Source organism: Acinetobacter sp. LUNF3, assembly GCF_022699605.1.
GTDB classification, from domain to species: Bacteria; Pseudomonadota; Gammaproteobacteria; order Pseudomonadales; family Moraxellaceae; genus Acinetobacter; species Acinetobacter johnsonii.
On sequence record NZ_CP093968.1, the window covers coordinates 3,054,360 to 3,112,030 of the forward strand.

The window sequence follows — 57,671 nt, forward strand, 5'->3', positions numbered from 1 at the left end:
ATTTCTAAGGGAGGTTAAAATAAATCATCAATGATCATCTAGATGCAATGTTTATGAAGCACAATTCATTTGCGGTATATAACTAGCGAAACACAAAATTGACCAATAAAACTGCTATTCGGGAGTCAGAATGAATAACAGCACCAATTATGTCAAACAAATTAAAAACGCTAAACGAGGCGGTTATACCCCAACCCTTGCAAAGGATGTCAACAAACATAAAATTCAAAAAGCAATTCGTCTGATTGAACAATGGAGAACGCTGGCCAATGAACTCAAACCTCAAATGCAACTCGACATGGCTTTTACGTTGGAAGAATGTGCCCAAGACCTCGATCAAATTTTAAGGAGCAAATAAGTTCCATGTTTTCACTGAACCCTATTTAAAAATAGTTTCATCACAGCCCCCCAAATTTTATTCTTAGCTTTCACCCACCCTTTGGTGGGTGAAGTTTGCACAAAAAATCATGTGCATTTCAATCGCTCACTTTTTGGCTTGCGTTTTCAAGAAAATCCGCTATTATTCTCACCACGTTGCCGGCATAGCTCAGTTGGTAGAGCAACTGACTTGTAATCAGTAGGTCCACAGTTCGAATCCGTGTGCCGGCACCATTTTATACTTAGCCTCGCTTTTTAGTGAGGCTTTGTTGTTTCTGGCATTTTGGTTTTTTATTTCATTTTAAATGTCTTTCACTGCCGTAATTTGAACATAGCGCACGATGCCCTGTTCAAATAATTTTTGGCAGAGCTTAGCCGTCATTTTAATTTTGAAATAATCCAAATTTTGAGCGGCCTGTTGGACTAAATGCACATGATAATAACGAGAAAACCCCGCCAAAACTGCATCTGATAAATCTTCAATAGCAACCTGCTGATAGCCTTGTGCTTCTATCGAATGCTGCAAATTCGTCTCTAACTGAAGATGTTCCAAATGAACATCGGCTGCCTTTAACAGCATTTTCAGTTGAAGTTTCTCAAAACGATTTAAATTCAAAAATGCATTACTCAGCATCAGATAGTGAAAACCAATCCGACCTTTTGAATTTAAAACAGAATGGGTTGATCTTAGAAATGAATTTAAATCACTGTGATAAGCGGCATCAAGGCACAACACCACATTAAAAGGTACTGAAAATAGCTTTGAATTTAAATTTAAAAATGACGTTTGAATGATGTGTATATTTGAATTTAAAGTGTGTTGTATGCGCTGGATACATTCAGCTTGTAACTCAACCGCACAAAGTTGCTGAACATGGTAATGCTGCTGCCACAGCAATAGACTTGCGCCCTGTCCACAGCCCAAGTCTAAAACACGGTCATTTGACTTTAGCTGTAATCGATCAGCAAGATGCGTTGCCAGTGTTTGGCAAGCCTCAGGATAGGAGGATGGGTTCTTTTCCCAATAACCAAGATTGCTCCAAGCCAATACAGCGTGATCTCCCAATTGTTTTGCATCAATTGCATATTTATGTTTGGGCAGATGTCGCTGTAAGGTTTGGAGCCATTTCATGCTTTAGTAGCCGAGTTGTGGGGCAACCTCAACTTTAGGTTTTAATCCAACAAACGGCAATGGCGCACCGAAAATTTCTGCAATATGCATTGCTGAAGTGACAGCAGACTCTAAAATAGGCAGACCATCACACGACCATGAACCACAGAAGAAGACTTTTCGGTTGGCACTCTTATGGCGTTGTTGTAACTCTTTATTCAAAGCCACAGTTTGCGAGTCCACCACCGCACGGGTCAAAGTTACTGTTGAAATTACTTTTTTCGGATCAATCTCGGTCACAGGCTGCCACGTTTGGAACACGGCGTTTTTACCGACCAGACTTGGTTCGACTGAATTGAGCCAAACCGTGAACTGTTGACGGGTAAACTTACGGTCCATCATATAGCTCAGCACCGACCAGTCTTTACGCTTAGGTGGCATCACGGAAGGATCAGTATGGATCACCAGCTGACCTTGCTCAAAACGGAATTGTTTTAACAGAGCAATATCATCTGCAAACTGAACAGGATCTAAAAACTCTTCAATTTTTGTGGTTGGCGTTGCCACCACCACACGGTCAAACAATTGCTGTTTGCCCTTATTATTTTCAACCAAAACTTTGTCACCTTGTTCAGTGACTTTGCTAATAGCAGATCCGCTTTGGATATTGATGTTTTCAATCAATTTATCGACCAAGGCCGGTGTTCCACCTTGTATACGCAATAAAGCATCACCATCCGTCAACTGACGTAAAAAGATCAACAGCGGTTTCGCTGGCCATTCGCCGATGGTTTTTGGATTACAGGTACAGATGGTGTAGAGCACAGGCATCACTGCGCCATGCCAAAATACCTCTTCAATGTCATGCTGGTTGATAAATTCAGCCAAGGTAATGTCTTGATCTTTAGATTTGAAGAATTTAGCAATCGCGGTTTTAAGCTGCAACATACCTTTAACCAAGCGCCATCCATACTGCTGCAGGCCCTTACGGTTATTGATAATCGGGAAATTGCCAATGCGGCTACGCGTAGTAGTTAACCATGTTTCTGTACGGTCTTCAAACAACCAACTACACGCCATGTAGGTGCGTACTGGATACGTTTTGATGCCTAAATAAGTCGCAAGACTTAAGGTGTTTTTCCATAAGTGTGGGTTCATGACACGTAACGGAGCATCAATCAGACCACCTTCAAACTCTGTACTGTGGCTATCCATCCCTCGCCCAGTCAGTGCTTCGAAAATAGTAATATTATGCCCAGCATCCTTTAGAATTCTTGCGGTAGCAAGACCGGCCATGCCGCTACCAATAACTGCAATATCCAAAATTATGATCCGTCAGTCTGACTTATATTGACTGAAATTATGACCCAATGTCGAAAAAATAGGGCTATTAAAAAATACCAGAATCACATTTTTTCATGTGCCGCACTGGTAGGACGACATTTGCTTAAATTACATTTCATTACACTAAAAAACCACTTAAATAAACACAGGTTTTTTATACATTTTATTTTAAATAAAAATATAAAACCTTTAAAAACAAAGTATATAAATTAACTATTTTTATAACATCTGTTTTACAAACCAGCGAAAAAGCGCTAATATGCGCCCCGCATAAAAAAGATAATTACATCACATAATAATTCATGACCAACTATGCAAAACAAGAAGACTACAGCGCCTAAAAAATCCCTACCCTTGACCGAGTAGGGATTTCTTCTTTTTAGCGCCAAGATTTTAGTCCACCACAGCAACAGAGATTTCACCAAACTTGCCACGATTAAAATCATCAAAAGCTTGCACAATTTCCGCTTTGCTATTCATCACAAATGGACCATAACCTTGAATTGGCTCATTCAGTGGTTCACCGGTCAACACCAAGAATTTAGTGTCTTGCAGCGCTTGTAGTTGAATTGCAGCTTCGCCATCTTGAGCAAACATCACAATGGAACTATCCACCACTTTTTGCGTGCCATTAATCAGCACTTCACCACTGAGCACCACCACAATCGTGTTATGCGTGACGGGCACATGGATAAAAGTTTCATACTCTGCTTTTAACTCACCATCCCAAACATTGATGGGACTATACGTTTGAGCAGGGCCATGATGACCTCCAAACTCGCCCGCAATCACGCGTATGTGTCCAGCATTATCATCCATTTCGATGCGCGGGATATCTGCCACGGTCAAGGTTTGATAACGGGGTGTGGTCATTTTGTCTTTGGCTGGCAAATTCACCCAAAGGTGTACCATTTCAAACAGACCACCATGCTCAGCAAAGGCTGGAGAATGAAACTCTTCATGCACCACACCTGAACCCGCAGTCATCCACTGTACATCGCCAGTATTGATGGTACCAACGCCGCCGCTAGAGTCTTTGTGTGTCACTTCACCGCTATAGGCGATGGTGACTGTTTCAAAGCCACGATGCGGGTGTGAACCCACACCACGTTGCGATGTGGTTGGATCAAATTTGTAAGGTGCAGCATAGTCCAAAAGTAGAAACGGACTAATCGCTTGTCCTAAGCGGTCATATGAAAAGAGGTTTTTGACAGGAAAACCATCACCCACCCAATGCATGTCTTGATTACGATAAACACCAATTACTTTTTTCATCTTGGAACTCCTATATCGATAGGATGAATATGCAATCTATACTACCCCTTTCCTCAGCCCTCTTATAGCACTGCGCTAGTACACACAATCACACGAATAGGGCAATCTCGTTAAAATCATCTCACCTGCATAAAAATCAATTTAAAAACAAAGCCATTCTTTATTTTTATGGCATATTTTTGCTCAAATTTTCCTATTTTTAAGATTAAGCATCTCGTTTGGCTTATTTTATTGTCTCATTTTCCTACCTATGAAGATGTTCAAGCTCAAGGCACTAACCTTCTTACTGATTGCCTTGAGACTCGACTGATAATCACAACGAGGACAGAAAAATGGCTAAACCTTATATTCGTTTAGATAAAGATAATGCAGCGGTTCTTTTGGTTGACCACCAAGCGGGTCTACTTTCACTGGTCCGTGACATTGACCCTGACAAATTTAAAAATAACGTACTCGCACTGGCTGCTGCCGCGAAATATTTTAATCTTCCCACCATTCTGACCACCAGTTTTGAAGATGGACCAAACGGCCCTTTGGTCCCTGAATTGGTCGAAATGTTTCCCGATGCACCCTATATTGCACGTCCAGGACAAATCAACGCATGGGACAATGAAGACTTTGTTCAAGCCGTAAAAGCCACAGGTAAAAAACAATTGATTATTGCAGGTGTAGTGACTGAAGTCTGTGTGGCCTTCCCTGCACTGTCTGCACTTGAAGAAGAGTTTGACGTCTTTGTGATTACCGATGCTTCAGGAACCTTTAATCCCATCACCCGTAATGCAGCATGGGATCGCATGTCTCAGGCAGGCGCACAGCTAATGTCATGGTTTGGTGCAGCTTGCGAATTACACCGCGACTGGCGTAATGATATTGAAGGCCTCGGTTCACTCTTTGCAGCGCATATTCCAGACTATAAAAACCTGATTCAAAGCTATAGCAAAAATACAGCGCAGAAATAATTCGACCTGAGCAAAAGCGATCTTCGGATCGCTTTTTTGTCGTGCGCAATCGTTAGCGATGATACAGTATCAGATCATCCATCACAGACTGCCTTCGGTCAAAAATCAATACAGGCTTGAACCCATCATGCATTCATTTGACGACTATTATTATTTTTATCTTGTGGTCAAGCACGGCGGTTTCAGTGCTGCAAGTGATGCCTCGAACATCACCAAGTCTAAGCTTAGTCGCCGTATTTTAGACCTTGAAGCCAAGTACAACGTAACCCTGATTCAGCGTTCAACGCGACATTTTAAAGTCACCCCCTTGGGACAAGAGCTGTTTGAAGAATGTCGTCAAATCATTCAGCAAGTCGAAAGTGCACACAATGTTTTACTGAAACAGAAAAGTGAACCGCAAGGTTTAATCAAGATCAGCTGCCCTTCTGTGATGATGCGCTATCAAGTGCAAAGTTTACTCAATCATTTTTTAAAACAATATCCCAAAGTCCAAGTGGAAATGGAGCTGACCAGCCGTCGTGTCGATGTCTTGCATGATGACATTGATCTTGCCATTCGGACCAATTTTAGTGCCAACGAAGACTCGAGTATTATGGTCCGTGATGTGGTCAAAACCACGCATTGTTTAGTGGCCAGTCCTGATCTGCTACAGGGCCGTGAAATTCAATTTGCCACTGAGCTGAATGATTTTCCAACGCTCGCACTGGGGGTACAAAAGTCCAATTATCAATGGTTACTGCATCATACCCAGAGCGATGAACAGATCGTGATTCCTTTAGAACCACGGGTCAAAAGTAATGATGTCGCAGGCGTGTATTACTCGGCTCTGGATGGACTCGGCATTGCCAACTTGCCTTACTTAACGATAGAGGCAGATATTGCTTCAGGTCGCCTAGTTCACATTTTGCCCGACTGGTGTTCCAATATTGGAACCGTACAGTTGGTCTATGCTTCACGTAAAGGACAACGTTTGGTCATGGAAAAACTGATTGAGCATTTGATTCAGGGTTTAAGAGACTTTGCCAGCACCAGCAAGGGTTACCATCTGTAAAAGCTAAAAGAACCTTGCATAAAAAAAATCAGCCACTTGGGCTGATTTTTTACAGGTATCATGCTCATGACTTAGCACAATGCAACCATTGAGGTTGACTTAGATTTTACCAACCAAGTCGATTGACGGCGCAAGCGTTGCTTCACCTTCTTTCCATTTTGCAGGACATACTTCGCCTGGGTGTGCATGCACATATTGTGCTGCTTTCACTTTGCGTAATAGTTCAGACGCATCGCGACCAATACCGCCGGCATTAATTTCAATAATTTGAATTTTACCTTCAGGATCAATCACAAAAGTACCACGGTCTGCTAGACCTTCAGTTTCAATCAGCACATCAAAGTTTTTAGACAAAGTCCAGGTTGGATCGCCAATCAATGGATACTGAATTTTACCAATCACATCTGAAGTGTCGTGCCATGCTTTATGGGTAAAGTGGGTATCGGTCGATACGCCGTAAATTTCTACACCGAGTTTTTGAAATTCAGCATAGTGATCGGCTAAGTCGCCTAATTCTGTTGGACACACAAAAGTGAAATCAGCAGGATAAAAAAATACGACAGACCATTTGCCTTTCAAGTTTTGCTCAGACAACTCAATGAATTCACCATTTTGGTAAGCAGTTGCATTAAACGCCTTAACTTCAGTATTGATTAAACTCATGTATTCGTCCTCAAAAGATTTGTGAGATTGCTTAAGTGATACAGCGAGAATACGCACAAATCTAAAATTGGTAAAACAGTAAGTTTTTATTATTTTTATCGGATTTTTAGATTCAATATTTCCCCTCACGCTGTTGCCCGATTTTCACCATTTTGTGGTCTAAATGAAAACCTTTCGATTTTTCAAATGAGCTCAATACAGTCAAATCCAGAGTCAAGCCGAGGAAAATCTATGATTTGGAAGGTCATTTCAAAGCTTTGATGTTCAATTCAAAGTGAATTTAAGCCGTTTCCGTCTGCCCAACTTGATGATAAGCACGATTGAAATAAACCAAACTTTGCTCATGCTGGCTTTGTTGAATCGCGACAATACGGCACATAAAAACCGTATGTGTTCCCACTTCTTGAATGTCATCAATTTCACAGTCAAAATTGACTAAAGCATCCTTTAAAACAGGCGCGCCCGTTTCTAGCTCTGTCCAAACACCATGTTTAAAACGCTCTTCAGACGTCATTTTAGATGCAAAGACATTCGAAATATGCTGATGTTGTGCACCTAACACATTCACCGATAAAATTTTATTGTCGACAAAATGTGCATGTGAACGCGATGCTTTATTCATGCAGACCAATAATGTCGGTGGTGTATCCGTCACACTGCATACGGCAGATGCTGTGAATCCATGACGATCAGCCATGCCTGCCGTAGTTACGACACTGACTGCACTGGTTAACAAAGACATTGCATCTCTAAAGTCTGTTGCTTCAATCATCATTTTATTCCTCAGTAACGGACACATGCTTGTACTCAGATAAAAGCTACCCATTTTATCAAACGGGTAGCCCTTTCACATCACGCGCTTGCTGCGTATGAAGCCGAAAGTTCTTGTCGAATAATTTCTGCACCTGCGCTTAACGCATTCAGCTTACCACGTGCGACTTCACGTGCTAAAGGTGCCATGCCACAGTTGGTCGAAGGATAAAGTTTATCTGCATCTACAAACTGAAGTGCTTTACGTAGTGTATTCGCAACTTCTTCAGGTGTTTCAACGGTGTTGGTTGCCACATCAATCGCACCGACCATGACTTTTTTACCACGAATCAGCTCAATCAGATCCATTGGTACACGCGAGTTTTGGCATTCTAACGAGATGATATCAACTTTAGATTGTTGCAGTTTAGGGAATGCTTCTTCGTATTGACGCCACTCTGAACCCAAGGTCTTTTTCCAATCGGTATTGGCTTTGATACCATAGCCATAGCAAATATGAACCGCAGTTTCACATTTCAGACCTTCAAGTGCTCGTTCAAGCGTTGCAACACCCCAGTCATTCACTTCATCAAAGAACACATTAAATGCAGGTTCATCGAACTGAATGATATCCACGCCCGCAGCTTCTAACTCACGTGCTTCTTGATTCAGAATTTTGGCAAATTCCCAAGCCAGTTTTTCACGGCTTTTGTAGTGACCATCATAAAGGGTGTCAATCATGGTCATCGGGCCAGGTAACGCCCATTTAATCGGCTGATTTGTTTGGCTGCGTAAAAACTTAGCATCTTCAACAAAAACTGGCTTTTGACGGCTTACCGCACCAACCACTGACGGGACGCTCGCATCATAACGATTACGGATACGCACCGTTTCGCGTTTCTCAAAATCAACGCCATCCAGATGTTCAATAAACGTCGTCACAAAATGTTGACGGGTTTGTTCACCATCACTGACGATATCAATACCTGCATGGAGTTGTTCTTGCAATGACAAACGTAAAGCATCTTGTTTCGCTTCGAGTAATGCCTCACCTTCGAGTTTCCAAGGTGACCAAAGTTTCTCAGGCTCAGCAAGCCAAGAAGGTTTCGGTAAACTGCCCGCAGTTGATGTTGGTAATAAAATGGCCATTTTAAATCTCTATTTCAATATTCTGTTTCAGGTAAATTAAGCAGCGTTGCTGTTTACGGTGTAATTCGCAGCCCATTTTTCAAGGATGTCTTGATACGGCTTAATAAAGTTCTCTTCCGTCCATTTACCTTGCTTGACCGCGAGCTGACCACGTTCAACGCGGTCATAGACGATTCGCGTTAATGAGTAATCTGGGTACTCTAGGCTGGCTTGATAGACTTGAGCTGCTGATGAATTTGCATTGTAAATTTCAGGGCGATAGATCTTTTGGAAAGTTTCCATGGTGCTAATCACACTGATCAATTCAAGATCGGTGTAATCACGCAGTAAATCACCCGCAAAATAGAATGCTAAAGGTGCAGCGCTCCCTTTCGGCATAAAGAAGCGAACCTGTAAGCCCATTTTATGGAAATACTCATCGGTACGTGAATATTCATCTTGTTTATACTCAACGCCTAACACAGGATGCTCATTGGTAGTACGGTGATACTTCTTCGCTGTTGAAACACTCAAACAAATCACTGGCTGTTGATTAAACTCTGCTTTAAAAGTCTCTGAGTTCACCAAGTATTGATACAGTTTGCCATGTAGATCACCAAAACCTTCAGGTGCATACGACGTCGAATTCTCTTTATTATGTTCTTTCAGCACCACGCTAAAATCGTAGTCACGTACATAAGACGAGAAGCTATTGCCAATCATGCCTTCAATACGTTGATGGGTATGATGATCATTAATCGTGCTTTTCAGCATTTCAATAATTGGGAAAGTTTGACCATTCCCCTCAATGTCTAAATTTGCAGAAATAATATCGATTTCAAGCGAATAACGATCACCATTCGGGTTATCTGTTTGTGCTAAGGCATTGAAACGATTATTGATCATACGAAGTGTATTACGTAGGTTCTGCTCACGACTTTCACCGCGCGCCAAGTTAGCAAAGTTCGTCGTTAGACGTGTGTTATCTGCTGGTTGATAGTTTTCATCAAAACGAATGCGTTTAATTGAACATGCAAACTCTGTACTCATGGCGATCTGTTACCCTATATTTCTGCGATAAAACTGAATTTCTTTCATGCTCTTTCTAGAGGGTCCAATTTTCTTTTTGGATCTTTCTAGCAAATCGTCTTTCCAACCTTCTCAGATTTTTCTGAGCATCAGGCTAAGAAGCAACGATGAATATGATCTATCGTTAAGAGCGTGGTTTAATTTATACCTGAATGATCACATGAATAAAAATGATTTAATCTCACACCAAAGTGAACTAAATTCATGTTTAGAAATTCTGTCACTTTAACAATGAATTATGCGTGGATAATTTTTGTGGATGTACGAAAGGAAAGAATGAAAACATTAAGCCCTTGTGCGTGAGTTGTGAAAAGTCATGATATTGCTAAATCAACGTTATCAACACGATACATCTCTTTTTTAATTATCTATTTATATCAGCAACTTAAAGTCATGAACTGATTATTAAAATATTAGATAAAACAGGCAATTCAATGGTTTTGTCTGTGGGAAAATGATGAGCAAAAGCTTGGTTTTGAGTTCGTACATTCATTAATTTTGGCTTCACTTTCAGACCTTGGCTCTTCCTCATAGAATCAGGAAATGTAGTATCTTTCCTATCACCAATCAGAATTAAAAAATAAACATTCGGTCTTTACATTAAGAACAGCCCACCTATATCAAGTAAAACTAAAGAATCATCTCATGCATTTTTTGCATAACTGAATTAAAAATTGCATTGTCGTTTTTTTTAAAAAAAAGTAACACTTGCCACAGTTAAATCCCCAATCGACAATTTAGCACTCAACACCTAAAGCAATGCCTCTATAAATTGATCAACATGGAATGTCATCAATGCCTTGCTACATCAGGCCAAAAGCTGATGAAAAGAAGATTAAAGAAGGAACGATAAGTATGAAGCAGAAGAAACTACTGAAATATATTCTGATTGCCATGATCTCAGGAATACTGATTGGATGGGCTTTTCATAGCACTTTAACGACTGCAAAAACCACAGAACTTGCCGCCTATTTTAAAATAGTGACCGATGTATTCTTAAGATTAATTAAAATGATTATTGCACCCTTAGTTTTTGCAACAATCGTTTCTGGTCTTGTCTCAATGGGAAAATCCTCTTCTCTGGGATCAATTACCTTAAAGGCCATGAGTTGGTTCATTGGTGCATCATTTATTTCACTTTTACTGGGCATGGGCATAGCCAATTTATTCCAACCTGGCGCTGGGATGAATCTCACCATTCCTCAAACAGCGGTTGATATCGGTGTCAGTGCGACAAGTCTGAGCTTAGAAAGCTTCATTACGCATATTTTCCCGCGTAGTTTTGCTGAAGCCATGGCCAATAATGAGATATTACAAATTTTGGTTTTCTCAATTTTCTTTGGCTCCGCACTGGCCTATGTGCAACATCATAGTGAAGCGACCGTCATTGGCAAAATAATTGATGAACTCTGTAAGGTGATGTTCCGAATTACAGATTATGTCATGGCATTTGCACCTATCGCCGTTTTTGCAGCCATTGCTTCCGCGATTACTATCCAAGGCCCTAAACTGATTATCGATTATAGTATTTTCATTGGACAGTTCTATGTGGGACTCTTGGTGCTTTGGACTCTCCTGATTGCTTTCGGCTATATCTTCTTGAAAAAAGATATTTTTAGATTGATGCGAATTGTACGTGAACCCACCATGTTGGCATTTGCGATCGCAAGTAGCGAATCGGCTTATCCAAAAACCATAGAAGCTTTGGATAAATTCGGTGTGCCTAAACGTATTACCAGTTTCGTGCTCCCTTTAGGTTATTCTTTCAACCTCGACGGCTCGATGATGTATATGGCATTTGCTGTGTTATTTATTGCACAAGCCTACAACATTGATTTAAGTTTTTCCCAGCAAGCACTCATACTCTTTACCCTCATGATTACGAGTAAAGGGATTGCAGGTGTTTCACGAGCATCTATTGTGGTGATTGCCTCCACTCTGGCTATGTTCCAACTTCCTGAAGCCGGTATTCTATTAATTTTAGCGATTGATCAGTTTTTAGATATGGGCCGTACGGCAACCAATGTGATTGGAAATAGTATTGCAACGGCCGTGATTGCACGCACTGAGGGCAATAAAGATGAGCTTACGGAGCAAGAAGGCATCATGGTGAACAACCTTCCTCCTGCAAACCAATTGGCCGATAACAGTTAGAATTATTTATAGAGAAAATAAAAGGTGATTTTTAAATAGTAAGTAAAGTCCTTTATTTACTATTCATAAAATCACCTTATTTATTATTAAAATATACCTCAAAACGATAAAAAAAAATAATCCATAAATTTAAATTATTTATTTTTCTGAATTAAAATATTCCAAATATAATTAATTCGATTTGAAAATGACATTTCTCGTTTAACCAGATAGACATCTTGAAATAAATAGTACTGCTTACCGTCCATTACTTTTAATTTATTTTCTTGGATTTCTCTTTCAACCAATAATTTAGGCAACCATGCCACACCCAAACCTTGCAACACCAACTCTTTTAAATCGCCTGCATTATCCGTCTCATATAAAGTTCTATAATCCAACTTATTTTCAATTGCTTCATCCACACAGTTTCTTAAATATGCTTGTTTACTATAAGACAACAAAGGAAAAGACTGATCGAGTGAATATTTGGCAGTCCCGTCATGATCTAAGGCTGTCACAGGGAGTATTTCCATTTCAACAATTTTATGAAATTCGAATAAAGAACGATCGAATTGTTCTAATGTTTTTTGATCGCAATAGCTAATTAAAAAATCACACGAGCCATCTTTTAATAAGCGCATGCCCTGTTTGAAATTTGAGGCAATAATTTCCAATTTTAAGTCCGTCATATCCATCGATAATTCATGAATAAAGCGGGGGAAAAACTGGGTAATGAGCGAGTGTGACACTGCAAACTTGACGGTTAACTCATCATGTTTCACATTCTTTTCTAAATATTTTATTGTTGTAGTGAGTTGATTTTGTATATTTTTTGCCGAAGCCAGTAAAACTTGCCCCGCTTCTGTGAAATCAATATTTTTACTATATCTTTTCAAAATTTGGAAACCCAATGAGTTTTCAATATTCTGAATTCTGCGCGTAAAGGCAGACTGCGTGACATGTCGTAGAGCTGCTGCTTGAGATATCGATTTTTCTTGCTCTAATGCAAGTAAATCTTCAATCCATCGAATTTCTAAAGTCATAACTCATTCTTCACTCATCCTTTGATCAATTATAATCTATTATGCAAAAAATGCATGTAGTAATATATTTTTACATTAGAAAAAAAACCGTGCGCACTTTAATATCGATTTATTCGAGATTAGAGTCTATTTAAATGAACATTAAGATTAACACACGCGTTGAAAAGGATTTATTAGGACATAAAGAAATTCCTGCTCATTGCTATTATGGTGTACAAACTTTAAGAGCTTTAGAGAACTTTAATTTAAGTCCAAATAAACTCAATCAATTCCCTGTTTTTATTAATGCCCTTGCAATGGTTAAAGCTGCATGCGCAGAAGCCAACTTTAAACTCAATAAACTTGAAGAAAATAAATACAATGCTATTCAGTATGCATGTGAACAAATTATTAATTATAAATATCATGACCAATTTCCAATTGATATGATTCAAGGTGGTGCGGGAACATCCACCAATATGAATATCAATGAAGTACTGGCTAATATTGGATTAGAACATTTAGAGCATTTAAAAGGCGAATATCAATATTTACATCCAAATAATGATATTAATATGTCTCAGTCAACCAATGATGTCTATCCAACAGCAATTAAAGTAGGTTTAATTTTTGCAATTGAGCAATTGAACAGCCCGTTTCAAAATTTAATTCAAAGTTTTAAGAACAAGTCCGATGAGTTTTCGCATATCTTAAAAATGGGTCGTACCCAATTGCAAGATGCCGTTCCAATGACCTTGGGTCAAGAATTTGGCGCATTTGCAAATACCTTACAAAATGATTTAAACAAGCTCAATGACATCATGCCGTCTGCTTTAAGTGTTGTAAATTTAGGCGGAACAGCAATTGGAACAGGCATCAATACCGAAGTTAAGTATCGTGAATATGCCATCGCAGCATTGTCTGAAATTACGCAAAAGCAGATCAGCAGTTCACCTGATTTAATCGAAGCAACCTCAGATATGGGGGATTTCGTTTTATTATCGAGCTTCTTAAAACGTACCGCGACTAAACTCTCAAAAATTGCCAATGACCTGCGTTTACTTTCTAGTGGCCCTCGTACTGGTCTGAACGAAATCCATTTAGAACCGCGTCAACCAGGCAGCTCAATTATGCCAGGCAAAGTGAATCCTGTTATTCCAGAAGCCATGAATTTAGTGTGTTTTCAAGTGATTGCAAATGATTTGGCCATTACTTTGGCGGCCGAAGCAGGTCAGTTACAGCTCAATGCGATGGAGCCGTTAATTGCTTTTAAACTGTTCGAATCGATCGATTTGTTGGGTAAAGCTATGCAAATGTTCCAACATAAATGTATTGAAAACATCCGTGCCAATGCTGAACACTGTCAGGCCAATGTAGATAATTCAATCGGCATTATTACTGCACTCAACCCCCATTTGGGCTATGAAACAACTACTCGTATTGCAAAACAAGCCAATGAAACTGGTCAAAGTGTATTGGCTTTAATTAAAGCTGAAAACCTATTGTCTGATCAAATTTTGGCTGATGTGCTATCGATCAAAAATATGGTTCATCCTCAGCAATCTTTATCATGATTTATTAGCATTTCGTCTTTTTAAAAAGGGATCTCATCAGAGGTCCCTTTTTTTATAGAGGAAAAGTATGCTATGTCACTCGTATTAGCTGAACATTTTTATTCTATAAAGCTCTTTTTTAAATACCAAATTTGCCTAGCCATAAAAAAAGAACTTGATATAAATCAAGTTCTTTTTCACTTCATACAATATTTAGATATTGCACAAGTTAAAATGGTAAATCATCTCCTAAATCGTTGTTTTTATTGGGAATATTTTGATTCTGTGGTGGTTTTTGCCCATTATTAGGTTTACTGTTCTGATTAAACCCTTGAGTATTTTTACCACCAAAACCGCCTTGATTTTGATTAAAACCTTGTTGATTTTGGTTATAACCACCTTGATTATAATTAGATTGATTTTCCGCTCTTGGACTATCTAACATCTGCATCTGCTCGCCACGAATTTCTGTGGTATATCTTTCCTGACCATTTTGATCCGTCCACTGTCTAGTCCTTAATGAACCTTCAATGTAGACTTTAGAGCCTTTTCTTAAGTATTGTTGTGCTATTTCACCTAATCGATTACTAAGCACAATTCTGTGCCATTCTGTTTGTTCTTTCTTTTCACCCGTACTTTTATCTGTCCACGATTCACTCGTTGCCATTGAAAACTGAGTTAATGAACCGCCATTTGGAAAGGTTTTTGTTTCAGGGTCTTTACCTAGTGTTCCTACAACAATAACATTGCTCATATTAGTTTTACTATAAGTTGCAGTATCCATATGTTTTTTTTTAAAAAAATTGAATATTTTACAAATAATACTATAACAAAAAAATTGCTTCTATCTATACTAAATTCAACCTATCTTTTTTATAAATTAAGGTGTTGATCATCTGTATAAGTTCATTCGAATTACTATTCTGCAATACTTATTTTATATACAGTTGAATTAGGATCAGATGTAAAGATATTATTGTTCTTGATTATTCAGACGCAGCTCTATTGAAATTTATAAGACTAGCCTGCTCCTATTGAGCTTCTAATAAATTCCTCAAAGCTTTTAACTCATAGCTTAAAAGGTGAATTTCTGATTCTTTTTGATCTATAAATCGATTAATCAGTTCAGAGCACTTAGGAAATTTTATAAGATACTTTTTATATATGCTTAACTCCTGAAATAAATCTGATATATTCTCATTTACACGTGTATATTCCATCGAAAGACAATTCTCAACCTCTAAAGATTTCAATTGGCTAATTAAATCGCAAATATCTTTTTTTGAATAATTAGATGAATATTTGTACGTACAATTACTAGTATCCATAAATATCAAGTTTTGACTTACTAACTCCCTAAAAATAATATAGATTTTTGAATAAAATCTTTTAGGCTCATATTCAGGAGAATATTTTATAAATTCTGCTCGAATGTTTTTAAACTCAGAGTTAAAGAATGTTTGATTTGATAAAAAGTCTAGAAAACTAAACTTAAGTTGATGATTTATATTCATATCTAAACACCATCTCCAAAACCTAAAATATCCCATTTTGGGATATTTAAAAGAATAGTACAACATGTCGAGCTATGAGCTCAATACATGATCCTCGCTATAAACAGCTAATTGATAAACTTATTCGAATACGTGAGTTAAAAGAAGTTACTCAGGTAGAGCTTGCCTCACGCTTAAAAAAGCCACAGTCATATGTAGCAAAAATAGAGAATTTGGATCGAAGAATCGATATTCTTGAATTAATGGATTGGCTAGAGTGCTTAAATTCTAATATTTATGAGTTCCTTAAATAAATTAGAGAACCTTTCTTAACTCTTGTCGAAAAACAAAAATCTTAATCAATTTATTAACTTATTCGCCATCATATCTAATTGATTTTTTATTTTCGACCAATCAGGCATAACTTGATTCAATAGTTGGTAGAAACGCTCACTATGATTATATTCAACCAAATGACAAAGTTCATGCAAAATAACATAATCAATGCAAATTGTAGGTGCTTTAACTAGATGAGGGTTGAGCGTAAGCACACCTGATGGAGAACAGTTTCCCCACTGTGTACGCATGGTCACTAAACGGATTTCAGGCTTGTCTCCAACCCATAAGGCTTGTTCTAGAATACGTTGCAAACGTATTTCAAATATGACTTTTGCTCGAGATCTATACCATTCCTTTAAATGAGATTGAATACTTTCAAGATTGGCATCTAAGGCATTCACTTCTAATTTACCCCTCAGAAGTTTTACACCTTGTGGCTTGGTATCATCATGAATCACTTTCAATTGATACTGTTTACCCAAATAAAAGTGGCTTTCACCACTTTTATATTGGCGAGGCGTGATAAATGGCACTGTTGCAAATAGAGATTTGAGTCGATGATGTTCCCTTTAAAAAGTACTTAGAGACCGAAAACCCTGTTGATTAGACACACTTCACCCTGAGGCTGACCATAATAAAATGACGATGCTTGTCCTTTACGTAGTGCACGCATGACTTCAATACCTTTAATTGTGGCATAAGCCGTCTTCATAGATTTGAATCCTAATGTGGCCCTGATGATCCGCTTTAGCTTGCCATGATCACATTCAATCACGTTATTTTTATACTTAATCTGCCTGTGCTCAAGGTCTGGTGGACATTTACCTTCCCGTTTTAACCGTGATAAAGCACGTCCATATGTGGGTGCTTTATCCGTGTTGATCACTTGTGGAATTTGCCACTTCTTCACATTATTTAAAATTTTTCCAAGAAAACAATATGCTGATTTGGTATTACGTCTAGAAGAAAGATAAAAATCAATGGTATCGCCACGTTGATCGACTGCACGATACAGATAAGACCATCGTCCATTCACTTTTACATAGGTTTCATCAATATGCCACGAGCTCAGATCTGTAGGATTACGCCAATACCAGCGTAAACGTTTTTCTATTTCAGGAGCATAACGTTGAACCCAACGGTAAATAGTCGTGTGATCAACATTCACACCCCGTTCGGCCAGCATTTCCTGCAGTTCACGATAGCTAATGCCATATTTACAATACCAGCGCACAGCCCAAAGAATGATTTCGCCCTGAAAATGCCGACCATGGAAAGGATTCATATGCTGCACCTTTAGCTAAAACAGTCTTCAGCTTACCATTCGTGGTTATTTGCAACAGTGCCGTTTAAAGTGCGTGTGATAAATAGAAGTGTAATACAGGAAAATGGTAAGGTTTATCAGCCTAGTCATCTGTCCATTATGTAGAAAGAGCAGCACTTTAATGTTTATGCTGTTCCAATGTATTACATTCCTTACTTTCTATTTGTAACGTAATTTCAGTAATATTATGATTATGTTTTAGAACTTCTAAGGCCTTTTGATAGAGTTGATCTGTATTGCTATTCGGAGCAACCAAATGAGCAGTTAAATGAATATTTTTTGAGGATATAGCCCAGACTTTCAACTGATGAATCCCTTCAACGCCCTCTAGCTTCAATAAATCATTTCTTAACGACTCAATATCAATCTCATCAGGAACTCCTTCAAGCAGAATATTAATACTTTGTTTTAATAAAATCCAAGTTCGAGGTAAGACCCAGAAGCCAATTAACACAGCGATTACGGTATCAACCCACATCCACTGGGTAAAATAAATAACTATTCCTCCGATAATCACGCCTATCGATCCTAGAGCATCACTAAGAACTTCTAAATATGCACCTTTTATATTTAGACTTCCTTCAGCACTAGCAGAAAGGATTTTCATTGAAATCAAATTTACGACCAAACCAATGACCGCGACAATCATCATTTCAACACTTTGAATTTCAGCAGGGTTCGTAAAACGTTGATAAGCTTCATATACAATATATATTGCTACCACAAAAAGCATCACCGCATTAAACAGAGCCGCTAAAATTTCAAATCGCTGATAGCCAAAAGTTCTTTTATCATCTGCGGCTTTTTTACCAATTTTGATAGCGGCAAGAGCAATAGCTAAAGCGGCTACATCAGTAAACATATGAGCTGCATCAGATAACAAAGCCAAACTTTGGGTAATAAAAGCAGCGACAACTTCTACTATTAAAAAAGTAGTCGTTAAACCTAAGGCAACCATTAACTTCTTACTATTTTCTTCAGTAACAACCGCATGGCTATGATCATGATGTTCTGACATAAAATATTTTCCTTATTCTATTTATGATGAGCAGAGATATTGGATAACAGCCAATATCTCTGCTGTAAATCGACTAATCTATTGGATTAAGAAACTTTCTTTTCATTCATCCAGCGGTACAGTACGGGCAATAAAACCAATGTAAGCAGGGTAGAGGAGATAATTCCTCCAATAACCACTGTTGCTAAAGGTCTCTGTACTTCTGCCCCAGTTCCGGTTGCCAAAGCCATCGGGACAAACCCAAGGGACGCCACACAAGCGGTCATCAGCACAGGTCTAAGACGCAAAATTGCACCCTGCCACGTTGCATAATAAAGGTCATATTGTTGTCGCAACTCTTTGATAAAGGTGAGCATGACTAAGCCATTCAGTACAGCCACCCCCGATAGTGCAATGAAGCCAACCCCTGCTGACATGGATAATGGAATGTCACGCAACCACAACGCGATTAAGCCTCCACATAAGGCAAACGGTACACCACTAAAGACCAGTAAGCTTTCTTTGATATTATGGAATACAGCCATCAATAAAATAAAGATCGTCAACAATGCGAGCGGAACCACCAATTGCATACGCGCTTTTGCAGACATCAGATTTTGAAATTGACCGCCATAATCTATCCAATAACCGCTTGGTAATTCCTGTTTGGATAACGTGCTCTGAAGCTCTGTTACGAATGAGCCTAAATCACGTCCTTCTACATTTGCAGTAATAACCACTCGACGTTTACCATTTTCACGGCTGACCTGATTAATACCCAGGATATTTTCAACGCGTGCCACATCTTGCAGTTGGACTAAACCACCATTCGGCAATTGAATAGGAAGTACCGCTAACTGTTCAGGACTACGCTGGGATTCATCTAGACGGATGACAAAATCAAAACGCTTGTCTCCCTGTAAAATTGTTCCAACATTCTGGCCACCGACACTTGTAGCTACCAGATCCTGAATTGCTCTTACCGACAAGCCATATTGTGCAGCTCTGGACTTATCCACCTCTACATTCAACAAGGGTAAGCCACTGGTCTGTTCTACATTAACGGCTGTCGCGCCTGAAATTGAGTTAATTTTTTGAGAAATTTTATTCGCTTCGCGATTTAGAATCTCCATGTCATCACCAAATAATTTGACACCCACATCACTTCGCACCCCTGAAATTAACTCGTTAAAGCGCAGTTCAATGGGTTGCGAGAACTCACTGTTATTTCCCGGCAATGTCGCTAAGAAAGTAATCATTCTTTGGCGAAGCTCATCAATCGTTTGTTTTGGATCAGGCCATTCATCATGAGGTTTTAACAGTACCACGCCATCTGAAATGTTGGGTGGCATAACATCTGTGGCCACTTCTGCTGTACCGGTACGAGCAAAGATCGCTTTAATTTCAGGAAATTCTTTCAACAGTAACTTTTCAGTATTTTCCTGCATTCTCAGTGACTGTTCTAACCCTGTACTTGGGGAACGCATTTGCTGAACAGCAAAATCACCTTCACCCAGTTGAGGTGCAAACTCGCTACCTGTTTGAGTGGCTAGCACGCCCGTAAGCACTAAAATACAGGCAGCCACAATAGTCACAAATAAACGAAGCTCATAGGCTTTATCTAAAAGCAGTTCATATTTGGTTTTAAGCCAATGCATCCAGCGACTTTCGGTTTCCTTGACTTCTCCAGTGACAAATAGGGCAACTGCGGCTGGCACAAAAGTGACAGATAAAATCATGGCCCCAATTAAAGCCAGTACAACAGTCATTGCCATAGGATGGAAAAGTTTGGCTTCTACACCCGTCAGGGTAAAGATAGGTAGATAAACCACCAAAATAATTAACTGTCCAAAAATCAGAGGACGACGCGCCTGTTTTGCAGCCAAGAAGACTTCTTTAAATCTTTCAGAACGGCTAAGTAAACCACCTTTCAGCTTCTGAGCTTCTGCTAGCCGACGGATACAGTTTTCTACAATAACCACTGCACCATCAATAATAATACCGAAGTCCAGTGCCCCTAAACTCATCAGATTTGCACTAATCTTCTGCTCTGCCATTCCCGTCAAGGTAAACAGCATTGACAGTGGAATAACGCAAGCCGTGATCAGCGCAGCACGGAAATTACCTAGAAAGAGAAATAAAATAACAATGACGAGGATTGCACCCTCAATCAAATTTTTCTGAACGGTTTTGATCGCCCGATCAACCAAATGCGTACGGTCATACACAGTCTCAATCACCACACCTTTAGGTAGCGATTGCTGGATCGATTGCACCTTTTCATCAATGGCTTGAGCAACGGTACGGCTATTTTCTCCCATCATCATCATGGCAATACCCAATACAGTTTCTTCACCATTATAGGTTGCAGCCCCTGTTCTTAAGTCATGACCAATTGAGACATTGGCGACATCTGCCACCCGAATCGGATAGCCGTTTTTATTGGCAATACTGATGTTCTGGATATCTTCAATCGTGTTTAAAGTGCCGGGAACACGAACCGTTAGCTGTTGTCCATTTTTCTCAATATAGCCAGCACCACGGTTTTCATTATTCTCTGTTAAGGCAGTTTGTAAATCAGACAAAGGAATTTGCAATTGTTGCAATCGGTTCAGATCAGGGGCAACCACATAGGTTTTATTAAAGCCACCGATACTGTTGATCTCAGCAACGCCTTTTACGCGCTGTAATTGCGGTCTTACAATCCAATCCTGAATTTCACGTAAATCCATCGCCGAATAAGGGGTTCCATCCGGCTTTTTAGCATTTGGTTCGGCTTTAATCACCCATTGATAGATTTCACCTAAACCTGTCGAAATAGGCGACATGTTAGGTTGCACATCTTCAGGCATTTCTCCCATTGCTTCTTGCAAGCGCTGGTTGATAAGCTGTCTGGCCCAGTAAATATCCGTGCCATCTTCAAAAATGATGGTCACTTGCGATAAGCCGTAGCGTGAAATCGAACGGGTTTGTTCCATTTTCGGCATGCCTGACATGGCATTCTCAATGGGATATGTAATCCGCTGTTCCATTTCTAAAGCCGTAAAACCATTGGCTGAAGTGTTAATCTGCACCTGAGTATTGGTAATATCTGGTACAGCATCAATCGGTAACTTTTGATAACTATAAATACCAATAGCAATCCAAGCCGCAATAAACAGCATGACCCAGATTGCGTTATGGATAGAAAACTGGATCAGTCGATCAAACAGTCCTTCAGGTTTTACCGATTCGTGGTCTGGAATTTGAGGAGTTTCAGTGCTCATGTGAAGCCTCTCCTTTTTCCAGCTCGGATTTCAGTAAAAAACTGCCTTGAGCGGCATATTTTTGTCCCTGACTAAGCCCACTCACCACTTCAATCCATTGGCTCTCCCCAGATGATTGCCCGAATTTCACAGGTTGCGGACTGAATTCAACTTTTTGTCCATGCTGAGTGGCGACAAAAACCACATCTTTTCCATCGACATTCTGAACTGCGGACTTAAGTACCCGTAATGCGGTACTTTCACTCCGTTGTTGCAACTGTACGTTCACCATCAAGTTTGGACGTAATTCGGTTGCATTCGATTCAACTTTTGCTCGCACCTGAAGACGACCTGTTTGAATATCCGCTTCAGTATTTAAAGTCTGAATAACAGCTTGATAAACCTTTTCTGTTTGCAAGGATTTAAATTCGATCTTTTGATTCGGGGCTAAGCCCATAATTTCAGAATTTGGAACAATAAACTCAAGCCAGAGTTGATCTAACCGGTCTATCGTAAAGAGTTGATCGGCTAACTGAACATTTTCCCCGAGAACCAAATCCTTTTTACTGATCACGCCAGAAATGGGAGCTTTCAAAATATAGCGTCCGTTACTGGCATTCACTGCACCAAATGCACTTAAACGTGATTGGGCCGCTTGAACCTGAATTTGTGCCCGTTTATAGCTGTTATAAGCACGTTGATAGTCCTGTTTTGCTGAAATGCCCTGTGACCAAAGCTGACGCTCACGATCATAGTCTTGTTTCGCCAGTTCAAGGTTGGTTTGTTCAATTTTAAGATTGGCCTGCTGATCAACTAGATCAGGAACAAGCAACGCAGCCAAAGGCTGTCCTTTCTGAACTTTTTGACCGAGTTCTACATAGACATTTTCTACATGACCACTAAAACTCGGTGAGACGTGCGCTTGCTGGTCAGTATTCACATTCAGTTTGGCAGGATAAGAACTTAATTTAACCACCGGGCCTTGATCGACCGCTGATAATTGTATGCCCTGTTCCACCAGTTGCTTGGCAGTCAGGCTCACACCTTCTGCATGCTCTTCGGTTTCACCGCCATGTTCTTCTCCGCTTTCTTCCTCTGCATGTTCATCTGATGTTTCCGATTTATTCTTACCAGTTAAGATCAAAAAAATACTGAGGAGTACGGTAGCGCCGATAACCAAACTAATCAGTAGAGGTTGAGAGATTTTTCCGCTCTGTTTTTTTAAGCTGTTTTTAAGATCGAACATGTTAATTTCCCCCACCAATGACAGGCATGGCCTGTATGTCTTGCCATAAGTTTTGATTGATTTGTGCAATAGCATCTTTCGACATGACTTCACTTGGGCTAATGCCTAAGCTCAAACTTTCTGCTTCAATGGCCTTTTGCCAGCCATCCCGTAACAACTGGACTTTACGCAGACGGATGTCTTGTAATTGAAGCGTGGCTTGCTGAACATCGGTTAAAGCAAACTTGCCTGCCAAGAAACCTTGTAGCGTCTTACTTTGAACTTGAGTCGCCAAAGGAATTTGAGTCTCGTCAACGACTTTGAATTGCAGCTCTAAACCCTGCAACTCGGTTAAAATTGTGCCTATTTGCAGCGCATTTTGCTTCAGATAAAACTCTTTCTGACGCTCTAATAAGTTCATTTTTTCTTGCGCGATTTTTATGCCATTTTGCTGACGATCGAAAATATTAAGCGGTACACTGACTCCGACTACTAATTGATTTTGTGTGGAGTTTTCCAAGGATTGGGTGCGGTTGACACCTAGGTTTAAAGTGGGGTTAGGACGTGCCTTTGCCCTTAGTTGATCAACCGTTGCTTGAGACTCTAATACCAGTAAAGCTCGATATTTCTCAACGTAGTTTTCCGCTAAATATTCTTGAACCTGTTCATGAGTCGATTTTGGCCAGAGCTTTTGTGAAGAGAGGTTTACCTGCAATGACTTATCAGACGTACCCCATAAATTTGATAATTGTTGGGTGGCCACTTGTACCTGTAAGTCTGCCTGTCTAAAAAGACGGATATTTTCAGCATGGCTTAAACGTGCGCGATTTACATCTACTTGGGCAATACTGCCTGCATTAAAGCGCTTTTCGATTGCTTGAAGGTTTTCTTGGCTCACCCGAAGTTGTTCATTGACAATGTTTTTTTCAAGTTCAGCAATGGCCAGTTGTGACCATACATATTTCACTGCAAGCTCAATTTGTGCTTGATAAATCTTCTGTTTCAGCGCTGTTTTATCTGTAGAGAGACTGGCTAATTTTTGGTTTGCTCTTCGCTCACCAAAAATATCCAAGGGTTGTGATATGCCAATGGTAAGCTCTTTTTCATTATTTGAACCAAATCCCGTTTGTTCAACTGACAGTTCAGGATTTTTAAACAGCTTACTTTGCTGAAGATTCGTGGCATTAATGCTGTTTTGCGTTTCCCAGAAATTTTGGGACGCTTGATATTGGTTAACCTGCTCAATAGCTTGCTGCAGCGTTAAATCTTGAGTACTGGCGACTACGGAAGTACTGAAGCTGATCATTGCAGATAGCAAGATACCGCTACCTAAGGCTGACCAGGATAAATTCAGGATGGAGGTATCCTGATGTAATTTGTTTTTTGACATGAAAATGCCCCACGCATAATGAAATTAGGAGTGGTGGGCTTTTATAAGACTACCCCACCAATAGTAGGGGCAAATCGGGAGGCGGGGTTAATTGATCCAGATAAGGGGGTTTATAAAAAGTTATTCCCAAATAAGTTGGGGTAATGCCGGTCTCAAAATTAGCTTTAAGCTTCAGATCATCGGGTGGGTCAATCTGAATCACGATTGTATTTGAGAAATGACTGCACTTTTCGTTAAAACAAACCTTCTGACAATAGTCATAGATTTCTTTATAGTTTTCTAGGGAATAAAGTGCTTGACGAGGACTATCACTCTTTTCGTCTAAATCGATTGGATTAGAGAGTATTGAATTGGGTATGTTTGGCATTTCATGCAGACACGCAGCCTCTGCCACACTCCAAATATTCTGGAATGTGAATAAGAGTACCAATATCTGGATTAGAAATGTTTTTCTCTTCATACACAAATCTGTATTTAAAACACCAATAAGAAGCTGTCCAGATCTATCAAAGATCTGATCACAGAATTTGAGTAACCTTAAACTTTTTGCAGCCTTAAGTAAAGATATACAGAATTTTTGAAAAAAGCATAGGTCTAGATAATCAAGCTAGATTTTTTAGAACTCCACATTGGTCAATTGTACATAAGCCATCACAAGTACCTCTTAAATCAGATAATTGTTCAATAAGCTTTTGTTGCTTGATTATATTTTCTCTGATAGCACTGACATGTAAGTCAATTAATTCATTCACATCTGAACAATTTTTCTTGGGATTATCTTTATAGGTGAGTAATTGACGAATTTCATTCAAACTCATATTTAAAGTTCGGCAATTCAAAATAAACTTAATTCGCTCAACATAGCCTATATCGTAAAGGCGGTAATTTCCTTCCGTTCTTTCGGGTTCCGGAATTAAACCTTCCTTTTCATAAAACCTAATTGTTAATACTGAACATGAGGTTTTTTTAGAGAGTTCACCAATTTTTAAATGCATTGAGTTGGTATTTCCAAAAAATCTTGACTCTATAGTAACTATAGGGATTCTAATATTCAAAGTTTATAAATTTTTTTAATGGGTATAACTATGAGTGGCTGTGGATGTAGTAAAGAAACACCATGCGAAGATAAGAAATCTCAACAAGAAAATCATCCATCAATTGCAGAAGCAAGCAATTCAAAGAATTGTGATAATACGCCTAGCTGTTGTGGTGAAGAGGAAGAAGAAAAATCTTCATCTCCTTGCTGTAACACTTCAAACAGTTGTGAAGATACCGCTCAATCCTGTTGTGGTTCTGATCCCAAAGAAAATTTAAGCACTGAAAACGTTTTAAAAGATTCGCACTACATGAGTGAATACTTAGTTCCCAAAATGGATTGTTCTGCGGAAGAACAGATGGTTCGTATGGCGCTATCTTCAATTGATGGTGTTCAAAAACTCATCTTTGATTTACCTAACCGGTCTTTAAAGGTTCTACATAATCAAAAAGATGAAAATATAACTACCAAACTTGAAGCTTTGGGTTTTGGTGCAAAGCTTGTGAAGACTGAAACTTATATAAGCAATCAACAGGCTAAGCAAACAAGTACCTATACCATTCCTAAAATGGATTGCTCTGCTGAAGAGCAAATGGTCCGTATGGCTCTTGCAGATATTGAAGCAGTTAAAGGTCTTACTTTTGATCTTCCCAATCGAAAACTGAAAGTCTTCCATAATGAAGGGATTCAGCAAATTACGGCTAAACTCGAAGGACTGGGTTTTGGGGCGAAACTTGATGAAACACAGCTTTCTACAGGCGATATACCTAATGAACCTGATCCTGTGAGACAAGCTAAAGTACTTAAACTGTTATTAGGCATTAATGCTCTACTGTTCTTTATAGAATTCATCAGCGGAATTATTGCTGCGTCTACAGGATTGATTGCTGATTCTCTAGATATGTTTGCCGATGCAGCCGTTTATGGTATTGCGCTATATGCCGTCGGAAAAGCTGCGAAATATCAAGTGAAAGCAGCCCATTTCGCAGGTTGGATTCAGTTATTACTTGCTGTCATCGTGATTATTGATGTCATTAGACGATTCATGTTTGGAAGCGAGCCAGAATCAACGCTCATGATTGTTATTGGCCTGCTCGCACTTATAGCTAACGTGACATGCTTATATCTTATTTCTGGTCATCGAGAAGATGGCGCACATATGAAAGCCAGTTGGATTTTCTCGGCGAATGACGTTGTCGTAAATATGGGCGTTATATTTGCCGGTGTACTCGTGGCGTGGACGGGATCAGCTTATCCAGACTTAATCATTGGCATCCTGGTTTCTTTATTCGTGCTTAATGGTGCTCGAAAGATTTTGGCTTTGAAGTAAGAGTATCGAAAATGAATCTATTTCAAGTTAAACAAAATCAGATCGTCAAAATTAGAGATCTCAAAAAAGGTAATCAATACAGTCATACCACTGATCCCGTATTGGAACGGCTCCAACTATTAGGTTTTAGAGAGGGTGAAACTCTACAAGTACTCGCTAAAGGTGTTTTTGGCGGAGATCCTGTTTTAGTTCAGATTGAAACTTCAAGATTCGCATTAAGAAAGAATGAAGCTGAAAGAATTTTTGTAGAGTTAGTATCCAATGAAGATTAAGAATATTGCATTAGTCGGTAATCCAAATTGCGGAAAAACCTCTTTATTTAATACACTTACTGGTACGCGACAAAAAGTTGCCAACTATGCTGGGGTTACCGTAGAAAGAAAAGAAGGTTCTTTTAACTTACCTTCTGGTGATGCAATACGAGTATTGGACTTACCCGGAACTTACAGTTTAAAACCTAGTAGTTTAGATGAAGAAGTCACCAGGGCAGTTTGTTTGGGCGAGCTAAAAGGTGAAATTCTACCCGACATTTTTATATGCGTCGTAGATGCCACAAATTTAAGCTTACATTTGAGCTTGGTTCTCGAAGTTCGTGCTTTAAATCGCCCTATGATTCTTGTATTAAATATGATGGATGAGGTCAAAAAGCGTGGTATTTCCATTGATAAGGATAAACTGTCTCAACTGTTAGGTATCCCTGTAGTTGAAGCTGTCGCAGTTAAAACAAAAGGAATTCAAGATTTAATTAATCAATTAGATCAAAAAAATCTTTTTATTACTCCTTATCATTCTGAATTAAGTCATTTTGAACAGGTCAAACAAATCACCAAACAAGTTATTTTAAATAATGACAATGGTGATAAAAGAACCGCATTTCTAGATAAAATTTTTCTACATCCTGTATTAGGTTTAGTAATCTTAACTTTAACCATGTTTGTGATGTTCCAAGCGGTATTTATATGGGCAACACCTTTTATAGAATTCATTGAAAATTTTATCGTATGGCTCAGTGATTTTATTGGACCACTAATCCAACATCCTCTATTAAAAAGCTTGGTAGTCGATGGGGTAATTGCTGGCACAGGTAGCGTGCTTGCATATATGCCTCAGATTTTGATTTTATTCTTCTTCATTTTAATGCTCGAAGAATCAGGCTACTTGCCACGGGCAGCATTTCTGTTAGATAAATTAATGTCTAAAGCAGGCCTTAGTGGGCGTTCATTTATTCCTTTGCTATCTAGCTTTGCCTGCGCTATTCCCGGAATTATGGCAACCAGAAGCATTAGCTCTGAACGGGATCGATTAGCGACAATTATGATTGCACCCTTGATGACCTGTTCAGCAAGATTGCCAGTATATGCTTTATTGATCGCGGCATTTATTCCCAACCAATTAATCTACGGCTGGTTAAGTCTGCAAGGATTAGTCCTTTTTGGTCTTTATATGTCGGGAATAGTCTCAGCGTTATTAGTTTCAGTGTTTCTGAAATTGGTTCGAAAAGATAAAACTGAAAGTATTTTTATTTTTGAACTTCCCACATACCGAATTCCAGATATTAGAAATATTGCATTAGGCTTATATGATAGGGCAACTATTTTCTTAAAACGAGTTGGTGGCATTATCGTTGCGCTGTCTATCTTGTTATGGGTGCTAGTCACGTTCCCTCAACCACCAGATAATGCAACCATGCCGGCCATTAACTATAGTTTAGCTGGTCAGTTAGGGCATTTAATTCATCCTATATTTGCGCCTATTGGGTTTACATGGGAAATATGTATTGCACTCATTCCTGCTATGGCAGCAAGGGAAGTTGTAATTGCTGCTCTTGGGGTGATTTATGCGATGTCAGGTGATGAAGATACAGTAACTCAAAGTCTGTTAAGTCAAATTTCAGGCCCGGATGGATGGGGGTTAGCCACAGGTTTATCATTATTGGTATGGTTTATTTTTGCTCCCCATTGTCTTGCTACGTTAGCAACAATTAGACGAGAAACTGGCAGCTGGAAACAGCCCATCATTATGGCAACTTATTTGTTTGCATTAGCCTACATCTTTTCATTCATCACATATCAAGTTGCTAGTAATCTTTAATTACCAAAATAATAACAACGGGAGTCTAGTTCCCGTTGTTATTAAATATTCACTGTTAAATTGCTAGCCGTAAATTAAATGCTTTTACAACTTTGATCATAGTATCGAAACTAGGGTTAACCTCACGAGAAAGAACTTTATAAAGGCTTTCTCACCTAGACCAGTATCTTCAGACAATTGAGTCATCCCTTTGACCTTTGCGATAGTTCCCAAAGCTTTAGCTATAAATGCCGCATCGCAATTAGACGGGAATAACATTATGTGTCGTTCAATGACAAATCTTGTGTCACCTGACGTCACAAGTGCAAAACATATAAAATACCCTTTTATGTTATTTTAGAGTATGCCTCCCTTTTACTGACGGTCTGATTTTCGGTTTTTATTGCACCTTGGACAAGTTGGTGCGTTGCACATGAGGTAAGAATTATTATCACTGTAAAAGGATATTTTATTTGTATTGTGGCCTCAGCAATTATTATATGGTTCTTATATCACCGTGAATACGGTGCTGAAGAACCCTGTGTGCGTTTGGTAGTTAACAAGCCATGATTTCTGCTTTACTGCACTTGCAAGCTGAAATTAAAATGCCTAATTCAGTCCCAAAAAATGAAAGCTTTCGTGATTGTAGCAGGTCAGAACAGGGTTTTAGGTTTGCTGCGTTATTCCCAAATTATCAAGCAATGTGTGCCTGTATTACAGTCGTTAAACGGCACTGTTGCAAATAACCACGAATGGTAAGCTGAAGACTGTTTTAGCTAAAGGTGCAGCATATGAATCCTTTCCATGGTCGGCATTTTCAGGGCGAAATCATTCTTTGGGCTGTGCGCTGGTATTGTAAATATGGCATTAGCTATCGTGAACTGCAGGAAATGCTGGCCGAACGGGGTGTGAATGTTGATCACACGACTATTTACCGTTGGGTTCAACGTTATGCTCCTGAAATAGAAAAACGTTTACGCTGGTATTGGCGTAATCCTACAGATCTGAGCTCGTGGCATATTGATGAAACCTATGTAAAAGTGAATGGACGATGGTCTTATCTGTATCGTGCAGTCGATCAACGTGGCGATACCATTGATTTTTATCTTTCTTCTAGACGTAATACCAAATCAGCATATTGTTTTCTTGGAAAAATTTTAAATAATGTGAAGAAGTGGCAAATTCCACAAGTGATCAACACGGATAAAGCACCCACATATGGACGTGCTTTATCACGGTTAAAACGGGAAGGTAAATGTCCACCAGACCTTGAGCACAGGCAGATTAAGTATAAAAATAACGTGATTGAATGTGATCATGGCAAGCTAAAGCGGATCATCAGGGCCACATTAGGATTCAAATCTATGAAGACGGCTTATGCCACAATTAAAGGTATTGAAGTCATGCGTGCACTACGTAAAGGACAAGCATCGTCATTTTATTATGGTCAGCCTCAGGGTGAAGTGTGTCTAATCAACAGGGTTTTCGGTCTCTAAGTACTTTTTAAAGGAAACATCATCGACTCAAATCTCTATTTGCAACAGTGCCAACCAAGATTAGGGGGAATTCAGGGATTACTTTTATTTCAAGCAAGTACAGGTTTAATCTGTACGATGAGGAAAATAAGAGAGAGTAAAAGTGGTAAGGAATTCCCACTGTTACTCTAACAGAGATTAAGCAGGATCAGCTGTAAATCCACGCTCACTGAGAGTGGCAATGACTTGATCCTGACTCACCGTTGTGTTGATTTCAACAATACGGTTTTGTAAATCAATATCGAGTGAGGCATTCGAGTCGAGCTCTTTAATTGCGGTAGTAATGCCGCGTGCACAACCACCACAAGTCATATTAGCGATGTGAAATTTCATATGTTGCTCCTTTTTAACAAAACATTTGTTTAAAACATTAGAACAGTAACTCTAAACTTTCACCATACAACCAGCCTTTTTCTGAATCAGTTACTCGCTGTAACTTGGTCTGTTTACAACCTTACAGTTTTCTTCAGAGTATTCCAAAGAAGAGTGTTCTAATGACTACAGTAAAAGTACTTAACCAACATTAATGTGACTTTAAAATGACATTTTTATCATCTACGATCACTCTGAAATTTATAAGATTAGTTATTTCAATCAATGGTAGTGAACTGAATAGATGAGACCGTTATGGGTTGAAGATAAGCTAAAAACCGGTGACTACCTTTATGTATAATGCCTCATGATGCGATTTTACTGTTCTGATTGTCGTAAGTTGGCAGTCCAGTAGAAACTTTATTGCTCAGCTACAAAAGATAAATGCAGTAATGTTAAATTTCCTCAATTCCCTTATTTTGAAATTCTCTTATTCAATACCCACGACAGTGGTTATATAGCCTGTTGTTAATAGAATTGATAGACCTAATAACATCTCAAATAAAATGGCATGACTAAGGTGTTTAGCGAATTTAGGATGTTGAAGACGCGGGGTGAAATACCATTTGTTGAAGGCAGCTAAAAGTAGAATACCTATAACAAAAAACATTTTAACCATGAAACCATAGCCATATGCAGTATTGATTAAGGTATTAAAATCTTTAATTAAAAGAAGAGCTACACTAGCGCCACAGGCGATTAATATCCCAACAATGAAAGCAGCAATACGTCCAAATACATGCATGCGATCTTTTAAAGGTAAACCACTTATTTCCCGGCTGGTTTTCCATAACGGATATAAAGACCCCATCCATAACGACATAACTAGAATATGGATTGATAATAAAATTTGAGCAAGTAAGGTTAAATTAGCGACATGTCCGAGCTGGGAAAAACTAAAAATAATCGGGAGAAGTAAAACACAAAATATTGAACTTTCAATTATAGAAAACTGACCTTTGTTCCTGTTAAGTTTAACCACCATGAGAAGAAGTAAAAGAGCAAAACTAATAGAACGAAGAACGTATATATACCCCGTCGGAGTATTAACCAATATATTAATATACGTGGGGTCCACCATCCCTGTAATACCAGTATTGGCAAAACTACCAATCAGAATAAAAAATCCCAAGGTACTGGAAATTAGGCCTAATCCAGCGCCAATTGTAATATATTTAAGAATCGATTCTTTTAGTTCAAGATATTGTCTAAGTAAAAAATAGCAAAAGGCTCCACCAACGACAAAAGCTACACTTAAATATAAAATAACCTTAGTTAACCAAGTGGCCCACATCCAATATTCAGAAATCATTATTTTTGTCCATTCTAGAACAACATGCCAGCACCTCACTGACATGTTGAAAGGTAATCAATTCTTATTTAGTTGATTTGATAGTGAAACTATATTCACCATTCATGTTGTGACCATCTTTCCCCATTGTTGTCCAGACAACGGTATATTTACCTTTTTTCAGTTTCGGAAGAGCGACATCAAAGGATTTCTTTAAGTCATGAGTAACTTTATATTTTAAAGGAACATCTCTTCGCTGAGCATCCAGTAACTTAATATTCATCAACATAACCTCTGCACCAAAGTTAAGGGTCAAGTTCTTTGGTTGACTAAGGATAGATGCATTTTCCGCAGGAATCGCACTCACTAAACTCACATGAGCGAACGTAGTTGTAGTAGCCACAATCATCGTTGCAGCTACTACAACATTACGTAGAGCAGTCATTTTATTTTGAAATAATTTCATTTACGTTTCCTCTTGATTCGTTAGTTCATTAGAGATGACTTTATAAAATCTATATTTAATGAGACCACATCATCTCCTCTTATATTTCAATTATTAGTGAGAGACAGAAACAGAGCGATGACTTCAAAATTACATTTTTGTCATTTTTAAAATTTAAAATCTTTAACTATTAAAATAATCTTATTGAAAAATAATGATCATTTAACAAACAAATTATGTAGGTGGTTGATTTATGAAATGTAGTAATCATTTTGTCTAAGAAAATAGTAGCTATTGGCTTTGTTGCATAAATATGTAAGCATCTGATTTAAATAGATTTAATTTTGGATCAAAAAATAATCAAAACTTTTAAAATCATATAGTTATGAAATCTTTGTGCAACAAAGCCGCATTGATGAGGTACATGGCGAAGTCAAACCCGCAGATAAACTAGAACTGGTCAGCAAATTGCAGAAGGAAGGTCGCATCGTGGCTATGGCTGGTGATGGCATCAATGATGCACCAGCCTTGGCTAAAGCTGATGTCGGTATCGCTATGGGCACCGGGACTGATGTCGCAATGAATAGTGCTCAAGTTACGCTGGTCAAGGGGGATTTACGCGGTATCGCGGTTGCCCGTTCCCTTTCGGAAGCTACTGTTGGCAACATGAAACAGAACCTCATGTTTGCTTTCCTTTACAATGCCTTGGGTATCCCAATCGCAGCTGGCGTACTCTATCCATTTACCGGTTGGTTATTGTCACCCATGATTGCGGCCTTGGCGATGAGTTTTAGTTCAGCTTCAGTCATCACGAATGCCCTTCGCCTGCGAAATAAAAAGTTATGATAGAGAGTTCTTTTCTTCCACCAGATGTACCAGGTCTTATTGCAGCACTTGCCATCGGCCTGCTCATTGGTTTAGAACGAGGATGGCACGATCGTGAATTGCCCGAGGGCAGCCGAGTAGCAGGCCTACGTACCTTCACATTGACAGGATTGCTCGGAGGAGTGCTCGGTCATTTACAACCAAACTTCGGGCCTTGGCCGCTGGTCGCGGCCGTATTAGGGCTTTCCTTATTATTAACAGTGTCCTACGCGCGTACCGCAAAACTTTCCGGTAATCTAAGCGCTACCACGACGATCGCGATGCTGTTGACATTAGTTTTAGGTGCATATGCATCCCATGGTAATGTTACTTTAGCATTAACCGCGGCTGTAATCGTCGCTGTATTTTTGGATCTCAAGCCAACCTTACACGGTTGGCTACGCTTGATAGAGCATCGTGAATTAACCGCATCCCTGCAGTTGCTGGTACTTTCTGTCGTTATATTACCCTACTTACCCAATACGGGTCTGGGACCTTTTGCTGCATTAAATCCTTACCAGTTATGGTGGGCAGTGATCCTGATTGCCGGACTCTCTCTGGCAGGTCATTTTGCCATGCGGCTTACCGGTTCAGAAAGAGGCATATTCTGGACAGGTCTATTGGGTGGTTTGGCATCTTCTACAGCTGCAACTGTCGCACTGGCACGCTATACACGCCAGCACCCCGTCATGGTCAGTGCTGCTATTTCTGGAACATTGGCTGCCTGTGGCATCATGTTTTTTCGTATGGTTGTGCTGATAGGCGTCATTGAGCCAGCATTGCTAAGCACTTTTGGTGGTGCAATGATGATTGCGGGAATCCTTCTGCTGGGTATGGCATTGTGGAGACAACGCCAAATTACCAGCGCTGAAAACAACGATCGAACAATAGAAGCAATGGCTCCTTTTGATCTTGGGACAGCATTCAGCTTCGCTGCTTTCCTGGCTGTCATGGCAGTCTTGGTCCCGGCAGCAAAACAATGGTTGGGCACCAGCGGCATCTTCGTATTATCGACTATTTCTGGGCTAGCAGACGTAGATGCTATTTTAGTCTCACTTGCCCGCCTGCATAGTACTGAAGGCTTAACAACAAATGTGGCTGCTGTCGCGCTAGGGCTGGCCACACTGAGCAACATGTTAAGCAAAGCGACAATTGCATGGATGACAGGGGGGGCACAGTTTGGCCGAGCTATCATATTTGGCTACACAATTGCCATGATAGGTGCTGGCGTAGCTCTGGCTCTCAGTTTGAGCTTTATGTAAGGTCAACTCGGGTAAATGGAAGATGTTCAAAAAATGAGTTAAAATGATTCCCCTTGCATGGATTCACTTTGAAAAACAATGGTAAAAATGATTCGACCATTGAGGGATTCAGCCTGGATGGTCGCCCCAAGCATATCAAGAATAGATTTTGTTATCGCGAGCCCTAAGCCGGTTCCTTCTTCTGTTCTTTGTCTAGACGCATCTGTTCGATAAAAACGATCAAATAATCTGGATAGTTGTTCAGGAGAGAGTTCAGAGCCTTCATTTTCAATTGAAAATATTGTGTTATCTAAATTCTGTTGAAGTTTTATGCGTATTGTAGAATTCTTATTTCCATATTTAACTGCATTAGATAATAGATTGCTGAGTGCTCGACGTAACATAGCAGGATCACCTTTGACATTTCCAGATCCTGTTTGTTGAAGCGTCATATTTTTTTCGGCAGCTAGCGCATCATAGAAATCAAATAAGGCTGTAACTTCTTTAACCAGGTCAATATTCTGTAAGTTCTGTAATTTTAGGCCATGTTCTGCTTTTGCCAAGAAAAGCATATCGGATACCATTCGAGCCAAACGTTCTAATTCTTCTAAATTAGAAAATAGTACTTCTTGATAGGTACTGGTATCTCGTTTACGGGCAAGACATACTTGAGTTTGAGTCATTAAGTTATTAATCGGTGTTCTAATTTCATGCGCTAAATCAGATGAAAAATCGGAAAGCCTTTCTAAAGCTGATTCTAGTCTGTCGAGCATATCATTGAAGGCAATTGCTAATGATTTTAGTTCTGTTGGTGTGTGCTCAACTTCTAAACGTTCTGAAAGATGTTGGGCAGAAATGCCTTCTGCGACCTTAGCCATTTTTTGCACGGGTCTTAAACCTCTCCAGGTTGCAAACCAGCCTAAAAACATTAAACAAATCGTACCGGCTAAACCAATGTAAAAAAGTTGACGCTTAAAATCATTTAAAAAATGTAGATGTTCAGATGTATCGATCCCCACAATAATGCGTACAGATTGTATTTCAGTATTTTTGTTTATATCCGTGTTGTAGATCATGCCACGATAGGTCTTATTCTTAATTTTCCATTTAATCCAAGGGTTATTTGCTGACTTGATTAACTGTTGAGTATTAATGATTGAAGGTGTTGAACTAAATAAAATCTGACCTGCCGGTCGTTCTATTTGGACCATAAGATCATGGTGTCCAACTAAAGCATCTTTCAAATATAGATCAAGTTCTGGAGAATTTTTAGGATGCTGTTGGAGAAGATTCTGAATAAGCTGGATTTTACCTTCTAATTGGGTACGATCTTGCGTTTCAAAATGATGCATCACTAATTTATGGATGAAAAACCCCATCATAATGAGAATACATATAGTCGATAATGAGAAAATAATACCGATCCGAAAACTGATAGATTTGAATAATTTATTATTCATCTTCTACCTCTAATACATACCCCATTCCTCTAATATTTTGAATTAACTTAGGGGTAAAATTACTATCTACTTTATTTCTTAATCGTTTAATAGCGACTTCAACTACATTTGTATCACTATCAAAGTTCATATCCCAAATTTGAGATGCAATAAGTGCTCTTGGTAGAATTTCACCTCTTCTACGCATAAAAAGCTCCATAAGAGCAAATTCTTTAGCCGTTAAATCAATGCGTTGACCTGCTCGTGTTACCCGACGTTTTCTCAAATCAAGTTCTAAATCAGCAATCTTAATAATATTATTATCTTCTCTTTGTTGCCCTCGTCTAAGGAGCGTTTTTATTCGAGCTAGAAGCTCTGCAAAAGCAAAAGGCTTAACTAAATAATCATCAGCGCCTAGCTCTAATCCTTTTACTCGATCTTCGATTTGATCTCGGGCGGTAAGAAAAAGAATGGGCATTGTTTTACCGCTGCTACGAATATCATTGATAATATTCCAACCATTTAGTCCAGGTAACATCACGTCTAAAATAATTAAGTCATACTCTTCAGAAAGAGCTTGATGTTTACCCGTTAACCCATCTGTAACCCAGTCCGTAATATAGCCAGCTTCGGATAAACCTTGCTTGAGATAATCACCAGTTTTTTGTTCATCTTCAACTAATAGTATTCTCATTTCCGAATCCTAAGTCATTCATTAAAACTATAATAACGTTATAAAACATCTGATCGAGATAGATTACAAAAATGTCATTTTCAAGTCACTTAGATGTTCAGTGCTTCACTTTATTGTAGTAGCAAGAAATTAACTTTTAGAGAAACTTATGAAAACTGTAGTGCGTCGTAGTCTAACAATTTTAATGTGTGCTGGAACTTTAATTGCTGGTACTCAATCTTGGGCAAAAGATGTATCAACCTCAAGTGCCACTAAAACGGTAAAAGCACAGGAACCTTGTACAAAACCTTGTAAAATGGAAAAAGATGACAAGACTCAGCAAGATCATAGTCAACATCAGTCTCCTAACTCATCTGACATGTCAAAAATGGATCATTCTATGATGAATATGGACCATTCTAAAATGGATCATTCAAAGATGAATATGCCTAGTAGCAATAAATAATTTTATAAATAGCGAGAAAGAAGTATTAAAGTTTATACTAAATATTTGCTTTATTACTTCAATCTTGATCTTTCTAAAGGTGAGATAGAATGTCAAAAAAGTTAAGTCATATACTCTTAATTGGAGTTGGTTTATTTTCATCAACTTGGGTAATGGCGGCAGTTAAAGAATATGATTTAACGATCGCGGAACAGACTGTAAATATTACAGGAAAACCGCTAAAGAGAATTACCGTTAATGGTAAATTCGTTGCCCCTCTTCTTGAATTTGAAGAGGGAGATGATGCCGTTATCCGTGTTCACAATAAGTTAAAAAATCAGGACTCTTCAATCCATTGGCATGGCTTATTATTACCTGGAATTATGGATGGTGTACCTGGATTTAACAAATTTAATGGCATTGCCCCTAATAAAACTTATGAATATAAGTTTAAAGTCCGCCAAAATGGTACTTATTGGTATCATTCACATAGTAAAGGACAAGAACAAGACGGTTTATATGGTGCTTTTGTTATTTATCCTAAAGATAAAACTCCACTAACAGCTGCTGAAAAAACCGATAAAGATTACGTTGTTTTGCTTTCTGATTTTCATAATTCAACAAGTGATCAAATTATGAAAAATCTTAAAAAAGAAGCAGATTACTATCAGAACCGTCGCGAAACAGTATTCGATGTATTAAAACAAGTTAAACGTGATGGATTAAAGGCAACTTGGCAAGACCGCTCTATGTGGAATCAGATGCGAATGCTTAAGACAGATATGTCCGATGTGACTGGTTATACATTTTTAATGAATGGCAAAACACCTCAGCAAAACTGGACCGGTAACTTCAAAGCTGGTGAAAAAGTTCGCCTTCGTTTTATTAATGCTTCCGCTATGTCATTCTTTGATGTACGCATTCCAAACCTAAAAATGACTGTAGTCAGTGCTGATGGTCAACCTGTAAAGCCCGTTCCTGTAGATGAGTTCCGTATTGGTACTGCTGAAACCTATGATGTCATTGTGGAACCAAAACAAGCACATTACCAAATTGAAGCTGAATCTATTGATCGTACCGGTTTTTCAGTGGGAACATTACATGAAGAAAGCAGCCCAGCAGTCAAACAAATTGAGATGCCTAAATCTCGCCCTCGCTCTTTATTGACTATGGAAGATATGGGGATGGATCATGACATGTCTTCAATGCAAGGTATGAATCATGATATGTCTTCAATGAAAGGTATGGATCATGATATGTCTTCTATGAAAGGCATGAATCACGATATGTCTTCTATGAAAGGTATGGATCATGATATGTCTTCAATGAAAGATATGAATCATGATATGTCTTCTATGAAAGGCATGAATCACGATATGTCTTCTATGAAAGGCATGAATCACGATATGTCTTCTATGAAAGGTATGAATCATGATATGTCTTCAATGAAAGGTATGGATCATGATATGTCTTCTATGAAAGGCATGAATCACGATATGTCTTCTATGAAAGGTATGGATCATGATATGTCTTCAATGAAAGATATGAATCATGATATGTCTTCTATGAAAGGCATGAATCACGATATGTCTTCTATGAAAGGCATGAATCACGATATGTCTTCTATGAAAGGTATGGATCATGATATGCCGATGAATAGCGCTACTGTTAAGGCGGCTTCAGACAAGAATGATAATACCGTATTTGGATGGGCAAATGCTTCAACACCTGAAGGTAATAAAGCATTGCAATATAGTGATTTGCAATCGTTAGATCCTCAAAAAGACACTCGTGCAGCTGAACGTGAAATAGAGATCCGTCTTGGTGGAAACATGGAGCGTTATATTTGGACAATAAATGGTAAAAAATTTAATGAAGCCGACCCACTAGTGGTGAAGTATGGTGAACGTATTCGCTTAAAATTTGTCAATGACAGTATGATGGCTCACCCAATGCACTTACATGGCATGTTTATGCAGCTTGAGAATGGTCAGGATCCAAGCAATATGCCAAACAAACATACGGTAATTGTTCCACCTGGGAAAACGATAACCACTCTACTCACAGCTGATGAGTTAGGTGAGTGGGCTATTCATTGTCACCTGCTTTACCATATGAGTGCAGGAATGATGAATAAACTCATTGTAGCTCAAGTGGAAGATGGTAATTCTACAAAGACTGTTCCTCAGTCCCAAGTAAATGAGAAGGGAGTAAATCCACATGCACATCACTAATAATTTGTTTTCAAAAACAACTTTGATGATTGCGCTATTTGGATTATCAAATCTAACGTTCGCTAAAAATGAAACTCCTGTACAAGACAGTAATATTACAAATGGTATGAGAGTCTTATTACAGGAGTCTGGTGGCTTAAGATATAGCCCCCAAGAATTGTATCCAGAATATTATTCAATGGAAAATGCAAATGGGGGAGATAATATTATTCTGACCGCAAGAAAGAGATCAGCCCCATCTCATGATGATCATCTTAAAGAACATGGCGGACAAATTTATCAAGCAACAAAACTTGAAAATGAATGGATGGTTGATGAAGACGGTAAGGGCAACCTAGGAACAAAGTTTGAAACTTTAATTGGAACAGATGAAAATCGTCTATTTATTGAAGCCAATTCGGAAAAGTCAGAAAGTAATGATCCAAAATATGCTGTATCAGCACTTTATAGCCGTAACGTAGCCCCATTTTGGGATGTACAAGCTGGGGTAAGATATAGTGAAGATAAAAATAACAGCAGCAGCGATCGAGTGGATGGGGTTATTGGTATATTAGGTCTAGCTCCTTATTTCTTTGAAACACAAGCATATCTTTATGGCGGTGAGAATAATTTTTGGGGAGCAAGTTTTGAATTAGAACGTGATTTGCTTTTAACTCAGAAACTTATTACTCAACCTTATATCGAAGCAGATGTAATATTTAGCGATGATTCTAACTATGCTGCAAAATCAGGTTTATCAGAACTAAAAACTGGTATCAAAACCCGATATGAGATTACTAAGCGAATTAAACCTTTCATTGATGTTGCTTACCAATATGAAAAAGGACAGAAAGCCACTTCTATGCAAGAGGCAACAGAGTCTGAAAAGGGATGGAAATATGGTGCAGGCATCGAATTAGTTTTTTAAAATAGTATGATTTGGATTCATGAATGGTAGCTTCGGCTACTATTCATGAATTATTACTATTTATTTTCGAATCTGTAAAACTAAAAAAGCTTAATTTTTGGTCTATTTTTATGCAGTGGTTAAAAACATGCTTAAAATTATCACTTATGAGAGTTTTTGATATGCCAACTAAAAAACCAACATCTGAGCGTGATATCGCTAAAGCAGCTGCTTATATATTGCAAGAAAGCTTTTTTAAAGGGTAATCCCCCCTAAAAATAATAGGATCTAAAAGTAGAATTTTCTCTTAAGATACGAGCAGGAGATTCTGCATGAAAACATCTAAATTTACTGACAGTCAGATCATGTCCATCTTGAAACAGGCAGAATCTGGCACACCTGTAGCGACCCTTTGCCGTGAACACGGCATGAGTAATGCTACCTTTTATAAATGGCGTGCCAAATATGGTGGTATGGATACATCATTAATGGCTCGACTGAAAGAGCTAGAAGCCGAAAATACCAGACTTAAAAAGATGTATGCGGAAGAGCGATTAAAGGCCGAAATCATCCAGGAAGCGATGGCAATGAGCAGCACTGCTGCGCAAGGGTAAAGCCATCTTGCCGGCGTAAGATGGCACAACAGGCAGTTGCCCAGCATGCCATTAGTATTCGTTTGGCTTGTAAAGCATTTGGCATTAGTGAAACCTGCTACCGCTATCAAGCCAAACTCAGCGATGACAATGCACTCATTGCTGAACAGCTCATTGAACTCACTGAGGAAAATTCCGATTGGGGCTTTGGTTTGTGCCTCTCGTATTTACGGCATGTTGAGAGTTGCTGCTGGAATCACAAGCGGGTTTACCGCATTTACTGTGAGTTGGCACTGAATCTGCGTATTAAACCGAGAAGAAGACTAAAACGGCATGCGCCTGAACCATTGAAAGAACCAATCCGAGAAAATCAGGTTTGGTCATTAGATTTTATGCATGATCAGCTTTCCGATGGTCGCAAGTTTCGATTATTGAATGTGATTGATGATTACCGCCGCGAAGGCCTAGCCATTGAAGCAGGGTTCTCATTGCCCACAATCAGGGTTATTCGTACGTTGAATCAATTGCTGGAGTGGAGAGAAAAACCGTTAGTGATCCGATGCGATAATGGTCCCGAATTTATCAGTCACGAATTTGTGCGCTGGGCTACTGAGCACGGTATTCGTATTGAATATATTCAACCGGGTAAGCCACAGCAGAATGCGTATATTGAACGCTATAATCGGACCATACGTTATAGTTGGCTGAGCAAGCATTTATTTGATACTTTGGATGAAGTACAAGATTATGCAACAAACTGGTTGTGGCATTACAACCATGAAAGACCACATCAAGCTAACAAAGGAAAGCCACCTCTAATGGCTGCTTAACCTCTACTTTTAACTTCGGTTATTTATGGGAGGATTACCACACAAGTGATAAATTTCAGATATTTTTAGATAAATCTAGATATTTCCAATCTAAAAAACACACTGGAAGTGAACAACAATCAGATTTGTAGAAGTTAGAAAAAGTGGGGCTCAGCGGACGCTTACACAAAATAAATTATATATGCACTTTTAACTTAACATTTTTAAAGTTTAAAAAAAATAGCTCCTCTTATTTACAAAATAAAAGGAGCTATTTTACTGTTTAAGAAACTGAATTTAAATGAATTTAAAACAATAAACCTTTAAACAACTTAACAAATTACTTGGGTATATGATCTAGAACGGAAGCGTCCGCTGAGCCCCACTTTTTCTAACTCTTTTATGCACTTAATACAATAATGTTAATTTTTTTGTCGTCTTAATTCACTTTTAAAACTCTTAAACTATTTGTATGAAAATTTTGTTAAGATTTTAATCATTTTCTAATCATCAAGGCTCATAAAATTATGGGGTTACCTCGAACTTTTGTTAGCTTCAGTAGTACTGATATTCATTACTACAGATTAATGCAGGCATGGAAAGCCAATAAGCACATAAATTTTAATTTTACTGATTGCCAATTACATACTGCTATACAATCGGTAAATGAAGCTTATATAAAAAGATTATGCAGAGAACGTATCAATATGGCTGGTACATTAATTGTACTAGTAGGAAAAGATACTTATTTGAAAAATACATTTGTTAAGTGGGAAGTTGAAGTTGCCTTAGAAAAAAACTGCCGAATCATTGCTGTAAATTTAGATGGATCACGCCAATTAAATTTCTCTACTTGTCCAACTTTTTTACAAGATATTGGTGCAGTATTTGTTCCTTTTTCAGCAGAGATCGTAGCCTATGCTCTACAGTATTGGGTTAAGCAGCCAAGTGGAAACTGGTATTACCCAGATTCTATTTATCAACAACTTGGATATTGAGAGTGAGTATGAAAGAGGAAGACTTTCCAGGTTTATTTCTAGCCGCAGATAAAGTAGCGAAAAATTATCAAGATAAATTTAAACTTGTTTGGCTTTGTTGCACAAACCTATCTGTAAAGGGTTTTTCAGCGATAGGCTTTTTGCACAAAGATTTGAAATGCAAAGCGCCCCTAATTGAGCTAAATTTAAGGCGTAACTTGGGTAAGTGGGCGACCTAATTCCGTAAATCTGTTAAGGACTGCTACACGTGCATGGATCTCATTCACTTGGCTATCAAAACTCCTTGCACTGAGTTTATCTCCTAATAATTTGATGCAATGCATCTTAGTTTCAACCAAACTTCGCCGATGATAGCCTGACCATTTTTTCCATAGTGTCCTGCCTAAACGTTTAATTGTTCGAAGTAATTCATTTCGCTCTAGCGAGCTACTCTTTGTATCTTTCGATGGTTTCGCATTTTTTCTAGGTGGAATCACCGCATGCCCTTGCCGATCTGCAATGACCTGACGGCATTGCTTGGTGTCATAAGCTCCATCGGTATAAACAGAGTCAATCCGCTCATCTTGTGGAATCTGATTAAGTAAATCACCAAGCACCTGTGAATCACTGACATTATTGGTTGTAAGCTGAACTGCTCGTATTTGCAGGGTTTTAGCATCTATACCAATATGAAGTTTACGCCATTGGCGACGATATTTAGGTCCATGTTTCTTGCATTTCCATTCGCCCTCACCTAGAAACTTCATGCCTGTAGAGTCCATGAGTAGATGCAGCCCATCGCTACTTTTTTGGTAGCTGATTACAATATCAATATGCTTTTGTCTTCTACAAAGCGTGGTGTAATCTGGAGCTATCCAATTTAATCCGCAAAGTTTAATCAGACTTTGCACAAAGCCAGTGACCATACGTAAAGACAGACGGAATAAGGATTTAATCATTAAGCAGCATTGGATGGCTGCGTCGGAGTAGGTTTGATTTCGCCCTTGTTTGCCTTTTGATGGCGCATACCATTGCGTAGCAGGATCAAACCAAATGGCAATATTTCCGCGACTCATGAGTGCTCGGTTATATGCGGGCCAATTGGTTGTGCGGTAGATTTTGTGTGCAGGCTTCTTCATTTGAAAATTATATCGCTGAAAAACCCTTTACAGATAGGTTTGTGCAACAAAGCCATTTATGAAAAATATGGTAAAGCAGTTCAATATCTTCAAGTACCGCAACAATTGTGTTAACCGAATGCCCTCTGTTTCTCAAATAAATCATCGTATAAAGATTTGGGTATGTTAGAGGGAGACCATTACTATCAATTAAGACAGCAAATCTTTCCCCACTATTCATGACAAATCTTTTAACTGAAAGCATAAATTTTACAAAAAGTCTAAGTATTAAATATATTAAATCATAATAAAAAAAAGTTTACAGAACTATTTTAGTATCTGTAAACTTTCTCTGTAACCTACTAAATATAAAGATAAATTTTATAAACTTTACAAAAATATATCTCTAGTGTGTCTCAGAATGGAAGATCATCATCCATATCTGCTGGTGCTGCCGCAGGCGCTGACTGAGGAGCCGCCTTTGGTGCAAAACCGCTTGGGTTATTGTTCGCATAACCACTTTGTTGGTTGTTGCTATTACCCGCTGCTGGATTACCGGCATAACCGCCTTGGTTGTTGTTATTGTTATAACCACCACCTTGGTTATTGTTGAAACGTGGTTGTGCATAACCATCATTTCCGCCTTGCATTTGCTCGCCTTGCTGACGGTTGTTGTCGAGCATCTGCATTTGCTCACCACGAATTTCTGTGGTGTAGCGTTCTTGACCATTTTGATCTGTCCACTGACGAGTACGCAGTGAACCCTCAATATAAACTTTCGAACCTTTACGTAGGTATTGTTGCGCAATTTCACCTAGACGGTTGTGTAACACAATACGGTGCCATTCGGTTTGCTCTTTACGCTCACCGGTGCTTTTGTCTGTCCAAGAGTCGCTCGTTGCAATTGAAAACTGGGTCAACGAACCACCGTTTGGGAAAGTTTTCGTCTCTGGATCTCGGCCTAATGTGCCCACTAAAATAACTTTATTTACACCGCGCATCTGATGTTTACTTCCTATCTATTTCTATTATTTACTTTATAAGAGTTATGCTTAAATGGCTACCTCTTTCCCCAACAACTGCGTTAAATCTTGTCGCGTAGCATCATCTATTTGCTGCTTATCGACTTTTACATACGCTACTTGCTGATCAGACATCACCACGACCTCTTCAATACCACGAATCGCTAAAAGCTGTGAAGTCCATTCGTCCGTTTGTTTATGTTCAGGTAAACGCAATATCATCGAAGACAAATAGCGCGGTTGTGCCAAGCCAAAACTAATCAATAACCAAACAATCGCAAGTCCAGTCAGGATGCTCCAGCCCAAGGCTGTATTGTTTAACAGCAGCAACTGACCGCCTGTGACACCACCAAAGAATGCGCCTAAAAACTGGCTGCTGGCATTTACGCCCATCGCGGTGGCTTTAGACTGAATTGGCGCAGCTTTCGATAACCATGACGGCAGCAACGCTTCCATGACGTTAAAAGCAATAAAGAATAAGCCCAAACCTGTCAGCAAAATATACTTCGACTCAAAGCCAAAAATTAGGATGCCTAAACCTAAAATAATGCCGCCAATAGCCGTTAAAAAGATGCCTCGCATTTTGCGATATTTTTCAGCCAACACAATACTTGGAAAGGCAAAAAATAGGCTAATCACCAACAGCGGTAAATACACCCAGCCATGCGAATTTAGTGGAATTTTTGCAAAGTCGATGAGTTGCGATGGGACATAAATAAACATTGCCGTCAGCAATAAATGTAAGCTAAACACCGATACATGCAGACGGTTCAGATCGCCCATTTTTAAGACTTGTTTGAGCTGAGCCAAATAACCTTGCTGATAATTACGATGATGGCGGGTGACTTTGGGCACCAAAAACAACATCGAAATGGCCGCCAAACCCATGATGGTGGTCACCCAAAATAATCCTGAAATTCCTACTAAACCGGTAAGCCACGGCCCCAAACTAAAAGCCACAGCAAAAGAAACCCCGATACTCATGCCCATGGTTGCCATGGCTTTCATACGGTTTTCTTCACGGGTCACATCCGCCAGTAGTGCCATCACCACGGCAGACACTGCTCCACCACCCGCAATGGCACGACCAATAATCACCCCATAAATGGTGTCTGACATCGCTGCAATTGCACCACCCAAAGCAAACAGAAGCAGCCCAAAAACCACCAAAGGCTTACGGCTATAACGGTCGGCAATCAAGCTAAAAGGAATCTGTAAAATGGCCTGTGTTAAGCCATAAATCCCCACAGCCAAACCGAGCAACGCAGGCGTTGCATATTCATAGGTCTGCCCTGCCACAGAAAATACAGGGATGATCATGAACAAACCCAACATGCGTAAGGCAAAAATACTGCTTAAGGCAAAAGTTGAACGACGTTCTAAAGCATTCATCATAAACAAGGACAGACTGTATTGAATTAATCTTGGATCAAGATTATAGGCTATTCAATCCGACTAGCGGCATGAATTTTATGTTTAATAAAAGCCTTCCTGATCTGAAAAACAAAAAGCGCAGCCTGAGCTGCGCTTTTCCACGGTTTAAAGCAATCTGCTTTAAGCGGCTTGATGTTTTTTGTATTGAATAGAAGCAATAACAGCCCAAACAATAAAGGCCACACCAATTAAACCCGTGACAACTTCTGGTACATGTAGACCTGTGCCACTTGCCAGCATAATGAATGCTAAAGCACCAATTGCGTAGTGTGCACCATGCTCAAGGAAGACATAGGCATCCAAAGTCCCTTTTTCGACCAAGTAAATCGTCATCGAACGCACGAAAATCGCACCAATCGCGAGACCCAACATAATAATCACGACATCGGAAGTAATGGCAAACGCGCCAATTACGCCATCAAAACTGAACGATGCATCAAGTACTTCTAGGTATAAGAAACCACCAATACCTGCTTTGACCACACCTGTGGTTGCGCCATTGGCATCATGCGTAACTGCATTGCCGTCTTCATCAACTTCAGGTTCACCACCCAACAAATGACTCAAGACTTGTACGCCAATATAAACCACGATGCCCCAGATTCCCGCCATGGTCACCACCAGACGTTTGGCTTCGTCGACATTGGCAGCCATCACCAAAAGTGCAATCAGTGCAAGGAAGACCGACATTGCAGGAACATTGGCTAAGTTAGTCAAACGGCGTTCTAACCAGCGGAACCAGTGCGTGTCTTTCTCTTCATCTAAGAAGAAGTTTAAGAACACAAGTAACAAGAATGCTCCACCAAACGCAGCAATTTCAGGGTGGTGATCCATCAGACGTTGTGAGTAGGTTTTTGGATCATTCAAAGCCAGTTGTACGACTTCAACAAAGCCCATATCTGCAGTTACAGCCACAATTGCGACAGGGAAGATTAAACGCATACCAAATACAGCGACTAAAATACCCACAGTCAGGAACAACGTTTTCCAGAAATGATCCCAACCTCGTAACACAGATGCATTGACAACGGCATTATCAAAAGATAACGAGACCTCCATCACCGCTAAAATTGCAGTAATGGTCAAAGCAGTAAACATGGTCTTTAAGCCCGCTTCTGGTCCATGGGTAAAACCCCAGTACGCAGACAACGCAAGACACACGATCGTAAAAATGATAGAGAAACCAAAATGTTTCATCATGACAGATCGACCTATAAAAAATTTGGAGATGAACGAAAACTAAAAAAACAGGTTGAGTTTTATGGCCGCAATTATGACGCTTTTTGCGCCTGAAACCAAAACATCTTCGTTAATTTTTACTTATCTCACAGATGTACGGAGATGGATTGTTGTTCCGCGCAAACTGTTGTTATAGTCTTGCCCATATTTTGGCTTCCCTCAGGATCTAATCATGGCTTTTTCTCAAGACGTTTGGCAACGTAATGTCGACTTATATCAAAAAACACTGGCTTTACCTTTTAACCAAGAATTAGCTTCAGGCACACTTAATAAAGAAGCATTTTGTCATTATGTGATTCAAGATGCGCACTACTTGGTGGCTTATGGTCGTGCTTTAGCGGTGTGTGGTGCCAAAGCGTATGAGGCCGACGACATTATTCAGTTTAGCCAAGGGGCTAAAGAAGCGATTGTGGTGGAACGCAGTTTGCATGATGGCTTTATGAAAAATTTTGATATTTCAAAACAGCAGTTTGAAGAAACCCCGCTGACTTTGGCATGTCACCATTACACTTCATTTCTAACGGCAACAGCATGGTCTGAAAGCTACCCAGTGGTGTTAGCGGCACTCTTACCTTGTTTTTGGATTTATGCTGAAGTCGGTAAAGACATTGTGGGTAACTCTATCGCCAACAACCCCTACCAAGCGTGGATCGATACTTACGCAGGTGAAGAATTCAACCAAGCGGTACGTAATGTAATTGCAACCATCGATAAAGTGGCTGCACGCTGCGATGCAGACACTATTGAGAAAATGCATAAAGCCTACCGTAAAGGGGCTGAACTGGAATGGTTGTTCTGGGACAGCGCTTATAAACAGCAGCAATGGCTCGGTTTAGACCACGCTTAAAAGCGAAAATGATCCAAAAAGCCCTGAACCCTTCAGGGCTTTTTATTGACCGAATATCGTATTTTTTCAGAAGGCGCGATTGCTATTTTAAGCATTTAAAACTAAACTATAATAATGATAATAATTATCATTTACATAATTAACTTTCGAGGGCCTTTCTCATGCATCCGGATACTCTTGGTACTGAAGCCATTCGTGCATTTTTTACCGTACAATGTTGCTGGCTGAATAACGAAGAAATTTACCTTGAAAAAGGCTGTTTACACTGCGGTTCTGCCGCGACCTATCTCATTTATTATACCAATCCACATATTCAAAAATTGATGTTGGCTTTTATTAAAAAATATCATTGCGTTTTAAGTCGAGAACAAGACTTACTCGACCTACCAGACTTTGAAGATGACTACGACGCCTTCTTGCAAACTCTTGAGCACGAAGTCAATTTCTATGCCCGTCTCCATCATGACATTATCCGTCCCTTTGCTTTTGAGACGGTCGATTCAATCTTTGAACGTCCTTATGCACTAGCATGCTAAATGCTGCAACCACAACAATACTCTATAGTCAAACCGCTTAATTACCCATACACTCGTTAAAGAAACGACTAAAAAGCTTATCTATTGAGTTAACCAACCATTTTTTCCTTTTTGCTTTCACCCATGCCCACATTTTTTCAATAGGATTAAGGTCAGGACTATAAGGTGGTAACCAAAGTATTTGATGCCCATGTTGGCTTAATAGATCTTGTATATCTGGTCGTTTATGGAAGGCTGCATTGTCCATGACAATTACACTATTCGAGGGTAGTTCTGGTAATAAAAACTGATCTACCCAAAAATAAAATACATCCGAATTTACTTTGCTATCAAATAAACCCACTGCAAATAACTTACCCTCATGGATTGCTCCTATTGCATTGGTTTGATTTTTTAATTGCCAATTATATGTTCCATAACAAGGAGTTCCCTGTTTTGAATAACCATGAGGTCTATGTTCATGAGATTTAAATCCACTTTCATCAAGATAGATGATCGGGTGTTGATACCTTAATCGGTTTAAATCTTTTAAATACTGCTCTCTGAGTTCTGTTTTTGCTTTCGGGTGCCGTAAGGTCTTTTTTTAACTGTAATATTTAGACGCTTGAGCGCATCTCCAATTGTAGAAGTAGCACAACCAAAACGAGCAGCGCGTTCATATTGATAATCATCGGGATATTGCTCAACATCTGCACGTAAGGCATCATCATCAACTTTAGATGGTTTTCTTGGTCGAGTTCTTTTTATTTCGATTCGCTTTTTCCATTCGACAATTGTATTTTTATTAATTTCGAAGTGCTGAGCAACCGCTCGGATAGATTGACCTTCTTCAAGCTTGGCTAATATTTTCTTTCTAAAATGTATTGGATAACTCATATCGGTATTGTATTGGTTTTTTGGCGTGCGGACTATATCCCTGAACGCGTACGGCAAACCAAAAATAGCACAGTCATGATGCAACTTTTGCGCTGCGCCGAATGGGAGATCCACTCTTTTTTACGCAATACGTAAACATCTTTCTATCTTCAGTCGCAGCCAATATCGATAGCTTGAGACTTGTTTCAACACTGAAATCTAGCTACAGTCTAGCAGCATCACTTTTCTTTTGGCCGACATGATTTGTCGCTATAAAATCATGTTTAACACTTGAATAAAGCATAAGTCGTTATCATATACCTCCTTCATCTGCACAATTTCGAGATAGTTTTATGAGCCAAAGTCATATCCGTATTCGAGGCGCACGTACCCATAACTTAAAAAATGTGAACCTTGATATTCCCCGCGACAAATTCGTGGTGATCACGGGACTTTCTGGTTCAGGTAAGTCATCGCTTGCATTTGATACACTCTATGCCGAAGGTCAGCGTCGTTATGTCGAATCGCTTTCGGCCTATGCGCGCCAGTTCTTGTCACAAATGGAAAAACCTGAAGTTGACTCAATTGAAGGTTTAAGCCCTGCCATTGCAATTGAACAGAAGTCAACCAGCCATAACCCACGTTCTACGGTGGGTACCATTACCGAAATTTATGACTATTTACGTCTACTTTACGCACGTGTCGGCACGCCATTTTGCCCAGAGCATGATTTGCCAATGGTGGCACAGACCGTATCAGAAATGGTCGATGCAGTAAAAGGATTGGATGAAGGAACAGCGCTGATGCTGCTTGCACCTGTGGTGCGTGAGCGTAAAGGCGAATATTCCAACCTGTTTGAACAGCTACAAAGTCAAGGTTTTGTACGGGCGCGCGTCGATGGTGAGATTGTTGATCTCGACCCAATTCCAGAACTCGATAAAAAGAAAAAACACACCATTGAAGTGGTGGTGGATCGTTTTAAAGTCCGTGATGACCTCGGCAACCGCATTGCAGAATCTTTTGAAACGGCACTGCGCTTAGGTGGTGATATTGCTGTTTTGTCTTGGATGAACGGTGAACATCCTGATCGGGTTTTTTCGGCTAAACATTCATGTCCTGAATGTGACCGTGCTGTTGCGGAACTTGAGCCGCGTTTATTTTCATTTAACAATCCCTTTGGTGCCTGCCCAACCTGTGATGGTTTAGGTACACGTAGCCATTTTAGTGCCGAAAAACTCATTCCAAGTCCTGATGTGTCGATTAGCCAAGGCGCTATTCGTGGTTGGGACAGACAACGTCCGTACTACTACAGCATGATTGAAAAAGTGGCTGAGCATTTTAGCTTTTCTTTGGATACGCCTTGGAATGAACTGGATGCCGACACCAAAAAGAAATTTCTCTACGGCACAGGCAAAGAAAAAGTTGATTTAAGTTATATCGACGAACGGGGTCGTAAACATAATCGTGTACAACCTTTTGAAGGAATTTTGCCACATTTAGAACGTCGCTATCGTGAAACAGAGTCAAACTATGTTCGTGATGATTTGGCACAGTACCTGTCTAATGCGGCCTGTGATGCTTGCGGTGGATCACGTCTAAATGAAATTTCACGTCATGTTCGAGTAAAAGATAAAACCATCGCCCAAATTACCAAAATGTCGATTGGTGATGCTGAAAGTTATTATCAAGATTTAAATCTTGATGGTGCAAAAGGCGAAATTGCCGATAAAATCTTTAAAGAAATTCGTGAGCGTTTACATTTCTTAGTTTCAGTGGGTTTGAATTATTTAAGTCTTTCTCGTTCAGCAGAAACATTGTCTGGTGGTGAAGCGCAACGTATTCGTTTGGCTTCGCAAATCGGCGCAGGTTTGATGGGAGTGATGTATGTCCTCGATGAACCGTCGATTGGTCTGCATCAACGTGATAATGATCGCCTATTGGAAACCTTAGTCCGCTTACGTGATTTGGGGAATACCGTTTTAGTCGTTGAGCATGATGAAGATGCGATTCGTGCAGCAGATCATATTATCGATATTGGCCCTGGTGCTGGTATTCATGGTGGTCATGTGATTGCTGAAGGGACTTATGATGAAATTCTTGCGAATAGTGAATCTCTCACGGGTCAGTATTTATCAGGCAAACTAAAAATTGAAGTACCGAAAAAACGTACTGAACCACCAAAGCCTGAAGAACAAATTAAATTGATGGGTGCTGCGGGTCATAACCTACAAAATGTGGATTTAACCATTCCTTTGGGTGTGATGACCTGCGTGACTGGTGTGTCTGGTTCAGGTAAATCTACGCTGATTAACCGTACTTTATTGCCTTTGGCAGCGACACAGCTTAATGGTGCAACCACTTTAACAGCTGAAAAATTTGACTCGATTGATGGTCTGCAATTCCTTGATAAAGTTGTTGATATTGATCAAAGCCCGATTGGACGTACACCTCGCTCCAACCCTGCAACGTATACGGGTTTGTTTACTCCGATTCGTGAATTGTTTGCGCAAACGCCTGAAGCCAAAGCACGTGGTTATGCTGCGGGACGTTTCTCGTTTAACGTGAAAGGTGGTCGTTGTGAAGCCTGTGAAGGTGACGGCATGATCAAAGTGGCAATGCACTTCTTACCTGATATGTATGTGCCTTGTGATAACTGTCATGGTGAACGTTATAACCGTGAAACTTTAGAAGTGGGTTATAAAGGTAAGAATATTTCCGATGTTCTCAATATGACTGTTGAAGATGCCATGCATTTCTTTGATGCGATTCCTGTGATTCATCGTCGTTTGGAAACACTGAATCAAGTGGGCTTGGGCTATATTCGTTTAGGTCAGTCTGCAACGACACTGTCAGGTGGTGAAGCGCAACGTGTGAAATTGGCACGTGAACTTGCGAAACGTGATACGGGTAAAACGTTGTATATCTTGGATGAACCCACTACAGGTCTACATTTCCATGATATTGCAAAACTTTTAGATATTCTTCATGAGCTACGCAATAAGGGCAATACCATTGTCGTGATTGAGCATAATTTGGATGTAATTAAAACTGCTGACTGGGTGATTGATTTAGGCCCTGAAGGTGGTGCAGGTGGCGGGATGATTATTGCGGAAGGTACACCTGAGCATGTGGTGAAATCAAAAGTTTCACATACTGCGAAGTTTTTGAAACCGTTGTTGAAGTAGGATTTAATCCACCCCAACCCTCCTTTGGAAAAGGAGGGAGTTCCCATTACTAATCAAATGGTGTTCCCCTCTTTATCAAAGAGGGGTTAGGGGAGATTAAAAATCATGAGTAAAATTGGATTTGTCGGGGATAAAATGCGCTTCTCAGAAAGATATGGTTATCAATCTATTCGTGAAATAATTCAGAAGAATTCAATAAATACAGATTTAAAAAATGCTTTGTGGAATGCAATTATAGTATGTATTTTTAACAAGTATTCTTACCATTTTGGTGCCCGAAGTCGTCCTATTATTGGAAGTAATTTAGAATCTTTTTTTCAATTACTATTTCATAGTTTTTTCAAGAAAAGAATTGACCAAATCCCATATTCGATAGAATCTACTATTGCTGAAATTGACACTTTATTTTTTAAAACATACAAATGGTATGAAATTTATAATTTTATTGAGGCCTGTATAGAATATTTTCCTTTTGATGAAAAAAAAGAGGATTTTATCATTCTCTTGAATGATTGCTTGGAAATTGAGAACTCTGCTTATAGAGTAATTAATTATCAAATTACTCCAATCACATCAGAACAAGAAATCCAATCTATAGAACAAGCAATAGAAAACACTAATCCATATTCAGGTGTACAACAGCATTTAAATCAAGCTCTAAAATTGATGTCAGATCGGCAGAATCCTGACTATCGAAATTCAATAAAAGAATCTATTTCAGCCTTAGAAGGTATTTGCAAAATTATCGCAAATAAAGAAAATGCTGGATTTCAAGAAACCCTAGCTATTATTCAAAATAAATATGATTTGCATAAAAGCTTAAAAGAAGGATTTGTCAAATTTTATGGCTATACATCAAATGGTGATGGTATCCGCCATGCTATGCTCGAAGAATCTAATTTAAGTTATATCGATGCCAAATTTATGTTGGTAGCATGTACCAATTTCATTAATTATTTAATTGAAAAAACCACAGACCAAAACTGAAATCCGATCACATGACAGGCGACATGGATGTCGCCCGTTTGACTGTGCACAAGGGACTGAGCATCAGTCAAACAAGTGGGTTTTGTCACTTTTGCCCAGTCAAAAGTGAGGCAACGCCTACTCAATGAAAAAATATTAAAACGTGCAAAAAACAAAGAATTTAGATTTTTATAAATTAGCAATATGAGTCAATTATTTAGATTTTTCCCGATCATTGAGATGTAAAAATCCCAAACACATCAACTCGCCACCTTATTTTTCCCCTGCTCTTTGGCTTGAAACAAAGCACGATCGGCTTTTTCTAACAGTGCCATCCAACTGGTCGCACCAATTACCACCCCAATACTAATACTGACTTTCAAATCAGGGCAACGTATGCTATCAACCGACTTCGCTTCATAAATCTCAGAGCGAATCTTTTCCGCAATTTTTAAAGCGCGCTCCATTCCAACATTTTCAATCAGTACTATAAATTCATCGCCACCGTAACGTACCAACAAGTCAGATGTCCGAATATTTTCTTTTAATTTTTCAGCCACAAACTGAATCACCTGATCCCCCATCAGGTGCCCATACACATCGTTGACCTGTTTAAAATGATCAATGTCGATCACCATTAAACAAGTCTCCGAAAACTGAGTCGGCTGATTTTCCAAAAGTTTAATGTATTCATTCAACGCATAACGGTTTGCAACCCCGGTTAATGAATCCAAATGCGCAATATTCTTGAGTCGAAACTCCAACGCATCTCGCTGCTGAAGCGTCTGTTTTAACTGCTGAATTGCTGTAAATAAAGAATACATATTGGCTGGTTGATCTTTGGTATCCATCGGGTTGGGGCGAATACTGGAATGGGATAAATCAAACAAAATTTCACGCGCTTGAATGAGTGGACTAAACACTCTCTTACGCGCATAGATCATGGTAAACAGTGCCGCAAAAATTGAAATGAGTGAAATACCCACCGTTGTGAGCAAAATATTTTGTGCTTTATGCTTTTCAATGATGGCTTTTTCAACGCTATATTTGAGTAAATAATTTTGCAATTCCACCACGGTCGAAAATTTATCAACGATTGCTTCAGTTAACTGCGTCCCCGTTAAATAGTACGGTCGATGGTAAATACTTTCATTCATCAAGCGCTCAACAATCAATAGCCCTTTGGCTAAAAACTCGTTATAAACCGCTTGATGCAGCACTTTAAATTCTTCGGTTTTATCACGCTCGGGCTGTAAGGTATCAATGAGTTCCCACAAATACATCACTTGCTTCCGAGTCTGTAAAGAACGCGCTAAATTGGTTTCAGGAATCGGTTGTTTAAAAGCTACATGCGCCATCACATTGGATGCAGCACGACCAGCCTGATCGCGTAAGTCAGCCAATAATAAAATTTGGACATAGAAGTTTGAAACAGCGGTGTCTTTGCCTTCAGATACAGCGATCACATCTTTTAAAACATCATGACTACGATCCCAAGCACTAAACATTTTTAGGATGGCTTGATCCATGGTCTCGGCATTACGTTGCTCACGTGGTAGAGCTGCATAGGCATCTACCTGTTGTCTGCCTTGCATTAAAGCTTCATCTAAACGGTCAAATAAACTTAAATCTAAATTTGGGAGGTTCGAATGCTTTAAAACCTCTAAGGTCTTTTGCATCTGCTCATCTACCGTGAGTCGATACAGTTTTAATTCAAGCACATGTTTGGCAAAGTCTTGCTGATTACTCGACATGAGCTTGTTGGCTGGCGCACGCTCTCGTGAAATCTTATTGGCCAAGTCTGCAACAGCTTGTAGGGCTTGTATTTCAGTTAAAGCTTGGTTGGTTTTGATGTAATCGCGATAACTTTTGACCATCAACGGAATGGATAAGCTGCACAATGACAAAATAATAATGCTCATTGCAATGTACAACTTTTGACTCAAATACTCAGAGCGTATTTCTCGCATACTTCAACCACGCCCCCATTCCAAAATAAAAGAAAACCAAATTAACTGTTCATTATATGAATAGTATATCGTGTATTTAAGTGATTAATTCTTTGTTTTGCATCATTTTAAGATTTCATCAGCCCCAAATAATCACAGCTAAACTTTCACTCACCTATGAAAGCTGAGCCAATCCATCCTTAATAATATTCATGTTTAGTGTGAATTTCATTCAATATTTTCTAGTTTTCCCATTTTTTAAAGTACCTATATTTACATATGCAACATTTAGGTGCATAATGCACATTATTGGGGCGAATTAGAGTATATCCTCAGCAGATATTCTAATTTTCCCAAAAGATTTGGCGGAAAAAACCAACTTCTTTTAGAAGTTGGTTTTTTTTTGACCAAATAAAAGTTTTTAATGAAAATGCATATTCATAATTGCACCATTATAATGCATTAAATTCCAATAGATTTTTATTAGAAAAAAGAAGATCTCGAAAATTTAAATAAAAAAAAGCCCAACCTTGGGGAAAGTTGGGCAGATAAACAAAAACTGTTTGAGGAGAATTAGCTTCTCAGAAAACAACAATATTGTTAAATGATTCGCTAAAATCATTATGAAATAAATCCGTTCACTTGTAAAGCCAACTAAAGCACTATGGATTAACACAACGCTATAATTAGCGTGAAAATTATCACAAATACTCAGAGGATATGTACATTATGCAAGCAAAAAACAAGCTTTTTGCGCTAATTTTAGGCGTTTTTTAGATTTAGGACACAAAAACGCCTATATTTGAGGTACCTTATTTAACTTTTTTACCGTTTATATCAATATATTCAATCTAATTTACCAATTAAAAATCAAGTTCAGTACAATTCATTTTCCTGCATTCTCTGTTTTCTAAATAGGTATACCCTATTGTTCTGCTGTAAGTTTTTTTTGGTTGACATGGATACACTCAATTGAGTAATTTTTAACCCATAACACAACTAGAGTAATTACTCAATAATATAATACCATTAGAGCTCATTGACTTAATAAATTGTTACAATAGAATAGCCTTAGTTTAATCCAATGTTAACAATCTGGTAAATATCATGAAAAAACTCGGTTTAGCAACTGCTTTATTATTAGCCATGACCGGTGCTCAAGCATACCAATTCGAAGTACAAGGTCAATCTGAATACATCGATGCATCTGATGCAAATGACAAAGATTTTACTGGCGGTTTACAAGGTACTTTCTACTTTAAAGATGTTGATTCATCTAAAGGTCCTTTAGCTGAAGCTGCTTTTTTAAACCAAGCTTCAAATGTTTCTTTGGCATATAACTATGCTGAATTAGGCACTGACGGTACTGATTTCATCGCACACAACTACGGCGCTAAAGCAGAAGCGTATATTCCTACTAAATTCGTTCCAGCATATGCAAGTGCGTCTTATAGCCACACACATTTGGATGGTAAAAACAGCGAAACGCCTGATGACAATGGCGACCGTTATGCACTTGAAGTGGGTGCTTTAGCTGCTCCGAACTTCTTGGTTGCTGTAGGTTATACTAGCGTTGCTGACCAATTTGCTCTTGATGCGTTCAACGTAATGGGCAATGGTGTTGTTAAAGCTGTTGGTGAAGCTGCTACGATCGGTGAAGATCAAGACGCGGTTACTGCACGTACTAAATACGTAGGTAACATCGACGGTACAAACATGGCGCTCGGCTTAGAAGCTGGTCTTGTTTACGGTGAAGACACCGCTTACCAACTTAAAACTGACCTTTACTTAACTCCTGCGTTAAGTGT

Annotated in this window: 50 protein-coding genes, 1 tRNA gene and 5 pseudogenes (1 of these 56 only partly in view); 24 read left to right on the plus strand and 32 right to left on the minus strand. The window is 39.1% G+C overall.

All coding sequences use genetic code 11. From position 1 onward, the window contains the following. Positions 1-130 precede the first annotated feature (130 nt). Both MN200_RS14960 and MN200_RS14965 read left to right on the plus strand, forming a co-directional pair. Positions 131-358 carry a hypothetical protein gene (locus tag MN200_RS14960; protein ID WP_004691623.1) on the plus strand — a complete coding sequence of 76 codons (228 nt, stop codon included), beginning with the start codon at positions 131-133 and terminating at the stop codon, positions 356-358. 178 nt (positions 359-536) lie between these two features. Further along, positions 537-612, plus strand: a tRNA-Thr gene (locus tag MN200_RS14965). A 67-nt stretch (positions 613-679) separates the two neighbouring features. Here the strand turns inward: MN200_RS14965 and MN200_RS14970 are convergent. From MN200_RS14970 to MN200_RS14980, 3 genes are all read right to left on the minus strand, one after another. After that, the gene (locus MN200_RS14970; protein WP_063454609.1) at positions 680-1,510 is read right to left on the minus strand and encodes a class I SAM-dependent methyltransferase; all 831 of its coding nucleotides are present in this window, start codon (positions 1,508-1,510) and stop codon (positions 680-682) included. A gap of 3 nt (positions 1,511-1,513) precedes the next feature. After that, positions 1,514-2,812 (minus strand): FAD-dependent oxidoreductase, encoded by a 1,299-nt coding sequence (locus MN200_RS14975; RefSeq protein ID WP_193791554.1) that lies wholly within the window; start codon positions 2,810-2,812, stop codon positions 1,514-1,516. A 414-nt stretch (positions 2,813-3,226) separates the two neighbouring features. Then, positions 3,227-4,108 (minus strand): pirin family protein, encoded by an 882-nt coding sequence (locus MN200_RS14980; RefSeq protein WP_242759787.1) that lies wholly within the window; start codon positions 4,106-4,108, stop codon positions 3,227-3,229. Positions 4,109-4,440: 332 nt separating this feature from the next. Between MN200_RS14980 and ycaC the strand changes: the two genes are divergently transcribed. Together ycaC and MN200_RS14990 are read left to right on the plus strand one after the other, a co-directional pair. After that, complete coding sequence (ycaC, locus tag MN200_RS14985) at positions 4,441-5,067, plus strand: isochorismate family cysteine hydrolase YcaC (RefSeq protein WP_242759790.1); 627 nt, start codon at positions 4,441-4,443, stop codon at positions 5,065-5,067. A 127-nt stretch (positions 5,068-5,194) separates the two neighbouring features. Continuing rightward, the gene (locus MN200_RS14990) at positions 5,195-6,118 is read left to right on the plus strand and encodes a LysR substrate-binding domain-containing protein (RefSeq protein ID WP_242759793.1); all 924 of its coding nucleotides are present in this window, start codon (positions 5,195-5,197) and stop codon (positions 6,116-6,118) included. A gap of 99 nt (positions 6,119-6,217) precedes the next feature. On the opposite strand, the gene ahpC is transcribed toward MN200_RS14990, so the two are convergent. The 4 genes from ahpC to MN200_RS15010 form a co-directional block, all read right to left on the minus strand. Next, the gene (gene ahpC / locus MN200_RS14995) at positions 6,218-6,781 is read right to left on the minus strand and encodes an alkyl hydroperoxide reductase subunit C (protein WP_005401564.1); all 564 of its coding nucleotides are present in this window, start codon (positions 6,779-6,781) and stop codon (positions 6,218-6,220) included. A gap of 280 nt (positions 6,782-7,061) precedes the next feature. Then, positions 7,062-7,553, minus strand: a complete 492-nt coding sequence (locus MN200_RS15000; RefSeq protein ID WP_017396908.1) for a flavin reductase — start codon at positions 7,551-7,553, stop codon at positions 7,062-7,064. Between the two features lie 80 nt (positions 7,554-7,633). After that, positions 7,634-8,680: a methionine synthase gene (locus tag MN200_RS15005; protein WP_242759795.1), complete on the minus strand. Its 1,047-nt coding sequence runs from the start codon at positions 8,678-8,680 to the stop codon at positions 7,634-7,636. A gap of 36 nt (positions 8,681-8,716) precedes the next feature. Further along, positions 8,717-9,709: a DUF1852 domain-containing protein gene (locus tag MN200_RS15010; protein ID WP_242759796.1), complete on the minus strand. Its 993-nt coding sequence runs from the start codon at positions 9,707-9,709 to the stop codon at positions 8,717-8,719. 894 nt (positions 9,710-10,603) lie between these two features. On the opposite strand from MN200_RS15010, the gene MN200_RS15015 reads away from it, so the two are divergent. Further along, on the plus strand, positions 10,604-11,902 hold the full coding sequence (locus MN200_RS15015) for a dicarboxylate/amino acid:cation symporter (RefSeq protein WP_242759797.1): 1,299 nt from the start codon (positions 10,604-10,606) through the stop codon (positions 11,900-11,902). Between the two features lie 134 nt (positions 11,903-12,036). Here the strand turns inward: MN200_RS15015 and MN200_RS15020 are convergent, their stop codons facing one another. Further along, complete coding sequence (locus MN200_RS15020) at positions 12,037-12,927, minus strand: LysR substrate-binding domain-containing protein (protein WP_218288612.1); 891 nt, start codon at positions 12,925-12,927, stop codon at positions 12,037-12,039. 134 nt (positions 12,928-13,061) lie between these two features. On the opposite strand from MN200_RS15020, the gene MN200_RS15025 reads away from it, so the two are divergent. Continuing rightward, a complete protein-coding gene (locus MN200_RS15025; RefSeq protein WP_242759798.1) occupies positions 13,062-14,480 on the plus strand; it encodes an aspartate ammonia-lyase in 1,419 nt (472 codons plus the stop codon). 208 nt (positions 14,481-14,688) lie between these two features. Here the strand turns inward: MN200_RS15025 and ssb (MN200_RS15030) are convergent, their stop codons facing one another. Then, the gene (ssb, locus tag MN200_RS15030; RefSeq protein WP_081313273.1) at positions 14,689-15,243 is read right to left on the minus strand and encodes a single-stranded DNA-binding protein; all 555 of its coding nucleotides are present in this window, start codon (positions 15,241-15,243) and stop codon (positions 14,689-14,691) included. 247 nt (positions 15,244-15,490) lie between these two features. Further along, positions 15,491-15,973 carry a hypothetical protein gene (locus MN200_RS15035; protein WP_058870464.1) on the minus strand — a complete coding sequence of 161 codons (483 nt, stop codon included), beginning with the start codon at positions 15,971-15,973 and terminating at the stop codon, positions 15,491-15,493. Between the two features lie 74 nt (positions 15,974-16,047). On the opposite strand from MN200_RS15035, the gene MN200_RS15040 reads away from it, so the two are divergent. Beyond that, the gene (locus tag MN200_RS15040) at positions 16,048-16,266 is read left to right on the plus strand and encodes a helix-turn-helix transcriptional regulator (RefSeq protein WP_005180668.1); all 219 of its coding nucleotides are present in this window, start codon (positions 16,048-16,050) and stop codon (positions 16,264-16,266) included. 45 nt (positions 16,267-16,311) lie between these two features. Here the strand turns inward: MN200_RS15040 and MN200_RS15045 are convergent, their stop codons facing one another. The 8 genes from MN200_RS15045 to cadR form a co-directional block, all read right to left on the minus strand. Further along, positions 16,312-16,824, minus strand: coding sequence for a SprT family zinc-dependent metalloprotease (locus MN200_RS15045; protein WP_201784311.1), 513 nt, complete (start codon positions 16,822-16,824; stop codon positions 16,312-16,314). Between the two features lie 47 nt (positions 16,825-16,871). Next, entirely contained in the window at positions 16,872-17,576 is a 705-nt protein-coding gene (locus tag MN200_RS15050) for an IS6-like element IS1006 family transposase (protein ID WP_001067784.1), read from the minus strand. A 157-nt stretch (positions 17,577-17,733) separates the two neighbouring features. Further along, entirely contained in the window at positions 17,734-18,633 is a 900-nt protein-coding gene (locus tag MN200_RS15055; protein ID WP_004733183.1) for a cation diffusion facilitator family transporter, read from the minus strand. Positions 18,634-18,719: 86 nt separating this feature from the next. Continuing rightward, on the minus strand, positions 18,720-21,878 hold the full coding sequence (locus MN200_RS15060) for a CusA/CzcA family heavy metal efflux RND transporter (protein WP_004733184.1): 3,159 nt from the start codon (positions 21,876-21,878) through the stop codon (positions 18,720-18,722). Continuing rightward, entirely contained in the window at positions 21,868-23,103 is a 1,236-nt protein-coding gene (locus tag MN200_RS15065; RefSeq protein ID WP_058869462.1) for an efflux RND transporter periplasmic adaptor subunit, read from the minus strand. Before MN200_RS15065 ends, MN200_RS15060 begins: the two co-directional genes overlap by 11 nt. Before the next feature lies 1 nt (position 23,104). After that, positions 23,105-24,472, minus strand: a complete 1,368-nt coding sequence (locus MN200_RS15070) for a TolC family protein (RefSeq protein WP_004281854.1) — start codon at positions 24,470-24,472, stop codon at positions 23,105-23,107. A gap of 49 nt (positions 24,473-24,521) precedes the next feature. Beyond that, complete coding sequence (locus MN200_RS15075) at positions 24,522-24,932, minus strand: hypothetical protein (protein WP_004733191.1); 411 nt, start codon at positions 24,930-24,932, stop codon at positions 24,522-24,524. Between the two features lie 142 nt (positions 24,933-25,074). Next, entirely contained in the window at positions 25,075-25,467 is a 393-nt protein-coding gene (gene cadR / locus MN200_RS15080) for a Cd(II)/Pb(II)-responsive transcriptional regulator (RefSeq protein WP_004281856.1), read from the minus strand. A gap of 90 nt (positions 25,468-25,557) precedes the next feature. Here cadR and MN200_RS15085 point away from each other — a divergent pair, with 90 nt between their 5' ends. The 3 genes from MN200_RS15085 to MN200_RS15095 are packed head-to-tail and all read left to right on the plus strand — an operon-like array spanning position 25,558 to position 28,929. Beyond that, on the plus strand, positions 25,558-26,838 hold the full coding sequence (locus MN200_RS15085) for a cation transporter (RefSeq protein ID WP_005407391.1): 1,281 nt from the start codon (positions 25,558-25,560) through the stop codon (positions 26,836-26,838). Between the two features lie 11 nt (positions 26,839-26,849). Further along, on the plus strand, positions 26,850-27,110 hold the full coding sequence (locus tag MN200_RS15090; protein WP_004665962.1) for a FeoA family protein: 261 nt from the start codon (positions 26,850-26,852) through the stop codon (positions 27,108-27,110). Next, positions 27,100-28,929: a ferrous iron transporter B gene (locus tag MN200_RS15095; protein WP_242759799.1), complete on the plus strand. Its 1,830-nt coding sequence runs from the start codon at positions 27,100-27,102 to the stop codon at positions 28,927-28,929. The genes MN200_RS15090 and MN200_RS15095 overlap by 11 nt, the downstream gene beginning before the upstream one ends. Before the next feature lie 55 nt (positions 28,930-28,984). Here the strand turns inward: MN200_RS15095 and MN200_RS15100 are convergent. Next, a pseudogene (locus MN200_RS15100) lies at positions 28,985-29,175 on the minus strand (addiction module antidote protein); the annotation flags it as partial. Between the two features lie 524 nt (positions 29,176-29,699). On the opposite strand from MN200_RS15100, the gene MN200_RS15105 reads away from it, so the two are divergent. Next, positions 29,700-30,404, plus strand: a complete 705-nt coding sequence (locus tag MN200_RS15105) for an IS6-like element IS1006 family transposase (protein ID WP_001067784.1) — start codon at positions 29,700-29,702, stop codon at positions 30,402-30,404. Positions 30,405-30,581: 177 nt separating this feature from the next. Here MN200_RS15105 and MN200_RS15110 read toward each other — a convergent pair whose 3' ends face one another. The 3 genes from MN200_RS15110 to MN200_RS15120 all read right to left on the minus strand — a co-directional run bounded on the left by MN200_RS15110 (position 30,582) and on the right by MN200_RS15120 (position 32,572). Beyond that, the gene (locus tag MN200_RS15110; RefSeq protein ID WP_004281879.1) at positions 30,582-30,776 is read right to left on the minus strand and encodes a heavy-metal-associated domain-containing protein; all 195 of its coding nucleotides are present in this window, start codon (positions 30,774-30,776) and stop codon (positions 30,582-30,584) included. 469 nt (positions 30,777-31,245) lie between these two features. Beyond that, positions 31,246-32,127 (minus strand): CopD family protein, encoded by an 882-nt coding sequence (locus tag MN200_RS15115; RefSeq protein WP_005105846.1) that lies wholly within the window; start codon positions 32,125-32,127, stop codon positions 31,246-31,248. A gap of 64 nt (positions 32,128-32,191) precedes the next feature. Continuing rightward, positions 32,192-32,572 carry a copper resistance protein CopC gene (locus tag MN200_RS15120; RefSeq protein WP_004681441.1) on the minus strand — a complete coding sequence of 127 codons (381 nt, stop codon included), beginning with the start codon at positions 32,570-32,572 and terminating at the stop codon, positions 32,192-32,194. 390 nt (positions 32,573-32,962) lie between these two features. Between MN200_RS15120 and MN200_RS15125 the strand changes: the two are divergent. Further along, a pseudogene (locus MN200_RS15125) lies at positions 32,963-33,397 on the plus strand (HAD-IC family P-type ATPase); the annotation flags it as partial. Beyond that, on the plus strand, positions 33,394-34,677 hold the full coding sequence (locus MN200_RS15130) for an MgtC/SapB family protein (protein WP_004663995.1): 1,284 nt from the start codon (positions 33,394-33,396) through the stop codon (positions 34,675-34,677). The pseudogene MN200_RS15125 and the gene MN200_RS15130, both read left to right, overlap by 4 nt. Before the next feature lie 38 nt (positions 34,678-34,715). On the opposite strand, the gene MN200_RS15135 is transcribed toward MN200_RS15130, so the two are convergent. Continuing rightward, positions 34,716-36,116: a heavy metal sensor histidine kinase gene (locus MN200_RS15135; protein ID WP_242759800.1), complete on the minus strand. Its 1,401-nt coding sequence runs from the start codon at positions 36,114-36,116 to the stop codon at positions 34,716-34,718. Then, the gene (locus tag MN200_RS15140; RefSeq protein ID WP_004679347.1) at positions 36,109-36,789 is read right to left on the minus strand and encodes a heavy metal response regulator transcription factor; all 681 of its coding nucleotides are present in this window, start codon (positions 36,787-36,789) and stop codon (positions 36,109-36,111) included. Before MN200_RS15140 ends, MN200_RS15135 begins: the two co-directional genes overlap by 8 nt. Positions 36,790-36,937: 148 nt before the next feature. Between MN200_RS15140 and MN200_RS15145 the strand changes: the two genes are divergently transcribed. From MN200_RS15145 to MN200_RS15170, 6 genes and pseudogenes are all read left to right on the plus strand, one after another. Further along, positions 36,938-37,234, plus strand: a complete 297-nt coding sequence (locus MN200_RS15145) for a hypothetical protein (RefSeq protein ID WP_004281865.1) — start codon at positions 36,938-36,940, stop codon at positions 37,232-37,234. An 89-nt stretch (positions 37,235-37,323) separates the two neighbouring features. Beyond that, positions 37,324-39,447, plus strand: coding sequence for a multicopper oxidase domain-containing protein (locus MN200_RS15150; protein WP_242759801.1), 2,124 nt, complete (start codon positions 37,324-37,326; stop codon positions 39,445-39,447). Beyond that, the gene (locus MN200_RS15155) at positions 39,434-40,354 is read left to right on the plus strand and encodes a copper resistance protein B (RefSeq protein WP_058870630.1); all 921 of its coding nucleotides are present in this window, start codon (positions 39,434-39,436) and stop codon (positions 40,352-40,354) included. The genes MN200_RS15150 and MN200_RS15155 overlap by 14 nt, the downstream gene beginning before the upstream one ends. A 23-nt stretch (positions 40,355-40,377) precedes the next feature. After that, positions 40,378-40,599 carry a hypothetical protein gene (locus MN200_RS15160; RefSeq protein ID WP_058870629.1) on the plus strand — a complete coding sequence of 74 codons (222 nt, stop codon included), beginning with the start codon at positions 40,378-40,380 and terminating at the stop codon, positions 40,597-40,599. Positions 40,600-40,665: 66 nt separating this feature from the next. Further along, positions 40,666-41,756: pseudogene (locus tag MN200_RS15165) on the plus strand (IS3 family transposase). A 506-nt stretch (positions 41,757-42,262) separates the two neighbouring features. Then, a complete protein-coding gene (locus MN200_RS15170; RefSeq protein WP_058951564.1) occupies positions 42,263-42,733 on the plus strand; it encodes a TIR domain-containing protein in 471 nt (156 codons plus the stop codon). Positions 42,734-42,918: 185 nt separating this feature from the next. Here MN200_RS15170 and MN200_RS15175 read toward each other — a convergent pair whose 3' ends face one another. From MN200_RS15175 to MN200_RS15195, 5 genes and pseudogenes are all read right to left on the minus strand, one after another. Next, the gene (locus MN200_RS15175) at positions 42,919-43,851 is read right to left on the minus strand and encodes an IS5 family transposase (protein WP_114392652.1); all 933 of its coding nucleotides are present in this window, start codon (positions 43,849-43,851) and stop codon (positions 42,919-42,921) included. Between the two features lie 70 nt (positions 43,852-43,921). Then, positions 43,922-44,095 (minus strand): annotated as a pseudogene (locus MN200_RS15180) (site-specific integrase); the annotation flags it as partial. A gap of 151 nt (positions 44,096-44,246) precedes the next feature. Next, entirely contained in the window at positions 44,247-44,831 is a 585-nt protein-coding gene (gene ssb / locus MN200_RS15185; protein ID WP_058870676.1) for a single-stranded DNA-binding protein, read from the minus strand. Between the two features lie 51 nt (positions 44,832-44,882). Beyond that, complete coding sequence (locus MN200_RS15190; protein WP_058870675.1) at positions 44,883-46,247, minus strand: MFS transporter; 1,365 nt, start codon at positions 46,245-46,247, stop codon at positions 44,883-44,885. Positions 46,248-46,406: 159 nt separating this feature from the next. Next, a complete protein-coding gene (locus MN200_RS15195) occupies positions 46,407-47,486 on the minus strand; it encodes a DUF475 domain-containing protein (protein ID WP_058870674.1) in 1,080 nt (359 codons plus the stop codon). A 211-nt stretch (positions 47,487-47,697) separates the two neighbouring features. Between MN200_RS15195 and tenA the strand changes: the two genes are divergently transcribed. Together tenA and MN200_RS15205 are read left to right on the plus strand one after the other, a co-directional pair. Next, positions 47,698-48,372, plus strand: coding sequence for a thiaminase II (gene tenA / locus MN200_RS15200; RefSeq protein WP_004691671.1), 675 nt, complete (start codon positions 47,698-47,700; stop codon positions 48,370-48,372). A gap of 161 nt (positions 48,373-48,533) precedes the next feature. Beyond that, the gene (locus MN200_RS15205; RefSeq protein ID WP_058870673.1) at positions 48,534-48,908 is read left to right on the plus strand and encodes a hypothetical protein; all 375 of its coding nucleotides are present in this window, start codon (positions 48,534-48,536) and stop codon (positions 48,906-48,908) included. 37 nt (positions 48,909-48,945) lie between these two features. Here MN200_RS15205 and MN200_RS15210 read toward each other — a convergent pair. Both MN200_RS15210 and MN200_RS15215 read right to left on the minus strand, forming a co-directional pair. Further along, positions 48,946-49,419: pseudogene (locus tag MN200_RS15210) on the minus strand (IS630 family transposase); the annotation flags it as partial. 17 nt (positions 49,420-49,436) lie between these two features. Continuing rightward, a complete protein-coding gene (locus MN200_RS15215) occupies positions 49,437-49,784 on the minus strand; it encodes an IS630 transposase-related protein (protein ID WP_039890557.1) in 348 nt (115 codons plus the stop codon). A 332-nt stretch (positions 49,785-50,116) separates the two neighbouring features. Between MN200_RS15215 and uvrA the strand changes: the two genes are divergently transcribed. Beyond that, positions 50,117-52,948 carry an excinuclease ABC subunit UvrA gene (uvrA, locus tag MN200_RS15220; protein ID WP_058870478.1) on the plus strand — a complete coding sequence of 944 codons (2,832 nt, stop codon included), beginning with the start codon at positions 50,117-50,119 and terminating at the stop codon, positions 52,946-52,948. 105 nt (positions 52,949-53,053) lie between these two features. Further along, positions 53,054-53,935, plus strand: a complete 882-nt coding sequence (locus MN200_RS15225) for a hypothetical protein (protein ID WP_081313276.1) — start codon at positions 53,054-53,056, stop codon at positions 53,933-53,935. Positions 53,936-54,174: 239 nt separating this feature from the next. On the opposite strand, the gene MN200_RS15230 is transcribed toward MN200_RS15225, so the two are convergent. Continuing rightward, positions 54,175-55,884, minus strand: coding sequence for a GGDEF domain-containing protein (locus tag MN200_RS15230; protein WP_058870479.1), 1,710 nt, complete (start codon positions 55,882-55,884; stop codon positions 54,175-54,177). Between the two features lie 1,086 nt (positions 55,885-56,970). Between MN200_RS15230 and omp33-36 the strand changes: the two genes are divergently transcribed. Next, a protein-coding gene (gene omp33-36, locus MN200_RS15235) for a porin Omp33-36 (RefSeq protein WP_058870480.1) crosses the window boundary here: on the plus strand, positions 56,971-57,671 show its 5' portion. 184 nt of this gene lie beyond the right edge of the window; only the first 701 of its 885 coding nucleotides appear in the window; it begins with the start codon at positions 56,971-56,973; its stop codon lies beyond the right edge, outside the window.

Coding starts and splice junctions, on each gene's coding strand:
- MN200_RS15170 (WP_058951564.1), top strand. CDS start 42,263: ATGGGGTTACCTCGAACTTTTGTTAGCTTCAGTAGTACTGATATTCAT.
- MN200_RS15145 (WP_004281865.1), top strand. CDS start 36,938: ATGAAAACTGTAGTGCGTCGTAGTCTAACAATTTTAATGTGTGCTGGA.
- ssb (WP_058870676.1), bottom strand. CDS start 44,831: ATGCGCGGTGTAAATAAAGTTATTTTAGTGGGCACATTAGGCCGAGAT.
- MN200_RS15155 (WP_058870630.1), top strand. CDS start 39,434: ATGCACATCACTAATAATTTGTTTTCAAAAACAACTTTGATGATTGCG.
- MN200_RS15035 (WP_058870464.1), bottom strand. CDS start 15,973: ATGAATATAAATCATCAACTTAAGTTTAGTTTTCTAGACTTTTTATCA.
- MN200_RS15230 (WP_058870479.1), bottom strand. CDS start 55,884: ATGCGAGAAATACGCTCTGAGTATTTGAGTCAAAAGTTGTACATTGCA.
- MN200_RS15095 (WP_242759799.1), top strand. CDS start 27,100: ATGAAGATTAAGAATATTGCATTAGTCGGTAATCCAAATTGCGGAAAA.
- MN200_RS15065 (WP_058869462.1), bottom strand. CDS start 23,103: ATGTTCGATCTTAAAAACAGCTTAAAAAAACAGAGCGGAAAAATCTCT.
- MN200_RS15150 (WP_242759801.1), top strand. CDS start 37,324: ATGTCAAAAAAGTTAAGTCATATACTCTTAATTGGAGTTGGTTTATTT.
- ahpC (WP_005401564.1), bottom strand. CDS start 6,781: ATGAGTTTAATCAATACTGAAGTTAAGGCGTTTAATGCAACTGCTTAC.
- tenA (WP_004691671.1), top strand. CDS start 47,698: ATGGCTTTTTCTCAAGACGTTTGGCAACGTAATGTCGACTTATATCAA.
- MN200_RS15140 (WP_004679347.1), bottom strand. CDS start 36,789: ATGAGAATACTATTAGTTGAAGATGAACAAAAAACTGGTGATTATCTC.
- MN200_RS15225 (WP_081313276.1), top strand. CDS start 53,054: ATGAGTAAAATTGGATTTGTCGGGGATAAAATGCGCTTCTCAGAAAGA.
- ycaC (WP_242759790.1), top strand. CDS start 4,441: ATGGCTAAACCTTATATTCGTTTAGATAAAGATAATGCAGCGGTTCTT.
- MN200_RS15215 (WP_039890557.1), bottom strand. CDS start 49,784: ATGAGTTATCCAATACATTTTAGAAAGAAAATATTAGCCAAGCTTGAA.
- MN200_RS15195 (WP_058870674.1), bottom strand. CDS start 47,486: ATGATGAAACATTTTGGTTTCTCTATCATTTTTACGATCGTGTGTCTT.
- MN200_RS15115 (WP_005105846.1), bottom strand. CDS start 32,127: ATGATTTCTGAATATTGGATGTGGGCCACTTGGTTAACTAAGGTTATT.
- MN200_RS15105 (WP_001067784.1), top strand. CDS start 29,700: ATGAATCCTTTCCATGGTCGGCATTTTCAGGGCGAAATCATTCTTTGG.
- MN200_RS15175 (WP_114392652.1), bottom strand. CDS start 43,851: ATGAAGAAGCCTGCACACAAAATCTACCGCACAACCAATTGGCCCGCA.
- MN200_RS14960 (WP_004691623.1), top strand. CDS start 131: ATGAATAACAGCACCAATTATGTCAAACAAATTAAAAACGCTAAACGA.
- MN200_RS15085 (WP_005407391.1), top strand. CDS start 25,558: ATGAGTGGCTGTGGATGTAGTAAAGAAACACCATGCGAAGATAAGAAA.
- MN200_RS15005 (WP_242759795.1), bottom strand. CDS start 8,680: ATGGCCATTTTATTACCAACATCAACTGCGGGCAGTTTACCGAAACCT.
- MN200_RS15010 (WP_242759796.1), bottom strand. CDS start 9,709: ATGAGTACAGAGTTTGCATGTTCAATTAAACGCATTCGTTTTGATGAA.
- MN200_RS14980 (WP_242759787.1), bottom strand. CDS start 4,108: ATGAAAAAAGTAATTGGTGTTTATCGTAATCAAGACATGCATTGGGTG.
- cadR (WP_004281856.1), bottom strand. CDS start 25,467: ATGCATTTAAAAATTGGTGAACTCTCTAAAAAAACCTCATGTTCAGTA.
- MN200_RS14970 (WP_063454609.1), bottom strand. CDS start 1,510: ATGAAATGGCTCCAAACCTTACAGCGACATCTGCCCAAACATAAATAT.
- MN200_RS15025 (WP_242759798.1), top strand. CDS start 13,062: ATGAACATTAAGATTAACACACGCGTTGAAAAGGATTTATTAGGACAT.
- MN200_RS14990 (WP_242759793.1), top strand. CDS start 5,195: ATGCATTCATTTGACGACTATTATTATTTTTATCTTGTGGTCAAGCAC.
- MN200_RS15020 (WP_218288612.1), bottom strand. CDS start 12,927: ATGACTTTAGAAATTCGATGGATTGAAGATTTACTTGCATTAGAGCAA.
- MN200_RS15075 (WP_004733191.1), bottom strand. CDS start 24,932: ATGAAGAGAAAAACATTTCTAATCCAGATATTGGTACTCTTATTCACA.
- MN200_RS15190 (WP_058870675.1), bottom strand. CDS start 46,247: ATGATGAATGCTTTAGAACGTCGTTCAACTTTTGCCTTAAGCAGTATT.
- MN200_RS15120 (WP_004681441.1), bottom strand. CDS start 32,572: ATGAAATTATTTCAAAATAAAATGACTGCTCTACGTAATGTTGTAGTA.
- MN200_RS15055 (WP_004733183.1), bottom strand. CDS start 18,633: ATGTCAGAACATCATGATCATAGCCATGCGGTTGTTACTGAAGAAAAT.
- MN200_RS15205 (WP_058870673.1), top strand. CDS start 48,534: ATGCATCCGGATACTCTTGGTACTGAAGCCATTCGTGCATTTTTTACC.
- MN200_RS15135 (WP_242759800.1), bottom strand. CDS start 36,116: ATGAATAATAAATTATTCAAATCTATCAGTTTTCGGATCGGTATTATT.
- uvrA (WP_058870478.1), top strand. CDS start 50,117: ATGAGCCAAAGTCATATCCGTATTCGAGGCGCACGTACCCATAACTTA.
- MN200_RS15040 (WP_005180668.1), top strand. CDS start 16,048: ATGAGCTCAATACATGATCCTCGCTATAAACAGCTAATTGATAAACTT.
- MN200_RS15060 (WP_004733184.1), bottom strand. CDS start 21,878: ATGAGCACTGAAACTCCTCAAATTCCAGACCACGAATCGGTAAAACCT.
- MN200_RS15160 (WP_058870629.1), top strand. CDS start 40,378: ATGGTAGCTTCGGCTACTATTCATGAATTATTACTATTTATTTTCGAA.
- MN200_RS15050 (WP_001067784.1), bottom strand. CDS start 17,576: ATGAATCCTTTCCATGGTCGGCATTTTCAGGGCGAAATCATTCTTTGG.
- MN200_RS15015 (WP_242759797.1), top strand. CDS start 10,604: ATGAAGCAGAAGAAACTACTGAAATATATTCTGATTGCCATGATCTCA.
- MN200_RS15130 (WP_004663995.1), top strand. CDS start 33,394: ATGATAGAGAGTTCTTTTCTTCCACCAGATGTACCAGGTCTTATTGCA.
- ssb (WP_081313273.1), bottom strand. CDS start 15,243: ATGGATACTGCAACTTATAGTAAAACTAATATGAGCAATGTTATTGTT.
- MN200_RS15090 (WP_004665962.1), top strand. CDS start 26,850: ATGAATCTATTTCAAGTTAAACAAAATCAGATCGTCAAAATTAGAGAT.
- MN200_RS15070 (WP_004281854.1), bottom strand. CDS start 24,472: ATGTCAAAAAACAAATTACATCAGGATACCTCCATCCTGAATTTATCC.
- MN200_RS15000 (WP_017396908.1), bottom strand. CDS start 7,553: ATGATTGAAGCAACAGACTTTAGAGATGCAATGTCTTTGTTAACCAGT.
- MN200_RS15110 (WP_004281879.1), bottom strand. CDS start 30,776: ATGAAATTTCACATCGCTAATATGACTTGTGGTGGTTGTGCACGCGGC.